This is a genomic window from Hyphomicrobiales bacterium, from assembly GCA_030688605.1.
Taxonomy (GTDB): Bacteria; Pseudomonadota; Alphaproteobacteria; order Rhizobiales; family NORP267; genus JAUYJB01.
The window spans coordinates 1-40,722 of the sequence record JAUYJB010000154.1 but is presented as its reverse complement, the minus strand read 5'-3'; the positions used below and the strand labels follow the sequence as shown (position 1 = coordinate 40,722).

Here is a 40,722-nt window from a genome sequence, read left to right as displayed (position 1 = left end):
ATGCGGCTCCATTTTCGCCCATTGGGCGTCCGTCAGCACGAATCGTTCCATCCCAAGCTTGAATCACAAACAAGATCGAGATGGAATCCCGAATCTCAACAGGCCTTAGAGCGGTTCATGGTTATAGGGGATCGATTCGATGGGCCAAATCGGTTCATCCGGGCAGGCGTGGGCCGCGACGCGCGATACGGGATATCGGGCGAGCGCCGCAACACCGCCACGGCGCAAAATCATCCCGGTCAAATGGTTTCCTACAACCATGAACCGCTCTTGTGGCTGATCCCCGGCTTGGCGTCGCCGGCGTTCTTCGCCTCTCTGCTGACGCTGGTGCAGGCGGGCTACGCGGGCCGGCATGGCCATCATCCTGTTCGCGCCGCGCGCGGCGTGACGGGGCCGAGACCCCATCTCGGAAAATTCAACTAAGCTCTTGATATTGAATGGTGGATGATGCTGGACTTGAACCAGTGACCCTTGCGATGAGCAGCCAAATGCTCCTGCTTGCTTATCCCGCAGCCGCAAGACGAATGCCGCAGCGCCCGCCATTCGCTCGCGGGCAATAATACATAATCTTTTTACTATAAATCTGAGTATTTTATCGACACCCCCGCAAAGTACCGCGCGGCGCCGATTAATGTCCATCCGCCGGACATCAATGCCTCCAATTTTAAGAATTCTAAATATTCTTCAATTATATTAACTGCTTAGACCGACCAGATTTGGTCGGTGCAATGGCATACGCTCGGGAGTCAGGTCATTCGGCTCAAAAGCGTGTCTTGTATGGATAAGGTTATTATGGCGTCGAACACAGCCTCGAAAAGAATTTCCGGGCAGGAAAGCGATCCTCCAAACGGGGTGAGCGCCGCAGAGGACCGCAAGCCGAAATCGACGAATCCGACCCCGGACAGAACTCTGTCCGGCGACGCGGCGACCGAGCGTAACACGATCACCGGCGACACTGTCGCGTTGCCGCCTGCAGATAACCCCGTGGCGGCTCTGCGTGCCTTCATTGAGAAGAAATTCCGGCCCGGCGAGGATGATGAAAGCCCCTGCGAACCGGAAATGCAGCAGCGCGAAGTGCCCGCCCCGGAAAAAGGAAAAGCGTCTTGGACGGGCAAGGTGGTCAAGAGCCTGATCGGCCTGGCGCTCGTCATTGCGGTGGGCTGGCTTCCCGCACTCCGCTACTTTCAGGTCTCCAGCGTCGAGGCCGTGGTCAACGCGCGCCTGATTACGCTGCGGGCGCCGATCGAAGGTGTCGTTGAGGCCACGACCGAAACGATGCGGGTGGGAGCCCGGGCGGGCGAGGGTGACGGCCTGTTCAGGATCGTCAATCCGAGGGCGGACCGCAGCCGGTTGGATGATCTCAAGCGCGAACTTGCAAGACAGCAGGATGAGCAGGAACCGCTGTTGAATCAACTCGCCGAATTGGAAGCACTCCGTGGTGATCTGGAAAATCAGGTCGCTCAATTCCGGCAAGGCCGGATCCGACGCCTCCAGGCTCTATTCAGTGCCCAAACCTCGGAACTGTCGGCGGCATCGGCTCAACGCGACGAGGCAGCAGCGGACCTGCGCCGCTTGGCGGCTCTGCAAGCCAAAGGAGCCGCTTCCCAATCGGATCGCGATGAGGCAGCCAAGGACGCTCATGTCGCGAGCGAAACCGCCAAAGCAATTACCGCCCGCCGCGATGCGCTCTCGGTCGAGCTGGACGCGCTGCGCGGCGGAACGTTCATCGGCGACAGCTACAACGATCAGCCGCGCTCGTTGCAGCGGCTGGATGAACTGGATGAAAGAATCATCGCAGTCAAGGCGGAGCTCGGTCGACTGGATCAACGTCAAATCCGCCTGGGCAATGCGCTGCGCGAGGAAGAGACGCGGTATGCGGCGTTGAGCAGTGTCAATATCGGCGCGCCGGTCGATGGCCGGGTTTGGGAAATCCTGACCTCGCCCGGCGAGCAGGTCACGCGCGGTCAGGATCTCTTGCGGCTCCTGGATTGCTCCGACCTCGTCGTCACGGCCGCGGTCAGCGAATCCGTTTACAACCAGCTCAGCCTCGGTACGACCGCCGAATTTCGCTTTCGCGAGGGTGGTCCGCCGTGGACGGGCGAGGTCGTGCAGCTTACCGGTGTCGCTTCTGCGCCGGCTAATCTTGCCATCCTGCCTTCGGCGCTCATCAAGGCGTCTTATCGGGTCATGGTCTCGGTTTCGGATATGGCCTCAGCCGGACGTTGCCCGGTCGGGCGCACCGGCCGGGTCATTTTCACGGCTCCCGACGGCGCCGGATAAAACGTTACGCTGGACCCATGCACCCGACGTCTAGGACGGGCTGATTGCGGTGAACCCGTTACTCTCAACACTCCTGGAGGGCGCTTGGCCCGGTTTCGTCGCCGCCGGGATGCTGATGGCCATTTTGCCGTGGCTGAAGCGCGACAGTCGGTGGCGAATTGTTCCCCTGGCAGCCAGCCTGGCGCTCACCGTTCGCTACCTGGTCTGGCGCTTGCTGGTCACGATTCCGTCGGCGGATCAAACAACGGACTTTGTCGCAGGCTGCCTCTTCTTTGCCATCGAGTTTGCCGCCGTTTTCGGATCGATCCTGAGCCTGGTCACGCTCATGCGGACGAAGAGCCGATCCGCGGAGGTGGAATCCAATACCGACTGGCTCTTGGAGCGTCCCGAGCTGCCGAAGGTCGACGTGTTCATCTGCACCTATAACGAAGAGGCGGAGATCCTTGAACGCACCATCGTCGGAGCAATGGCGATGGATTACACGAACTACCGGGTCTGGGTCCTCGACGACGGCAGGCGCGCTTGGCTAAGGGATCTCGCCCGCGACCATGGCTGTGAATATCTCACCCGCCCGGACAATGCCCACGCCAAGGCCGGCAATATCAATCATGCGTTGAGCCACGTGGCTGGTTTGCCCGAGCGGCCGGATTTCGTGGCGATCCTGGATGCCGACTTCGTGCCGAGCAAGGCCTTCTTGTGGCGGGCAATGACCCTGTTCAAGGAGGAGGATGTCGGCGTCGTTCAGACCCCACAACACTTTTACAATCCCGACCCGATTCAGGCCAATCTTCTGGCGGCCGATACCTGGCCGGACGAACAGCGCTATTTCTTCGACATCGTGATGCCGGCAAAGGATGCCTGGGGCACGGCGTTCTGCTGCGGAACCTCGTCGGTGATCCGTATGGCCGCGCTTGATAAATGCGGCGGCATTCCGACGGATTCGGTCACCGAGGACTATCTTCTCACCCTGCGTTTGCTGCAGGTCGGATATCGGACGGTCTATCTGAACGAGCGATTGTCGCTCGGCCTGGCGCCGGAAGGCCTGAAGGAATACGTCACCCAGCGCAGCCGCTGGTGCCTCGGCTTCATGCAGATCTTTCGCAGCAAGGACGGTCCCCTTGCACCGGGGAACGGCCTGAGGATCGTCGACCGCATAGGCCTGTTTGAAAGCTTCCTTTTTTGGAGTGCCACCTATCTGTTCCGTGTCACCGCGTTCATCGTTCCGGTCATATATCTGTTGCTCGACATCCACGCGCTCGACGTGGACTTGGTCGACGGCATTTCGCATTTTCTGCCCTATTACTTTGTCCATATCGGAACCATTGTCTGGCTGTCCGAGCGGCGAATACTCCCGGTGATGACCGATCTTTCGCAACTGCTTGGCGCCCGGGAAATCTTGCGAGCGATCGCCATTGGCCTGCTGAAGCCGTATGGCCATAAGTTCAAAGTCACCGCGAAGGGCGGTGACCGGAACAAGCTGATCGTTCAGTGGCGGATGATGGTTCCGTTTATCGTGCTACTCGTCCTGACAATCCTCGGCGTGATAACCGCATTCTCCTTGGATACGGACCGGGCGCTTCAGGATTCGAGCGTAATCGCGCTCTATTGGAGCTGGTACAATATCATGATCTTGCTCTTGGCGATTGCGGTGTGCGTTGAACGGCCGCGCGTGCGCAAGGACGAGCGGCTGAAAACCGAGGAGACGGTCGCCCTCCATTTAAATGGCGAGGTCAAGACCTATACGATGGTCGATATCTCGGTCAGCGGCGGTCGCCTTCTGGGCGAGGCGCCTGGCCCGCCGGGAACCAGAGTCTCCATACTGCTGGGATCGCAGGTTCTGGACGGCAAGATTGCGCGAAAGCTGGATGATGGGTTCGCAATCGAGATTGAACAGACCATCGCCTCGCGCGCGGCAATGATCCGGCACGTCTATTCCGGCTCCCATCGCTCCGGGGTCGATCACATCAGGGCGATCTCGGTGGCAAAAAGAGTCTTCGCTCGTCTGTCTCGCTGAGAGAGGCAGGCAACACCCTAGCCGCGACACCAGGGCGACTGCCAGAGATACCGATCGATTTTGGGGACGAAGATCCGGCCGTCTAACTAATGACACTTCAAAGGCTTAGCATGGTGGGCGGTACTGGACTTGAACCAGTGACCCCTGCGATGTGAACACAGTGCTCTACCAGCTGAGCTAACCGCCCGCGCGCTTCCGGCCGATATAAGGTCGCCCCTGAACTCAAGTCAAGCACGCGGCGGATAGGCTGCGCAGCGCCATCGTGTCGCCCTTGCGCCGCGCGAACCGGTCGGGCATAGACCGCCCATGGCCGAAACCACCTCCTGGCGCCACGTCGTCATTCTGTTCATGGCAGGCGTCGCCGTCGCTCTTTTGATCGGCAAGGTTCCTGGCGCGATCCCTTTGATCAAGGAAGAGCTTTCGCTCAGCCTCGTCGGCGCCGGTTGGGTGGTCTCGATCTTCAGCCTGATCGCGGCCACGGGCGGTGCGGTGTTGGGCGCCCTTGCCGCGCGCATCGGCCCGGCGCGGCTTTCGCTTTTCGGCATGGCGCTGGCGGTGGTCGCCTCGGCCGCCGGCGCCTTTGCCGACGGAGCGGCGCAGCTTCTTGCGACCCGGATCTTCGAGGGGCTGGCCTTCGTGGTCACCGTGATCTCGATCCCGCTGTTGCTGACGGCGGTCACCACCCGGCGCGACCGCAACCTGGCGATGGGCCTGTGGGGGGCATACATGCCGCTCGGCGCCGGCGGCATGCTGCTGTTGAGCGCGCCGCTCCTAGGCGCCATCGGCTGGCGTGGCCTTTGGCTCGTCACCGCCGCGGTCATCGCGGTCCTGGCGGTGTTCATCCACCTCGCGGCGAAGCGGGCAGCGGCGCGCATGGTTGCCGCCGAGCGGCCGCATATCCGCGACATCGTCAGGGTCACCATGCGCCCCCGGCCGATGCTTTTGGGGGTCATTTTCGGCCTTTTTGCCGGCCAGCATCTGCTTCTGATCGGCTTCTTGCCGCTGATCCTCGTCGAGCAGCACGGGCTTTCCGAGCCGGCGGCTGCCGCCTGGGTGGCGGCCACCATTCTCTCGAACGTGCTCGGTAACGCCGCCGCCGGCTTCTCGCTGCGCCAGGGCGTTCCGGCGCGCGTCCTGATGGTGCTCGCCTGCGCCGTCACCGGCCTTTCGGCCTGCGTCGTCTATCTTGATGTGGCGACCGCCTGGAGCCTCGCCGCGGCCTTCGCCTTCTCGATGTTCGGCGGTCTCATCCCCGGTTCCCTGTTCGCGCTGGCGCCAGAGCAGGTCGACCGCGTCGAGCATTTGCCGAGCGTCAATGGGCTGATGCTGCAAGGCTCGTCCATCGGCCAGCTGTTGATGCCGCCGGCCGTCGCCGCCCTCGTCGCCCATGCCGGCACCTGGGCGGTGGCCGGTCCGGCGGGATTGGTGGTCATGAGCGTCGCCACGGTGCTTGCGGTCATGCTGACCCGTCCGCCTCCGGCGGGCCATCCAGCCGGCCGAGAAACGGTCGCAACGCCGGGATCAGCGCATCGAAATGGTCGATCAGCGCGTCGGGCTTGAAGGTCTCGATGGGCGTCGGCGTATAGCCGAAGGTGACGCCGATAAAGGGGATGCCCGCCGCCCGCGCCGCGCGTATGTCGGTCTCGCTGTCGCCGACCATGACCGCGCACGCCGGGTCGCCGCCGGCCCGCTCCACCGCCAAGAGCAGGTGCCCCGGGTCGGGCTTGCACACGGGAAAGGTATCGCCGCCCGCGATCACGTCGAAATGGGCGTCAAGATCGAGCGCCCGCAACAGTTTGACCGCCAGCGCTTCCATCTTGTTGGTGCAGACGGCAAGCCTGCTGCCGCCGCGCTTGAGGGCGCCAAGCGCGGTCTCGACGCCGGGGAAGGGGCGGCTGCCGACCGCGATATTGTCGCTGTAATGGGCGATGAAACGGGCGGTGAGCCGGTCGAGCTCGGCGGCGTCGAGACGCTGCCCGTCGGCCTCGAAGCGGCGCTCGATGAGCCGGCGCGCGCCATGACCGACCATGTGCCGGACATCGTCGACGGCGATCGGCTCGACGCCAAGCTCGGCGAGCACGACGTTCAGCGTTGCGGCGAGATCGGGCGCCGTGTCGGCCAGCGTGCCGTCGAGATCGAAGAGAATGACCGGTGAAACCTGCGGCATGGTCACGGTGGCGCGGCCCTTCTGTGCGCCGGGATGGGCAGGACGGATGTCAGGACGATGTCAGGACATAGAGGAGGAGGACGCGGGTTGCAACCCGAAGGCCACGGCGGCTCGCCGCTCAGATGGCAAGCTCCGAGCGCTGCTTGAAAGAGCAGCGCACGGCGCCCCAGTGCCGCCCATTGACGTGGATCGGGGCATCGATCTCCTTGCGGATCACAATCCTGCCGCCGCCCAGATCGCGCGGATAGGACTGGATCAGATAGGGCCGCGTGTTGCGCGCCGCGGCAAGCCCGTTCCGGTCGTCGAGGATGCGCCGGTTGCGGCTATTCACGACGTTCCACTGAAACTCTCCCTTGCGTTGCGGCTTGGACAGGCTTGGCTCGTGCACCGGCAGATAACCGTTGAAATCGACCGCCCCGACGTAAGCGATCCTCGGGTCGTCCCGCGGCAGCGGGTAAAGGATCGCCGGCAGCACGCTTTCCAGGAACCCCAGGCTTCGGGTGCGATACTGGACCGGATCGGTCTCGGGGATCGGCCGGTAGTCGGTATCGAACAGATCCCCGATCGAAACACGGCCCTCGGCGACGCCCGCCTCGAAGCATTCGCCGATGCGGCGGGCGACAATCTGGGCAAGCTCGATGAGCGGCCTGTTTTCCGTGTTCAGCCTTTCGATGAAGGCGAGGAGGCGGCTCTCCGCTTCGCCGCCGCCGGGCATGAAGGCGGCATGCAGGCCGAGATCGCTGGTGGTGACGATGCGCGCTTCGAGCGCGCCGATCTCGTCGAGCGTGATGGTGACCCGTGCGCCGTTGGCGAGCGCGATCTCGCCATCCGGTTTGACCAGCACGCCGCCGGGGGAGATGTCGACAGCGGTTACCGCGATCTGTTTGCCCGCGCCGGCGAGCTTGCCGCGGATTTCCACCGGCAGCCGGTTGTGCATCTGCCTGTCGGCAGCCTTGGTCTGGCGGATCAACATGGTGAAGCGCTGCCGCATCGTCTCGAACTCGCGGCTCATGACCTGCGCCGCGGCGCTGACATCCTCACCGACCGCATGGGCGTTTTCGGTGCGGCCCAGTATGTCGCCGGCGAGTTCGGAAACGGAACCGATGAAGCTCGCCATTTCGGCGGCATTCTCGCGGATCGTGTTGGATGACAGGATCTCGGTCCTGACGGCGTCGGCGACGGTGCCGAAAATCGGCTCCAGATCGGCGATGGTCTCGGTGATCTCGTCGACCGCGCTGATGCTGCCCTGGGCCGAGCGCTGCAGAAACGCGATCTTGGCGGCAATTTCGTCCGTGGCCTTCTGCGTCTGCACCGACAGCGCCTTGACCTCGTTGGCGACAACGACGAAGCCGCGGCCGGCCGCCCCCGCGCGCGCGGCCTCGATGGTGGCATTGAGGGCGAGCAGATTCGTCTGCCGCGCGACCGCGGCAATGAGCTGCACGACATCGCCGATCTCGTCGGCCGCGCGGCGCAGTTCCGCCACTCTGCTGCCGGCGTTGGTGGCAGCCTCGTTGGCCCGCCTGTTGATCTTTTCCGTCTCGTCGACCTGACGGCCGACATGCTCGCTCGATGTGGCAAGCTCGTCGGCGATGGAAGCGAGCATGGCCGCGTTCTGGCTCACCTGGTCGGTCATCGAGGCAAGCGTAAGGGTATCCGAGCGGACCGCCTCGGTGATGGTCAGCTGGCCGCCGATCTGTTGCCGCACGGCCTCGTAGGCCGCAACGACCTTCGTGATGACCCGATTGATATCGCCTTCGATCAGTTTGAAGGTCTCGCCGATATCGACCGGCGCATCGGCGGGGGGGTCGGCGGCGAATATGCCGGCGGCCCGCGGCTCGTCGCCGCCGAACGCGGCCTCGCCCTCGGTCCTTTCCACCGCATTTTCGGGCGGGCCGGCCTTGCTGAGTGGACCGCTCGTCATGTTCTCGCTCTCATCTATGGCAGCGGCAGTCGGGAGCGCTTGCCGCCGTCCCCCGGGGTCGCGAAATGATGTGGCCTCACAAGCGTTTAACTTACGATTTATCGCGATGCACGGTTAATGCCGGCTTAATGGCTGGGCGCGCAGGGCATTTCGCGAGACGCCCCATGGCCGCGCCAGGGGGCCTGTGATAACAACGGAGCCCGGTATTCGCGCGCTCGCGCGCCGGGGTCGACCGGCGCCGGCATGAGGAGAGCAGGATGAAGCTTAAAGACCCTAGTCTGTTGAAACAGCAATGCTATATTGCCGGCGCCTGGGTCGGTGCCGCCAAGACCGACGTGATCGATCCGGCGACTGGCGCGGCCATCGCCCGCGTGCCCGACCTCGGCGGCGAGAAGACCCGCCAGGCGATCGCGGCGGCGGCGGAGGCCTTCAAACATTGGTCGCGGCGGCTGGCCAAGGAGCGCGCAAACCTGTTGCGCCGCTGGTTCGAGCTCATCATGGCCAATCGGGAAGACCTGGCGCTGCTGATGACCAGCGAGCAGGGCAAGCCGCTGGCCGAAGCCCTCGGCGAGGTCGACTATGGGGCCGCCTTTGTCGAGTTCTACGCCGAGGAGGCCAAGCGAATCTACGGCGAGACCATCCCGACCCACCGCGCCGACGGACGCATCGTCGTCATCAAGCAGCCGGTCGGCGTGGTCGCGGCGATCACGCCGTGGAACTTTCCGCTCGCCATGATTACCCGCAAGATCGCGCCGGCGCTTGCCGCCGGCTGCACCGTGGTCTGCAAGCCGGCGCCGGAGACTCCGCTGACGGCGCTTGCGCTCGCCGAGCTTGCCGACCGGGCCGGGCTGCCGGCGGGCATCATCAACATCGTCACCGGCGATGCGCTGAAGATCGGCCCAGAGCTCACCGGCAACGAAGCCGTCAGGCTCCTCGCCTTCACCGGCTCGACCGAGGTCGGACGGCTGCTCATGCGCCAGAGCGCCGATACGGTGAAGAAGGTGGCGCTGGAGCTTGGCGGCAATGCCCCCTTCATCGTCTTCGACGACGCCGATCTGGACGCGGCGGTTGCCGGCGCCATGGCCTCCAAATACCGCAACTCCGGCCAGACCTGCGTCTGCGCCAACCGCATCTACGCGCAGGACGGCATCTATGACGCCTTCGCCGAGAGGCTCGCCGGCGAGGTGGTGAAGCTCAAGGTCGGCGCCGGCGCCGAGGTCGGTGTCACCACCGGCCCGCTGATCAATGACGACGCGCTCGCCAAGGTCGAGGCGCATATCGAGGATGCCGTCGGGCAGGGGGCCCAGATCGTGGTCGGCGGCCACCGCCACGCGCTCGGCGGCCGGTTCTTCGAGCCGACGGTGATCAAGAACGTCACCACCAAGATGCTCATCAGCCGCGAGGAGACCTTCGGGCCGGTGGCGCCGCTCTACCGCTTTTCTTCCGAGCAAGAGGTGGTCGACATGGCCAACGACACGCCCTATGGCCTTGCCGCCTATTTCTACAGCCGCGACGTCGGCCGCTGCTGGCGGGTCGCTGAGGCGCTCGAATGCGGCATCGTCGGCATCAATGAGGGCATCATTTCCACCGAGCTTGCCCCCTTCGGCGGCGTTAAGCAGTCCGGCCTCGGCCGCGAGGGCTCGCATCACGGCATCGAGGAGTTCGTCGAGATGAAATATGTGCTTTTCGGCGGGCTCGGCGGCTAGGGAGGTCCTCTATGGCTTCGTCGGCAGAGGACTTCAAGCGCGCCGCCGCCGCCCGCGCCCTGGATTTCGTGGAGCCCGGCCAGCGGCTTGGCCTCGGCACCGGCTCGACGGCAGCCCAATTTGTCGATCTTCTGGGGGACCGGGTCCGCCACGGGCTCGACATTGTCTGCGTGCCGACCTCCGAGGCGACGCGCGCGCAGGCCGAACGGCTCGGCATCCCCCTGACCACGCTCGACGAGGAGCCTCGCCTCGACCTTACCGTCGACGGCGCCGATGAGATCGGCCCAGGCCTGGCGCTGATCAAGGGGGGCGGCGGGGCGCTGTTGCGCGAAAAGATCGTCGCTACGGCGTCGGCCCGCTTGCTGATCATCGCCGATGCCTCCAAGCGGGTCGAGGTGCTGGGCGGATTTCCGCTGCCGGTGGAGGTTGCGCATTTCGGCACCCGCGCGACCACGGTGTCGATCGAAGAATGTGCCCGCGCGCTCGGTCTCGGCGGACCCGTCATCCAGCGCATGGCGAAGAGTGGAGAGCCCTTCCCCACCGACAATGGCAATCTCATTTTCGACTGCCATTTTCACCGCATCGAAGACCCGGCGCGGCTCGCCGGCGCGCTTGCGGCGATCCCCGGCGTCGTCGAGCACGGCCTGTTCATCGACATGGCGGACATCGCCGTTATCGCCGATGCGGACGGCGTTACGGTGATTGAAGCCTGACCGGTCGCGGCCGGACGACCGAGGGGGCAAGCATGGCCGAAAAATTCGACTACGATCTGTTCGTGATCGGCGGCGGATCGGGCGGCGTGCGGGCCGCGCGCATGGCCGCCGAATATGGCGCCCGGGTCGCGCTCGCCGAGGAATACCGGGTCGGCGGCACCTGCGTCATCCGCGGCTGCGTGCCGAAGAAGCTCTTCGTCTATGCCAGCCACTTCGCCGAGGATTTCGAGGACGCGGCGGGTTTCGGCTGGACGCCGGGCAAGGCGACGTTCGACTGGAAGCGCCTGATCGCCAACAAGGACAAGGAGATCGATCGGCTCAACAGGGCCTATATCGCCAACCTCGAGGCGGCCGGCGTCGAAGTCATCCAGTCCCGCGCCGAGCTCACCGACGCGCACGCGATCTTTCTGGTCGCCGGAGAGCGCGCCGTCACCGCCGAAACCGTCCTGATCGCGACCGGGGCCGCCCCCGTCGTTCCGCAGAATGTGCCGGGCTGCCATTTCGCCATCACCTCCAACGACGCCTTTTACCTCGACGCGCTGCCCGACAGCATCGCCATCATCGGCGGCAGCTATATCGCGGTGGAGTTCGCCGGCATCTTCAACGGCCTCGGGGTGGAGACGCTCTTGCTCTACCGTGGCGAGCAGATCCTCCGCGGCTTTGACGACGATCTGCGCGACGGTTTGGCCGACGAGATGCGCAAGAAGGGGATCGACGTGCGCACCCACGCCAATGTCAGCGAGATCCGCAAGTCGGGCGACGGGTTCGAGGTCGCGCTGCCGGCAGGCGAAACGGCGCGCGCCTCGCTCGTCATGTACGCCACCGGCCGCGTCCCCAACACGCTCGGCCTCGGGCTCGAAACGGCTGGCGTCCGCATTGACGGCAAGGGCGCGGTCGTGGTCGACCGCTACTCGCGCACCAATGTCGACAACATCTACGCCGTCGGCGACGTCACCGACCGGCTCAACCTGACGCCGGTGGCGATCCGCGACGGGGCCGCCTTCGCCGAGACCGTGTTCAACGACAACCCGACGGCCGTCGACCATTCCGACGTGCCGACCGCGGTTTTCTCGCAGCCGGAGATCGGCGCGGTCGGTCTGACCGAGGCCGAGGCGCGCGCGGCCTATCCAGGGGTGAAGGTCTACAAATCGAGATTCCGGCCGATGAAGCACACGCTGACCGGCCGCGACGAGATGATGCTGATGAAGCTCATCGTCGAAGAGAAGAGCGACCGGGTGCTCGGCTGCCACATTCTGGGCTCCGGCGCTTCCGAGATGATCCAGCTTGTCGGCATCGCCCTCAAGATGGGCGTGACCAAGCGCGACTTCGACGCCACCATGGCCGTGCACCCGACGGCGGCCGAAGAACTGGTGACCCTGGGTTAGGCCCGCCCGCTCATGTTCTGGAAGGTGCGGCCATGAGCGAGAACCGCGGTCCCGCAGGGGCGAGCCCCCGGCTCGACATTGCGACCATGCGGGCGATCCCGACCGGTGTCTGGGCGGTCGGTTTTGTCTCCCTGTTCATGGACATGTCGTCGGAGATGATCCATGCGCTGCTGCCGGTCTATCTGGTCACTGCGCTCGGCGCCTCGGCGCTCACGGTCGGAATCATCGAGGGGATTGCGGAGGCGACCGCCTCCATGGTCAAGGTGTTCTCCGGCGCGCTCAGCGACTGGCTCGGCAAGCGCAAGATGCTGGCCGTCATCGGTTACGGGCTCGCCGCCGTCACCAAGCCGGTATTCCCCCTGGCCACCGGCATCGGCCTGATTGCGGCGGCGCGGTTTACCGACCGCATCGGCAAGGGCATCCGGGGCGCGCCGCGCGATGCGTTGCTCGCCGACATCGCCCCGCGCCACCTGATCGGCGCGAGTTATGGGCTCAGGCAGTCGCTCGATACGCTCGGCGCCGTCCTCGGTCCGTTGCTGGCAATTGCCTTCATGGCGCTGACCGCCGGCGATTTCATTGCCGTGTTCTGGATCGCCGTTATCCCTGCCTTCATCGCCGTCGGCTGCATGATATTTGCGGTGCGCGAGCCGGCGCGGCCCGCGGGCCTGCGCAAGGTCCGCTTTCCCCTGAGCCTTGCCGAGCTCAAGCGCCTTCCCGCGCCCTATTGGTGGGTCGTCGCTGTCGCCACCGCGTTTACGCTGGCCCGCTTCTCGGAAGCCTTCCTGATCCTGCGTGCCCAGCAGATCGGCCTCGCCGTCTCGTTCGTTCCAGCGGTCCTGTTGGTCATGAGCCTGGCCTACGCGCTCGCCGCCTATCCGGCCGGCGTCCTCTCCGATATCGGCGGGCGCAGGGGCGTGCTGTTTGCCGGCATCGTCATGCTGATCGCCGCCGACATGGCGCTCGCCCTGGCGCCGGACATCGCCTGGGTCATGGCCGGCACCGTCCTGTGGGGCCTGCACATGGGCTTCACCCAGGGGCTTCTCTCGGCGCTCGTCGCCGATACGGCCCCGGCGGAGCTGCGCGGCACTGCCTTCGGCGCCTTCAATATGCTGATCGGGGTTGCGCTGCTCGCCGCCAGTCTGATCGCCGGCGCGCTGTGGGACAGAATTGGGCCGCAGGCGACCTTTTTCGCCGGCGCGCTGTTTGCCGCCCTGGCGCTCCTGGGCTTTCTCGTGATCCGCGCCCGACTCAGCGACTCCGGCCGACACTCTTGAGCTGCAACGCGTACCAGGCGGCGATGATCCCGCCGAGGCCGAGGGCGGCGAAACCCACGCCCCAGGCAAGCGGGCTTGCCGCTGTGCCGTTGCCGGCAAGGTCGAGGATGGCGCCGAAGGCGAGCGGCGCCAGGGCGCCGGCGCCGAAGCCGAAAAGCGAGCGAATGGCGAGCGCCGAGCCGAGATAGGCGGGCGAGACGGCCTCGGTCAGCGCCGTCGACAGAACCGCCGAATCGCCGATGGCAAGATAGGCATAGACGAGCACCAGTGGCGCCACGATCAGGGTCGGAACGGCGACCATCCAGCCGATGGAAAACGACAGGACGGCGCCCGCCGCGGCGACCGCGAACAGCACCGCCTTGCGGCCGTGCCGGTCCGAGGCCGCCCCCATGTTGAGAGAGGCCGCGGCGCCCGAGATGTGGCCGGCCGCCGCCACATAGGCGCTCAAGCCGGCGCCGGCCAGCACGCTCCAGCCGTTGAACGACAGGTTGGCGGCGACGAAGGCCGGGATCCAGGCCCACATGCCGAGCAGCTCCCAGCTATGCGCCGTATAGCCCGCAACGAGCCGGCGCGCGTCGCGGTTGGCGAACAGCGCCGCCTTGAGGCTCGGCGCGCCGCCGCGCTCGTGGATGGTGTTGGGCATGCGCCATAGCACAGCGGTCAGCAGCGCCGCGCCTAGCGTCGGCAACAGGCCGGTCAGCACGAAGGCCGCCTGCCAGCCGCCGAGCGCCAGGCCGATTCCGGCGGTGGACAGCGACCCGGCATAGCCGATCGAGGTCGAACCAATCAGCCAGCCGACCGCATTGCCGCGCCGGCGCGGCGAATAGCGCTCGGCGAACAACATCACGATCGGTGTATAGATGCCGCCCTGCATCAGCCCGGCAAGTCCGTAGAGAACGAGAGCGCTTGCATAGTCGCGGGCGAACAGGCCGAAGCTGGCGGCCGCCGCCGCCGCCAGCCAGCAGGAGCCGAGCGCCACCCGCTTGGCGCCGAAATGATCGGCGATCCACGAGGTGACGAACAGCGACAGCGCATAGAAAACCGTGAAGCTGGTGACGATCGAGCCGGCCTGTGCGGCGCCGATCTCCCAGGCCGGCATGATGACCGGCACGGTCGCCGCCACGGCCATGAAAATGGCGAACAGAAACACGCGCGCCAGGCACACCGCCAGCACCCACGGATCGCGCCCGGCCGGTCCGTCCCACTGAGCATGGATTGCCGCGGTCAAGGAAAGTTTCGCTCTATGCTGATTTCGTCAGGGACGTCGTCAAGATTGGCACCCGCTCAGATACTCCTGCGCCAGCTGATCGACAACCTGCCTTAATGCCTCTGCCTCCTCGGCGCCCGCGGCAACCGCCTCCTCGAAGGTGGCGAGCTGCCGGTCGGCGCTGGTGCCGCGGCGGACGATCTCGCGCGCATGCTCGATCTCCGCCACGCATTCAAAATGCTCCGCGTCCTCGCGCGTCAGATCGATGAGCTCCTCGACCAGGTCCTTGAAGGGGACCAGGATGCCCTTGCCGAAATCGACCAGGCTTTCGCTGATGCCGTAGCGCTGCGCGCGCCAGCGGTTCTCCATGATCAGGAAGCGCGAATAGTCGCGCCAGCGCTGATTGTCGCGCCTGAGGCGATAAAGCATGCGCGCGAGGCAAAGATAGAGCGCCGCCACGCTCATCGTGTCCTCGATCAGCGGGCAGACGTCGGTGACGCGCATCTCCAGCGTCGGAAACCGCGCCGAGGGCCGCAGGTCCCACCAGATCTTGGTTGCGTCCTCGATCAGCCCGGCATTGATCAGCGCCTCGACCGTGCGCTGATATTCCGGGAAGCTCGAAAAGCTCTCCGGCAGGCCGGTGCGCGGCAGCTCTTGGAACACGGACAGCCGGTAGCTTTTCAGCCCGGTCGGCTGCCCCTGCCAGAAGGGCGAGGAGGTCGACAGCGCCAAGAGGTGCGGCAGGAAATAGGTGAGCTGGTTCATCAGGTCGATGCGCATCGCATCGTCGGCTATGCCGACGTGGACATGCATGCCGCAGATGAGCAGCCGCCGCGCCACCACCTGCATGTCCTCGGCCAGCACATTGTAGCGCTCCTTGTCGGTGCGCTGCTGCTGCGTCCACATGGCGAAGGGGTGGGTGGACACGGCGAGCGGCACCAGGGCGTGGCCCTTGGCGATGTCGGCGATAGTGCAGCGCAGATGGGAGAGTTCGGCTCGCGCCTCGGCGAGGCTGGCGCATATCGGCGTTCCGACCTCGAGCTGGCAGCGCAGGAACTCGGAGCTGACGCGCCGCGTCAGCGCCTTTTCGCACGCCCGCATCAGCGCCTTCGGCGGGTCGCTCTCCAGGTCCCGGGATTTCGGGTCGATGAGGAGATATTCCTCCTCGATGCCGATGGTGAAGGTCGGCTCCTGCCTCTGCATGCGGCGATTGAAGCGATACGGCGCGGCCTTGCCAAGCGATCTTTTCGGCGAATGCCTTTGGGACCCGGACAGGCCCGACCGCATCATGACCTCGATCATTGAAAGGTGCCGCTGAAAAGCCGACATAAACTGCGGCATTCATCGCTTGTTCAAGGCAAGGTTGGCGCGTCGCGATGGCAGAAAAACCCGACATAGACGAGGTCCTCGCCATCGGCAAGTCGCCGCGCAACATTTGGCTGCGTTGGCGGGCGGCGGTGTGGCTGGGGGTGGCGATCCTACTCTTCGCCGCGGCCGTCGCCTATTGGGTCGGGCAGGCCGCCGCCCCGGCGCTGCGCTATGTGACCGAGCCGGCGACGCGCGGCGACCTAACCGTCACGGTCACCGCGACCGGGACCGTGGAACCGACCAACGTGGTCGAGATTTCCAGCGAGCTTTCAGGGACCGTCAGGTCGGTCGAGGTCGACTTCAACGACCGGGTGACCACGGGGCAGATCCTTGCCCGGCTCGACACCGACAAGCTCGAGGCCCAGGTGGCGCGTTCGCGTGCGAGCGTTGCGGCGAGCATGGCCCGGGTCAGCGAAGCGGAGGCGACGATCGGCGAGACGAAGGCTAGGTTCGAGCGCCTGGCACAGCTTGCGGAAAAGGAATTCGTTTCGCGGCAGGACCTTGAGACGGCGAAGGCCACCTATGAGCGGGCCGTGGCGTCCCTGGCGAGCGCCGAGGCCGACGCAAACGTGGCCGAGGCCGACCTGACGGTCAACGAGACCGATCTTGAGAAGGCCTGCATCTGCTCCTCCATCGACGGCATCGTATTGAGCCGGAACGTCGAGCCGGGGCAGACGGTGGCCGCCACGCTTCAGGCGCCGGTGCTGTTCACGCTTGCCGAGGATCTGCGGCAGATGGAGCTGCAGGTCGACATCGACGAAGCCGATATCGGCAAGGTGAAGAACGGCCAGGCCGCCGTCTTTTCCGTCGAGGCCTACCTGGCGCGCACCTTTCCGGCTGCGATCTCGCAACTGCGTTTCGCATCGCAGACGGTGGAAGGCGTCGTCACCTACAAGGCCATCCTGAGCATCGACAATTCCGAGCTTCTGCTCCGGCCCGGCATGACGGCGACCGCCGACATCGTCGTGCAGCAGGTGAAGGACGCCGTGCTCGTGCCCAACGCGGCGCTGCGCTTTGCACCGCCGGAGGAGGCCGAGGACACGTCGGATGGGGGTCTCCTGACCATGATCCTGCCGCGTCCCCCGCGGCGCGCCGAGGTGCCGGCGGCGCCGGCGACCGAGGGAGAGCGGCGGATCTGGGTGCTCAAGGAGGGCGAGGCCCTGCCGGTCATGGTCGCAACCGGCGTGACGGACGGAACCATGACCGAGATTCTATCCGGCGACATCGCGCCCGACGATCCGGTGATCGTCGACGCGCGCTCGCAGTAGGGGGCGAGGCGTGGCCCCCGCACGCAAGACGGCGGCGCCCGGCGCGGCGCTGATGGAGCTCAAGGGCGTCACCAAGGTCTACGGGTCGGGCCGGGCGGCGGTGCGCGCCCTTGCCGGCGTCGATCTTGCTGTCGAAGCCGGCGAATTCGTCGCCATCATGGGGCCGAGCGGGTCAGGCAAGTCCACTGTCATGAACATTCTCGGCTGCCTCGATACGCCGAGCGAGGGGCAATATCTTTTCAGCGGCGTGGACGTCGGCAAGCTGAACCGCGATCAGCGCGCCCTCCTGCGGCGGCATTATCTCGGCTTCATCTTCCAGGGCTTCAACCTGCTCGCCCGCGCCTCGGCTCTGGAAAATGTCGAGCTGCCGCTGATTTATCGCGGTGTTGCGCCGGCGGCGCGAAGGGCGCTGGCGCGCGAGGCCCTGGAGAGGGTCGGGCTTGCGGGCCGCGAGAGCCATGACCCGAGCGAGCTTTCCGGCGGCGAGCAGCAGCGCGCGGCGATCGCGCGCGCCATCGTCACCCGGCCCAGCGTGGTGCTCGCCGACGAGCCGACCGGCAATCTCGACACCGCCCGCAGCCGCGAAATCATGGAGCTTCTGACCGCCCTCAACAAGGACGAGGGGATCACCGTCATCATGGTGACCCACGAACTCTTTGTCGCCGAATATGCCGAGCGGGTCGTGAGCTTCCTCGACGGCCTGATCGTCTCCGACGGTACGAGCACGAGGGCCGCGTGATGCTCTGGGAAACCTTCAAGCTCGCCTTTCAGGCGCTTCTCCGCAACGCGCTGAGATCGTCGCTGACCGTGCTTGGAATCGTCATCGGCGTCGGCGCGGTGATCGCCATGGTGACCATCGGCAACGGCACGACGGCGCAGGTCGCAGCCGACATTTCCAAGCTCGGCACCAACCTTCTGACGCTGAGTCCAGGCCAGGGCCCCGGCCCGCCGGGAGGCGCGCGCGCCGCCGCCAAGCCATTCGACATGGACGATGCCAGGGCTATCGAACGGCAGATCGGCGGCATCCGCGCGGTGGCTCCCACCGCCGCCACCGCCGCCACGGCGATCTTCGCCAACAGGAACTGGAACACGTCGGTCACCGGCAGCACCAACGACTATTTCGTGGCGCGGGAATGGAGCTTCGCGGCAGGCCGCCGGTTTCTCGAAAACGAGCTGCGCTCGGGCAAGACCGTGTGCATCATCGGCGAGACGGTCCGCAAGGAGCTGTTCGGCGGCAGCGGTCCGGTCGCCCAGCGCATCCGGCTGAAGAACGTCTCCTGCGAAGTGATCGGGCTGTTGGCGGCGAAGGGCCAGTCGAGCTTCGGCGCCGACCAGGATGACGCGATCGTCATGCCGATCCGCGCCGTGCAGCGGCGGTTTCTCGGCAATCAGGACGTGCGATCGATCTTCGTCTCCGCGGCCGAAGGCGTCTCCACCGACCGGGTGCGGCGCGACCTCACCGCGTTGATGCGCGAGCGGCGGCGCATCACGCCCGGCGAGGAGGATGATTTCAACGTCTTCGACATGACGGAGATCGCCGCCATGCTGACCACCACGACGACGGTTCTCACCGGCCTTCTCGGCGCGGTCGCCGCCGTCAGCCTGCTCGTCGGCGGCATCGGCATCATGAACATCATGCTGGTGTCGGTGACGGAGCGCACCCGCGAAATCGGCATTCGGCTCGCCGTCGGCGCCCAGGAGCACCAGGTGCTGATGCAGTTCCTGGTGGAAGCGGCCGTCTTGTCGCTGTTCGGCGGTCTCATCGGCATCCTCGCCGGCCTCGGCTTGGCCGCGGTCGCGGTTTCTTTCCTCAAGGTGCCGTTCATGTTCGACCCGACGATCGTCGTCGTCGCCTTTGCGTTTTCGGCGGCCGTCGGGCTGGTCTTCGGCTTTATGCCGGCGCGCCGCGCCGCCCGCCTCGATCCGATCGAGGCGCTGCGCCACGAATAGCCCGCGCGCAGCGAACGAAGGCTAGTCCCTCTTCGGGGGCTCTTCCTCGGTGAGCCAGCCCTTGCGCCAGAAATACCAGACAAGGGCGGCGGCGACGACGAGCATCAGCGACAGCGCTGCCGGATAGCCGAAGCGCCAGCCGAGCTCCGGCATTAAAGCGAAGTTCATGCCCCACACGCCGGCCAGGAAGGTGAGGGGAATGAAGATGGTGGCGATGACCGTCAAGAGCTTCATCACTTCGTTGAGCTTGGCGCTCATGCTCGACAGATAGACGTCGGTGAGGCCGGTAGAAATCTCGCGATAGGTCTCGACAATGTCCATGAGCTGGATTGTGTGGTCGTAGGCGTCGCGCAAGTAAAGCCGCGTCTGGCTCGACACGAAGGGTGATTCGTCGCGGATCAGCATGTTGATCATCTCGCGCATCGGCCAAACCGACCGGCGCAGCAGCAACATGTCGCGCTTGATGAGATGCAGCCGCTGCACATGGCGGCGGTCCGGCGTGGCGATAACCGCATCCTCCAACCCATCGATTTCCTCGCCATAGCGCTCCAGCACCGGAAAATAGCCGTCGATCACCGCGTCGATCAGCGTATAGGCCAGAAAGTCAGTGCCCTGTTGCCTCAGCCGCCCCCTGTCGCGGCGCAGCCGCTCGCGCACCGGATCGAAGCAGTCGCCGGGCCGCTCCTGAAAGCTGAGCACGAAATTGGCGCCGAAGAACAAGGAAAGCTGCTCGCTATCCGTGCCGACACCCGGCCGCACCATGCGCACCACCGCAAAGATGTAGTCCGGGAACTCCTCCGCCTTCGGCCGCTGATGCACATTGACCACGTCCTCGAGCGACAATGAACTGAGCCCGAACGCCTCGCCGAGCTTCTGGATCAGGTCGATGTCGGCAAGCCCCGTCACGTCGACCCAGAGGACCGGCTGGACGCTGCGCAGGGCCTTGATCCGGTCGAGGTCCGCGCCCTCGAACTCCTCGATCGCGTCCCCGCCATAGGCGATCACGCGGAGCCTCGGGGCGACCGCGTCGGGACTGACGGTGAGCGTTCCCGGCGGTGCGCCGGCCGGGCTGCCGCGTCGCCTTCTGATGAGCTTGGCCAATGGCGCAGTTCCCTTTTCCGTTTCGTGACGATCCGCCGCTCAGACCACCTTCTGCAGGAAGAGCCCGGCGGCAAAAGCCATGGCCGCCGCCCCAAGCCCGATGAGTAGCGTCTCGACTCCCGACCAGTACCAGCGCTGGGTCGACCATATGCTCTTGATCGAGCCGATGGCGAAGAACACGACCGCCGTCATCAGGGTTGCCGTAATGGCGGCCGCCGGCAGCGCGAACACGAACGGCAGAAGCGGCACCAGGCCGCACACGCCGAACGCCAGGAAGGTCATCAGCGCCGATCTGAACGGCGAGCGCTGCGCCAGGGCCAGCCCGTACTCCTCCGCCAGCATGAAATCGACCCAATGCTGCTTGTCGGAGGTAACGATGTCGATCATGTGCTCCAGGTTCTGCCCGGAAAATCCCTTGGCCTGATAGATCTGGCGCACCTCCTCGCGCTCGCCGTCCGGGTGCAGCTCGATATGCCGCTCCTCGATGTGCCGGATACGCCGGTTATCGTCGATCTCCGCCTTGGTCGAGGAAAAGTTGGCCGCCGCCATGGAAAAGCCGTCGGCGAGCAGGTTGGCGGCGCCAAGGATCAGGATCACCGTGCTGTCGAGGCTGGCGCCGACGACGCCGGCGACGACGGCAAACGTGGTCACCGCCCCGTCGATGCCGCCATAGACCCAGTCGCGCAGATAGTTGATGCGCGGGCCGCCGGCGAGCCGCTCGGCGATGGCGTCGGGGTGATGGTCGTGTTCAAGGTTCAGCGGGGTATCGGACATGGCGGCAAGACTAGAGCGAGATGATATGGAATTGAACCATTCTGACGGAGCGCCTTTGCGACAAGGTCAAGGGATTTGGCGCCGGCCATACCGGGGCGTACGGCCGAGCCAATGCGCGCCGGATTTGGCGCAAGTGCGCCCGTCCCACCGGTCGCGCCGCATTTTCTCTGGAAATGCGAAAAGCGCGACCGGCACCGTAAGGCTTGTTGGTTTGCCGACGGCAAACCAACGGCGGGTTTCCGAGCGGCGGGCGCCCGCGGCCCCCGGGTCTTGCCGCAGGCAAGCCCGAGGACAGGCTCTGTCGCGCTTGCCCGATGGCACCGCATCGCGCCGCGCGCACCTTCTGGCGGATCGCCACGCCGCTCGCGAAACAGAATTGATCCAATTCCATGTCATCTCGCTCTGGCAGGGGGCAGGTGCGGGGACTCGCATCGGTGCGGAGATATGTGTATAACGCCGGCACTTATCCACAGGGGGTGCGGCCGAAAGACTCGGACCCGCGGTCGTCCGCGGCGGTCCGGCAAGGCCGCATCGTCCGAACTATATACAGGCGTAGCCGGGAGTGGGCCATGGCCGAAAGATGGTCGCCGTCGAGCTGGCGAGGAAAGCCGATCGTCCAGGTGCCGGATTATCCGGACCAGAAACTGCTAGCCGAGGTCGAGGGCCAGATCGGCACCTTTCCGCCGCTGGTGTTCGCCGGCGAGGCGCGCAAGCTGAAGCAGCAGCTCGCCCAGGTGGTGGCCGGCGAGGCTTTTCTGCTGCAAGGCGGCGACTGCGCGGAGAGCTTCGCCGAGCACCATGCGGACAATATCCGCGACTTCTTCCGGGTCTTCCTGCAGATGGCGGTGATCCTGACCTTCGCCGCCGCCTCGCCGGTGGTCAAGGTCGGCCGCATCGCCGGGCAGTTTGCCAAGCCGCGCTCCTCCGACTTCGAGAAGCAGGGTGACAAAGTCCTGCCAAGCTACCGTGGCGACAGCATAAATTCCATCGAGTTCAAGACGGCGGAGCGGACCCCGGACCCGCAACGCCTGCTCATGGCCTATCGCCAGTCGGCGGCGACCTTGAACCTGCTCAGGGCCTTCGCCCAGGGCGGCTATGCCAATCTGGAGCATGTCCATCAGTGGACGCTCGGCTTCCTCAAGGGCTCGACGGTCAGCCACCGCTACCAGGCGCTGGCCGACCGGATCACGGAGACGCTCGCCTTCATGCGCGCCTGCGGCATCAACTCCGACTCCACCCCGCAGCTCAGAAGTACCGATTTCTTCACCAGCCACGAGGCGCTGCTGCTCGGCTACGAACAGGCGATGACGCGCGTCGATTCGACCTCTGGCGATTGGTACGACACCGCCGCCCACATGGTCTGGATCGGCGACCGCACCCGCCAGACAGACCATGCCCATGTCGAGTTCTGCCGCGGCATCAAAAACCCGCTCGGCCTGAAATGCGGCCCGAGCCTTAAGGCCGACGACCTGTTGCGGCTGATCGACATCCTCAGCCCGGCAAACGAGCCCGGCCGCCTGACCCTGATTTGCCGTTTCGGCGCCGACAAGGTCGCCGACCGCCTGCCGCCGCTGATCCGGGCGCTGACGCGCGAGGGCAAAGAGGTGGTCTGGTCCTGCGATCCGATGCACGGCAACACCATCAAGGCGTCGACCGGCTACAAGACCCGGCGGTTCGACGCGATCCTGCGCGAGGTGGAGCAGTTTTTCGCCGTTCACCGTGCCGAGGGCACCCATGCCGGCGGCGTCCACGTCGAGATGACCGGGCACAATGTCACCGAATGCACCGGCGGCGCGACGGCGATCTCCGACACCGACCTGTCGGACCGCTATCACACCCACTGCGACCCGCGGCTCAATGCCGACCAGGCGCTGGAACTGGCTTTCCTGATCGCCGAAAGGCTGAAAAAGGAGCGCGAGGACCGCGGCGCGGATCAGGCCGCCGCAGCCGGGGAGTAACGCCCTGGATTTTGGCCGGGCGTTCGCGGGGCGTGACGAACTGTCGCCCCGTGGGCGGCATTGCCATGTGCGTGTCCGCCCATAAATTACCGTGAAATTGGCACGAGGCTGGAACTGTTCTAGAGCATGTTCCGCAAAAGTGGGAACCGGTGTTGCGAAAAGTACATGCTCAATCAAAGAGATGCGGCCGAAATCCGATTCAGATCGGGTGGATTTCGGTCCAGGAGGCGCGCGAATGACCGAATTTCCGACCCTGTTCGTCTCCCACGGGGCGCCGAACATGATTTTGCACAATGTGCCGGCGCGGGATTTTCTCAGCCGCTACGGGGACGAGCTCGGCCGGCCCGAGGCGGTGCTTGTCGTCTCCGCCCATTTCGAGACCTCGGCGCCCGCGCTGACGACCGACCCGAATCCGAAAATGATTTACGATTTCACGGGGTTCGAGCCGGAACTTTACGAGATGACCTATCCCGCGCCGGGCGCGCCGGACCTTGCGGGACGGGCCGCGGACCTGCTCGCCGCCGCCGGCTTTCCGGCCGTCCCGGCGCGCAATCGCGGCTTCGATCACGGCGCCTGGGTGCCGCTGAAGCTGCTCTATCCCAAGGCCGATGTCCCGGTGGTCGAGCTTTCCGTCCAGCCGCGGCGCGACGCCGAGCACCATGTGCGCGTCGGCCGCGCCATCGCGCCGCTGCGCCGCGACGGCGTCCTCATCGTCGGCTCCGGCGTCCTGACCCACAATCTCGGCGAAATGCGCCGCGGCGAATATGCCGAGGATGCACCGGCGCCCGACTGGGTCGTGGCGTTCGGCGACTGGATGCACGAGAAGATCGAGGCTGGCGCCATCGACGAGCTTGCCGCTTACCGGGACAAAGCCCCGCACGCGGAAAAGAACCACCCGACCGAGGAGCACATCCTGCCTCTGTTCACGGCTCTGGGCGCGGCCGGCGTGGCGGCCAGGGGAAAGCGCGTGCACTCGAGCCACTCGCTCGGCGTCCTGCAAATGGACGCCTACGCCTTCGCGTAGAAGCTTTCCGACCCAGGTTGACGCGCAACACCCTTCTTTTCCTTGCGGGGGAGAGCGCAAAATCAAGACGTTAGAGCGGTTCATGGTTCCCCTATAGCCATGAACCGCTCTAGCCGGGCCCAAGCGAGGCTAACCCTTGAATTTTGCAAGACGGGGATGGGTAGCACCCCCCCTGAAAGATCCAACGCTTGGCACCACCTACGCGCCACCAGAGCGAAGGATTTTTCTTCCTCCGCCGCAACGCCCGCGGCCACAAAATATCTTGCCCGTTATACAACTATTAATATATTAAACGTGATACATACCCGTATTGCGGGATATCATGCCGGCCGACACGGCTTCACTCGGCGGATATCGCGTCGTTCGTCCCGCTTGGGCGAGCATCGTTCCTCTCCCATTCGCCTGACCTTTCCGGGCGGACAAGCGGGGGGGCGTGGCATTTCCCAATCTATTCCCCCGGCCAACGCTCCCCCGCCCATTTCCTTGGCAACGCTCGGGCGCCCGGCCGGCCGGGCAGGTGGCTCGGGCCGCCGCGACAGGCGCATTGCTCTTCCTCGCATGGCGGGATAAACCGGCGCCATGTCACGGCGCAACACAGACAGTCTGAAGATCGCCAGCGCCCAGCTCAATCCGACGGTCGGCGATCTCGACGGCAATCTCGAAAAGGCCCGTAAGGCGCGCGCCAAGGCCGCCCGCGACGGCGCCGATCTCGTCGCCTTTCCGGAACTGTTCGTTTCCGGCTATCCGCCCGACGATCTGGTCATGAAGCCGGTGTTCGAGGAGGCCTGCCGGGCCCGCGTCGAGGCCTTGGCCGGCGATACGGCCGATGGCGGGCCTGCGGTGCTGATGGGCGCGCCCTGGCGCGAGGACGGGGCACTCTACAACGCCTATGTGCTGCTCGAGGGCGGCAAGGTCGATTCGGTGCGCTTCAAGGTCGAGCTGCCGAATTACGGGCCGTTCGACGAAAAGCGCGTGTTCAAGCCCGGGCCGATGCCGGGGCCGATCAATTTTCGCGGTGTGCGCATCGGCGTGCCGATCTGCGAGGACATCTGGATCGAGGACGTTCCCGAGTGCCTGATGGAGACCGGCGCCGAGCTCTTGATCGTGCCCAACGGCTCGCCGTTCTGGAAGGGCAAGTTCGACCAGCGCCTTGAGGTGGCCGTCGCCCGGGTGGTGGAGACCGGCCTGCCGCTGGTCTATGTCAACCAGGTGGGCGGCCAGGACGAGCTGATCTTCGACGGCGCCTCCTTCGGCCTCAACGGCGACCGCTCCTACGCCTTCCAGCAGCCGGCCTTCAAGGAGGAGGTGGGGCTGAGCGCCTGGCGGCGCGGGGCGGAGAGCTGGCGCTGCGCCAAGGGCGAGATCGCCGCGCTGCCGGACGATGAGACCGCGCTTTATACCGCCTGCGTGTTGGGCTTGCGCGATTACGTGAACAAGAACGGCTTTCCCGGCGTCCTGCTTGGGCTTTCCGGCGGCATCGATTCGGCCTTGTGCGCGGTGATGTCGGTCGATGCGCTGGGCGCCGACCGGGTCCACTGCCTGATGCTGCCCTACAAATACACTTCCAACCGCTCGATCGACGACGCCACCGCTTGCGCCGAAACCCTCGGCGTGCGCTTCGACACGGTGCCGATCGCGGCCCCCGTGGAGGGCTTCGAGCGGGCGCTGGCCGAGCTCTTCAAGGGGCTCAAGCCCGATGTCGCCGAAGAGAATATCCAGGCCCGCGCCCGCGGCACCGTGCTGATGGCCGTCTCCAACAAGTTCGGCGCCATGGTGGTCACCACCGGCAACAAATCTGAGGTCTCGGTCGGCTACACCACCCTTTACGGCGACATGGCCGGCGGCTTCAACCCGATCAAGGACCTTTACAAGACCCAGGTCTACGCACTTTCCGCCTGGCGCAACGCCAACCGGCCGGAGGGCGGCTTGGCGCCGGAGGGGGTCGTGATTCCGCCCGACATCCTCGTCAAGCCGCCGTCGGCGGAGCTGCGCGCCGACCAGACGGATCAGGACACCTTGCCGCCTTACGACATCCTCGACGACATCCTCGAATGCCTGGTCGAAAAGGAGATGTCGGTGACCGAGATCACCGCCCGCGGCCACGATGCGGCGACCGTGCGCCGCGTCGAGCACATGCTCTATGTCGCCGAATACAAGCGCCGCCAGGCCGCTCCCGGCGTCAAGGTCACGCAGAAGAATTTCGGCCGCGACCGCCGCTACCCGATCACCAACCGCTTCCGCGACCGCACGACATAGGGGTTGCGGCAAGTCGCGTCGCCGCCGGGCGCCAAAGGCGCCTAGCGCATCGCGGCGGGGTCCTGAAACGGCTCTTCCGTGTTTTTCGGCGCCGGCGAGGTCTCCTGCCCGGCTCCGCCCGCCGGCGGAACCTCGATGATCTTGGGCCCGGCGCCGTCGGGAAGCGCGGGGACGGCGGACGGGTAGGGCGCAACGAAGCGCGGCTCGGACTCGCCCGGGCGGAAGATGCTGACGCCGTCTCCTTCCTCCGAGGCCGGGATGCCCGTGGCTTCTCCCTCCGACGCCAGCGCCGGCGCGCCGCTTTCGTCCTGCGGCACGATGTCGGGCACCTTCACGGTCGGGTCGCCCTTGGACGCTAGCTCCTGCTCGGCCTGTTCCAGCGCCAGCGTATAGGGATTGCACGAGCAGCCCTTGACATATTCCTTGCGGTACAGGAACGCGGTCGGGATCGACGTATAGGGACGGCCGCCGAGGGAGACCATCTGCTCCACGCTGCTGCCGGGGTTCTCGTGCACATAGAGCTCGACCACGGCGCTCGGGCACATCGACCGGCATTGCTGGGCGTCCTGCTCGAAGCGATCGGGCAGGGCCGCGAAACTGATCGGGAAGTAATATCCGTCGCACGTGCGCACGCACAAGGTGCGGTAGGTGGGCATGTCTCCGAGCATGCGGTTGCCGTAGATGCCGCCGCTATAGCCCCCCTGCGGCCCGGAATCCTCCTCGAACAGCGGGTCGAACAGACCGCGTAACGGGCGGACGCTCGCATATTGCGTATATTGCGGGCCGCAGCGGTTCTCGCCGAGCAGGCGCAGAATGCGCTGCCGGCCCGGATCGTTGGGGTTCACCGGTCCGACGAGGCGGTCGCGCCGCGCCGCCAGATCGGCGAGATTGCGCTTCATCCTGTCGATGGTGTCGAGAAGCCGCGGGCATTCGGGCGGCCGTTCCGGCTGGAAGAACAGAAAGCCGCGCTTGTAGCAGCCGATCCTGCGGGCGTGACTGTCGGTCGTGGTCAGCGCGCCTTGCTGCTGTTCGATGGTCCGGTTGAGGCCGGCCACCGCCGGCCCGCCATAGGCCGAAGTGCCGTAGGCCGCAAGCTCGCGCTCCAGAAGCAGGCAGGCCGTGCTCTGCTGCGCCGAACCGGCAAGCGGCGCAAACAGCGCCATCGCGCCAATAGCGGCGGCAGCCGCGCGCCCGAAGGCCCGGCGTACGACGTAGGGTTGCGGCACCTGGATCATTCCTTTCCTGGCCACGCTCACACGCGCCCGTGGCGAAATTTGGACCTCGCTGCGGCGCCGATTATGCGGCGCTTCGGGGCAAACGGCAATCGAGCCCAGGGCCTCACTCCGCGTCCGGCTGCTTGTCCGGGTGGGCCTCGGCGAATGCGGCGATCTTGGCGCAGTGCGCCTCCACTTTGCAAATCTTCGGGTAGGGCGCGAGGTCGACCTTGAAGCGCCGCGCGTTAAAGATCTGCGGCACCAGGCAGATGTCGGCGAGCGTCGGGTGGTCGCCGAAGCAGAATTCGCCGCCCTTGATCAGCGCCTCGATGGCCTCGAATCCGGTGGCGATCCAGTGCGCGATCCATGCGTTGACCGCCGCTTCCTCCTGGCCCAGGGGCCCGCGCAGATATTTCAGCACCCTGAGATTGTTCACCGGATGGATGTCGCAGGCGACGATGTCGGCGATGCCCCGCACCTGCGCGCGCGCCAGCGCCCCCTTGGGCAGGAACGGCGGTTCGGGGTGGGTCTCGTCGAGATATTCCAGGATCGCCATCGACTGGATCAGCGCGTGGCGCGTTCCGGCCTGCTCGACCTCCAGAACCGGCAGCAGCTGCTGCGGGTTGAGCGCCTTGAAGGTGTCGCTGAGGTGCTCGCCCTTGGCGAGATGGACATAGTCGTGCGCGTGCGCAATCCCCTTCAGATTGAGCCCGATTCGCACCCGATAGGCGGCCGTCGAACGGAAATAGCCCCAAAGCTTGATCATTTCATCTCCCTCGCCATCGCCCTTGCAGGCTATTGCAAAACGGCCGCTTGACGCCTCCGCAATGACCTCTCCCCGATGGGGAGAGGGAACCCAGGCAACACCTTCCTTCGCACCTTTTCGGCAGCGCGCCCGGCGTAGGTAGACGCCGCGCCTCCTCCCGGTCAAGGATTGATGCGGGTGTGCGACGGATCCGTTCGGCGGCGGGCTGTGCACGGCGCCAAGCGGGCGCTATGATTGTAGCAATGGGAAGGAGCAGAAAATCTCTTCAAGAACGCATCGGGTTCCGTGCTGTCGATTGCATCACGCCTGTTTTCCGGAAAAGGAGGGACGGATATGAACTCGGATAAAGCCGCATTGTATATTCCCGCCCTGGGCGGGTTCTATTCATCGCTCGACGGGCTCGCCGAGCCGCTGCTGCGCGTCTTTGTGGGGCTCTCGCTCATGCCGCACGGGGCGCAAAAGCTGTTCGGCATGTTCGGCGGCGGGGGCATTTCCGGAACCGCGCAATTCTTCGAGAACTCGGGATATGCGCCGGCCGTTTTCTGGGTCGTCGTCGTCGGGCTCACCGAGCTGGTCGGCGGGCTGGCCATAACGGTGGGCCTGTTCACGCGGCTGGCGGCCCTGTTCGCGTTCATCGAGATGGCCGTTCTGGTGCTGATTCATCACATGCCCAATGGATTTTTCGTCACGCAGGGCGGTTATGAATTCGCGCTCCTGTGGGGGATCGCGCTATTCTACTTCCTGATCCGCGGCGGCGGGCGCTACTCGATCGACGCCGCGATCGGCAAGGAGTTCTGAGCGCGCTCCGCGATCGTGCGGATTCGGTCGCGTTTTTCCGCGCTTTTCGTTACGCTTCGGGTGCGCCGGGCCCGCCGCCCGGCGTATCCTTGTTGATGGTCCGGCGAGTGGACGGCGGAATGGGCGCGCACCGGTTGGACATCGAGACGGTAGGGCGGGGGCGCCCGCTGGTGCTGCTGCATTCGCTGCTGTCCGACCGCACATCGTTCAAGCCGCTCGCTGACAGGATTTCCGGGCGGCGGCTGATTCTGGTCAACATGCCGGGATTCGGCCTTTCTGAGCCGGCCGAGCCGGTCGCGGGCTATGCCGAGCGCATCGCCGAACTGTTCGACGCGCTGTCGCTCGCCCCCGACACCGATATTCTCGGCAACGGTCTCGGCGGCTTCGTGGCGCTGACACTGGCGATGCACCATGGCGAGAGGTTCCGCCGCTTGGTCCTGGTCGGCAGCGCCGTCGGCTTTCCCGAGGCGGGACGCGCGACCTTCAGGGCGCTTGCCGGCAAGGTCGAGGAGGCGGGCATGGGGGCGGTCGCTCAGGCCGCGATGCAGCGCCTGTTTCCCGACGATTTCATTGCCGCAAACCCCAAATTGATCGCCGGCCGCAAGGCCGTCTTCGAAGGCATCGACGCGAGCGTCTTTGCGTCCGCCTGCCGGGCGCTCGCCATTCTCGACCTTGGCGCCGATCTGGATAAGGTCCGCAACCCGATCCTGATCGTGGTCGGCGAGAAGGATGCCGCGACGCCGGCGCCGCTTGCCCGCGAACTGGCGGGGCGTCTAGCCGATGCCAGTGTCGTCGAACTGCTCGGCCTCGGCCACTGCCCGCATATGCAGGACCCCGACGCCTTGCTCGCCGCCGTTTCCGATTTCCTCGGCCTCTGATGGGCCGCCGGTCCGCCGACCGACCCCGAACAGAAGCATGTTCCCTGCGACAGGAGCGAACCGAGGGATTGACACACACCCTTCCATCACAGAAGCCCGGCCCTGACGCGCCGCGCACAAAGGCCGGACACATGACCGCACCCGACCAGGTCGCCGAGCCACGTCAACAAAGCTCTTGCAACGCAGGGGCCGTCCACACATGACGAAGGAGGGAGGGCAGGGCTTCGATCAACCCTCATTCGTCGTCACCCGGCTTGACCGGGTGACCCAGTATCCGCCGAGCCCCATCATTGACGCTGGAGGTTACAGGATCCCGGCTCTCCGCTCCGCTTCGGCCGGGATGACCAGAGGAGGGAAGCCCAACCTAATCTCCCGCTGACGGGGGAGGGATGCTCGGCGCGGCCACCCGGGGAGGCCGTCCAGGCCGCGCCCGTCCCGCACGATGGCGGGGCTGCCCGTGAAGGCTTGAGGCTGGGCTTAAGGCTCCACAGCTAGAGCGGTTCATGGTTATAGGGGATCAATTCGATGGGCCAAATCGGTTCATCCGGGTTCGTTGCCGCGCTCGCCCGATATCCCGTATCGCGCGTCGCGGCCCACGCCTGCCCGGATGAACCGATTTGGCCCATCGAATTGATCCCCTATAACCATGAACCGCTCTAGCCCCTATCTCGAAAGAGCCCTGCGGCGAATCGCGGCAACGGCGAAGCCCGCCCCTCGGCTCAGGGGCATTTTCCGGTTGCTCATTGACAGTGTGACGAGGCAGTCAGGCGGGCCGTCGCTCGATGAAGGTGACGCCGTGGAAGGCGTAGACGAGCTCGCCCTTCTGGTTGAAGCCCTCATTGTGGAAATGCACGGCGCCCCAGCCGGGCCGAGTGGCGAGCGGGCGCTTTTTCTCCACCGTGGTGCGGAAGCTGACCGTGTCGCCGGCAAAGACCGGCCGCGGCCATTTCAAGTCCGTGAAACCCGGCGACGGCCCGAGGCGGGCGACCGGCCTTCCGGCCCGGCGCAGATCGTCGGCGATCTTGAGGAGATGGCGGGCGAAGAAGCCCTGGAACACCGCGCCGGTGTACCAGCCGCTGGCGATCAGCCCGCCGAAGGGTCCCGTCTTGGCGGCTTCCGGGTCGAGGTGATAGTCCTGGCGGTCGTATTTTTCCGCAAAGCGGAGCATCTCGTCCTCGGTGAAGGTGTGGGTGCCGATCTCGGCCGGCTCGCCCACCGTGATATCCTCGAAATAGTGCATCAGGCGCGCTCTCCCGCCTGCGCCTGTTCCCGGGTGAAGAACATCTGCGCGCCGACCATGTCGACGACGGGCTCGTCGGCCTGGTTGTAGACCACCCAGCGGAACTTGCAGACGCCGACACCGGGCTTGCTCCTCAGAAGCCGCGCCTCAAGGCAGGTGCGCTCCATGTAGAGCGTGTCGCCGGGACGCACGGGCTTCAGCCATTTCAACTCGTCGAGGCCGGGCGAGCCCATGGCCACGGCGCGGTCTATGTAGCCGTCCGACATCAGCCGCATGGCCATCGCGCAGGCATGCCAGCCGGACGCCGCCAGACCGCCGAGGATCGAGGCCTTGCCCGCCTCCTCGCTCAGATGCATCGGCTGCGGGTCGTAGGCGCTGGCGAATTCGACGATCTCCTCGGCGCTGACTGGATAGCTCGCCGGAAACCGGACCGTCTCGCCGGCCGGAAGATCGTCGAAATAGATTCGCTGTTCCATGTCCATTCCTCAAACCGCGAACTTGAACAACAGCACGTCGCCGTCCTTGACCACATAGTCCTTGCCCTCGTCGCGGGCCTTGCCGGCGTCGCGCGCGCCCTGTTCGCCGCCGTGGGCGACATAGTCGTCGTAAGCGATGGTCAAGGCGCGGATGAAACCGCGGGCGAAATCGGTGTGGATGACCGCCGCGGCCTCGACGGCGGTGGCGCCGCGGACAAGCGTCCAGGCGTGGGCCTCCTTCGGCCCGGCGGTGAAGAAGGTGATGAGGTCGAGCAGCTCGTAGCCGGCGCGGATCAGCCGGTCGAGCCCCGGCTCGGCAAGGCCGAGGGTGGAGAGATAGTCGCGCCGCTCTTGCCGGTCGAGCTGCGCCAGCTCGGCCTCGATCTTGGCCGAGATGACGACCACCGCGGGCGGCCTGGGCTGGGCGCCGGAGGCGGCGGCCGCTTCGCGCGCCTGCCGGGCGACCATGTCCTCGACGCTGCGGGAATAGGCGTTGCCGGTGGCGGCCGAGGCCTCGTCGACGTTGCAGACATAGAGCGCGCGCTTGGAGGTGAGCAGGTTCAGCGCCCGGAAGGCGGCCTTGTCCTCCTTGGCGATGAAGGCGAGCCGCGCAGGCTTGCCGTCGCGAAGCAGCTCAAGCGCGCGGTCGACAAGGTGGAGTTGCGACTTGGCCTCCCGGTCGCCTCCGCGGGCCCTTTTCTCCAGCGCCTCGCGGCGGCGCTCGAGGCTGTCCAGGTCGGCCAGCATCAGCTCGGTTTCCAGGGTCTCGGCATCGGCGATCGGGTCGATGCGCCCCTCGACATGGGTGACGTCGGGATCCTCGAAGCAGCGCAGCACATAGGCGATGGCGTCGACCTCGCGGATATAGGCGAGAAAGCGGTTGCCCAGCCCTTCGCCCTTGGAGGCGCCGCGCACCAGGCCGGCGATGTCGACGAAGGTCAGCCTGGTCGGCACGATGCGCGGCGACTTGGCGATTTTGCCGATCGTGTCGAGGCGCGGGTCGGGCACCGCCACCTCGCCGACAGTGGGATCGATGGTGCAGAAGGGATAGTTCTCCGCCTGCGCCGCCGCGGTCTGCGTCAAGGCGTTGAACAGGGTGGACTTGCCGACATTGGGCAGCCCGACGATGCCGCACTTGAAGCCCATGGCTAGCCGGCTTGCTCCGTGTCCGCGTCGTCGCCCGTTTCTTCGGGCTCTTCTTCGGGCGGGTTGAGGCTCAGATGGACCTTGTTCATGAAGCTCGAATTCTTGCCGGCGGCGATCAGCGGCGCGTGCTCGGCGATCGCCGCGAGCAGCGGCTCGAGCCAATCGAGGTCGGATTTGGCGAAATCGTGCAGCACATAGTCGTAGACCAGATGCTTGTCGCCGGGATGGCCGATGCCGAGCCGCACCCGGCGGAACTCCGGGCCGATATGGGCGGCGAGCGAGCGCAAGCCGTTATGGCCGGCGACCCCGCCGCCGGTCTTGGTGCGCAGCTTGCCGGGGGCCAGGTCGAGCTCGTCGTGGAACACGATCACGGCGTCGGTGCCGAGTTTATAGAAGCGCATGGCGGCGGCCACCGCGCGGCCGGATTCGTTCATATAGGTCTGGGGCTTGAGAAGCAGGCTCTGGACCTCGCCGAGCCGGCCTTCCGCGGCCGCGCCCTGGAAGCGGCTGCGCCACGGGGCGAAGCCGTGCCGATGCCAGATCGCGTCGACCGCCATGAAGCCGATATTGTGCCGATTGAAAAGGTAACGGCTGCCCGGATTGCCGAGCCCCACGAGCAGGATCATGAGCGTGTCCTAGGCGAGCCGCCGTGCCCGGAAAGTTGCGGCCAGGCTCAGTCCTCCTCTTTGGCCTCGCCCTTGCCTTCGGCCTCGCCCTCGGCCTCGCCTTCGCCTTCTTCCTCTTCGCCTTCGCCCTCGACGCCTTCCTCTTCTTCCACGGCCTCCTCTTCTTCGATCTTCAGGACGGCCGGCGCGGCGACGGTGGCGACTGTGAAGTCGCGGTCGGTGATCGTCGGCTTGACGCCTTCAGGCAAGGGGATCGCCGAGATATGAATCGAGTCGCCGATGTCGGTACCGGTCAGGTCGGCGACCAGATGGTCGGGGATCAGATCGGCCAGGCAGTTCACCTCGATCTCGTGGCGGACGATGTTGAGCACGCCGCCGCGCTTGATCCCTGGCGACAGTTCATCATTGATGAACTGCACGGGCACCGACACGTCGAGGCGCGCGCCCTCGCCAAGGCGCAGGAAATCGACGTGGAGCGGGAAATCGCGCACCGGGTCGAACTGCACGTCACGCGGAATGACGCGCGATCTTTCCCCGTTCAGTTCGACGGAGAAAAGGGTGGTCAGGAATCCTCCCGCCTTGATCAGCGTCGCCAACTCCTTGCGCTCGATGGCGATCGGCTCGGGGGGCTGTTTGTCACCGTAGATCACGGCCGGCACGAAGCCGGCCCGCCGCGTTGCCCGGGCGGCCCCCTTGCCGACCCCGTCGCGCGCGGCTGCTTTCAGCTCAACGACTTTCGACATTGCATTCTCCTAGAAACTGCCGTCGCGCTTTGCCTCCAGGGGTGCCGGGCGCGCGGAACGGTCGCGCGGCTTATAACGTCAATGTGATGGCCTGACAATGCCGCTGGCCTGCATTGCAGCTTGCGGCTGGTCAAACCGCCATCGTATAAAAGGAGGATGCTGACCATGCGGCGCATTTGCAGCTTGCTGGCCATCCTCGCCTTTGTACTGGGAACGGCGGCGAACACCGCCGCTTATTCAGGCGGCATGGCCGACAGCATGATCACCGGCACAGCCGATTCCATGGACCAGAATGGTTGTGACGAATGTGCCACCGACAACGATGTCACGGTCTGCGTCAACACCGCCTGCGTCCTTTTCGCCGCTTTGTTGCCCACCGCGGCGACCATGCCCGCCGCTGGGCTGTCGCGGCGTTCCCCGCCGGCCTGTGAAGGCGGCTCCGGGCTGATTCTCGTTCCCGTTACCGGTCCTCCACGAACCCTCCTCGGCTGACCTGCCGGCGCGCGCGGAGGCCTGCGGGCGCGAGTGCAGGCCTGCAACTTTTCGGCTTTTCACGGGTTCCGTCCGCGGCCCATCGGTCAGGCGGAAACCCCGGATTGTGGAGAACCTACCATGTACACGAACGGAAAACTCAAACTGACAACGATTGCGCTTGCCGCCGGCCTTGGCGCGACAAGCGCGCTGGCTCACGAGCAGCAGTCCCCATCGGGCATGATGCAGGGTGACATGATGGGCATGATGGGCGAGATGCAGAAGATGATGGAAAACTGCAACAGGATGATGCAGGCGGCTCTCGAGGACCGCGATTCCCATCCGGCGCCGGCGCAACCCGAAAAACAGCAGCAATAGACTTATGTCGCGGGCCGCACGGTCGCGTGCGGCCCGCACGACAGGAAAGCGGAACATGCAAAAGAAGTTCAGCCGGAGGTGGGTTCTGGCCGGCGCCGCGGTCGCGTTATTGGCGGTCGCGGCGGGTGTCACGCTCCGCTTGCAGGCGACGGAATCCATGCCGGTTTCGCAGCTTGCCCGCGACACCCATATTCACGGCCTTGCCGTTGACCGGAGCGACCCGGCCTTTCTGCTGATTGCGACGCATCATGGCCTTTTCCGCGCCGGGCCGGACGGCCGCGCCGAGCGGATATCGGTGGTGCAGGACTTCATGGGGTTCAACGCCCATCCGAGCGACCTGCATATGCTGTTCGCCAGCGGCCATCCGCCGGAGGGCGGCAATCTCGGCTTTGTCGCCTCGACCGACGGCGGCAATAGTTGGACGCGGATTTCGCCCGGCCTGAATGGTCCGGTCGACTTCCACCAGATGACCGTCAGCCCCGCCGATCCGCAGACCATCTATGGAGCTTATGGCGGCATCCAGGTGAGCCGCGACGGCGGCACGACATGGCAGCGATCCGGCTCGGCGCCGCCGCGGCTGATCGGCCTTGCCGCTTCCGCGAGAGACACCGAGACGCTCTATGCCGCGACCGAAGGCGGACTTCTGGTCAGCACCGACGCCGGCGCGTCATGGAAGCCGGTTCTCGAAGGTTCGCCGGCGAGCCTCGTCGAGGTGGCGCAGCAGGGGATCGTGTATGTGTTCGTCCTCGGCCGTGGGCTGTTGCGATCGGCCGAGCAGCAGATCGACTTTTCGACAGCGAGCAGCGACTGGGGCAACCGCTTTCTGCTGCATCTCGCGGTCGATCCAACCGATCCGGAGCGGCTCTTCGCGGCGACGCAACATGGTCAGATTCTTGTCAGCACCGACCATGGCCGAAGCTGGGCGCCGTTCGGCAAGTGATCGCGGAGAAGCGGAAATGGAGCTACATGCGCCGCGCATCGCTTTCGTTGTACTGCTGGGAGTGGTCGTCGCAGCCGGAGTTGCATTCGGCGGACTTTCGCTTGCCAGCCGGTCGCACTCGTCGAAGTTCACCCAAGGGCAGGCGCTTTATGCCGAACATTGCGCTGCCTGCCATGGCGCGAAGCTCGAAGGCCAGCCGAATTGGCAAGACGCTCTGCCGAACGGAAGATTGCCGGCCCCGCCGCATGACGCCAGCGGCCACACCTGGCACCACGCCGATTCGGTGATCTTCAAGATCACCAAGCATGGCGTAGGTGCGGTCCTTCCCGGATATGAGAGCGATATGCCGGCCTTTGCGGAGACCCTGAGCGACGATGAAATCAAGGCCGTCCTCACCTTCATTAAGAGCACCTGGCCGCGCCGGGAGCGCGAATATCAGGAGGCGCAGTCGAAAGCCCGGCCATGAGCCGGCAGCCTGCGCAAGCATAGGAGTAGATAATCATGCGCCAGTTTCTTGTGGCACTTGTTGTGGCCGTTGTGACGGCGGCCGCGCCCGCTTCGGCGCATTCTTTGCAAGAACTGCAGACGCAGCTCGGCGATCGCGAGCAGTATTTTCAGCCGCTTGACCGCCCGGCTCCGGAATTCGTGCTGAAAGATCCCGACGGGCGGACGGTGTCGCTGGAAAGCCTTCGCGGCGAGGTGGTCGTTCTGCATTTCATTTACACGCAGTGCCCCGACGTTTGCCCCCTTCATGCGGAGAAGATCGCCGAGTTGCAGCGCATGGTGAACGAGTCGGCGATGCGCGAGCGGGTGCGCTTCATCACCATCACCACCGATCCGGTGCATGATACGCCCGAGGTGATGCGCGACTACGGTCCGGCCCATGGCCTTGACCCGGTCAACTGGACCTTCCTGACCAGTGGCCCGGAAGAGCCCGAAAAGACTCGCGATCTCGCCAAACAATTCGGCCATGTCTTCACGCTGACGGATGACGGTTTTCAGATTCACGGGATCGTCACGCATGTGATCGACCGGGAAGGGCGGCTGCGCGCGAACTTTCACGGCCTCAAATTCGAGCCGACTAATCTCGTCGTTCACATCAACGCCCTGACCAACGATCTTCACGCCAAACCGCATCCGGACGAGCCGGAATCGCTCTGGGACCGCTTGAAGGCCCTGTTCTGAAAAGAGCTCTGACGGCGACCTGGCGCGACGGCTCAGTGAAACAGGCTGGAGACGGACTCCTCCAGCGCCGTGCGCCGGATCGCCTCGCCGATTAGCGGCGCGATGGTCAACAGGCGGATATTGCTGGCCTCGCGCACCGCGTCCGTCGCATGGATGGAATCGGTGATGATCAGTTCCTTGAGCCGCGAGGCGGCGATGCGGGCAACCGCGTTGCCGGACAGAACGCCGTGGGTGATGTAGGCGGAAACGTCAGTCGCGCCCTTGTCCAGCAGCGCCTCGGCGGCATTGCACAAGGTGCCGCCGGAATCGACGATGTCGTCGACCATGATGCAGGAGCGGCTCTTGACGTCGCCAATGATGTTCATGACCTCGCTCTCGCCGGGCTGCTCGCGGCGCTTGTCGACGATGGCGAGCTGGGCGTCGATGCGCTGGGCAAGCCCGCGCGCGCGCACCACGCCGCCGACGTCCGGCGAGACGACCATGACATGGTCGATCTTGTTGCGCTCGCGGATGTCGCGAACCATCACCGGCGCGGCGTAGAGATTGTCGGTCGGAATGTCGAAAAAGCCTTGGATCTGGCCGGCGTGCAGGTCGAGGGTCAGCACCCGGTTGGCGCCGGCCTCGGTGATCAGATTGGCGACTAGCTTGGCCGAGATCGGCGTGCGCGGTCCCACTTTTCGGTCCTGGCGGGCATAACCGAAATAGGGGATCACCGCGGTGATCCGCTCCGCCGAGGCGCGCCGCAGCGCGTCGATGATGATCAACAGCTCCATCAGATGGTCGTTGGCGGGATAGGATGTCGACTGAATGGCGAACACGTCCTCGCCGCGGACATTTTCCTCCACCTCGACGAAGACCTCCATGTCGGCGAAGCGGCGCACGATGCATTTGGTCAGTGACAAATCGAGATAGCCGGCGATCTCTTCCGCGAGAGGGCGGTTCGAGTTGCCCGCGACCAGCTTCATGGCCTCGCCCTTACCAGTTCAGGAAACATTGAGGACCCCCCCCCGATACGGCACGGGAACCGGGCGTGCATGGACCGGCCGTGAGGCGGTTCTAACAACGGTCCGGGAGCGTGTAAACACAATGTGCGACCTGTGGAAATCGCCTGTGGCCGCGGACCTCGGCCTGCCACGGCTCCCGACCGCCGCTCAACACAGGACAATGACCGAGAGCTGGCGGCCATAGTCGGGCTCGCCGCGGTGGGTCGCGCGCCGATAGCTGTAAAACCGCGCCTCATCGTTATAGGTGCAGACCGCGGGATCGTGCGCCGCGCCGATGCCGGCACCATCAAGTCCGGCGCGCACGAAGCCGGTAAGGTCGAAATGCGGCTGGCCGCCGGGGCCGGTGACGAAGAAGCGGGCGTTGGCCGCGTCGGCGGCAAGGAACCTGTCCCGGAACTCGGTCCCGACCTCATAGGCGCCCTGCGAGATGGTGGGCCCGATGGCGGCGGCGATGTTGCCGCGCTCGGCGCCGAGCCGCTCCATGGTCTTGACCGTCGCCTCGATGATGCCGGCAAGAGCGCCGCGCCAGCCGGCATGGGCGGCGGCGATGACGCGCGCTTGCGCATCGGCAAGGAGGATCGGCGCGCAGTCTGCCGTCGAAACGCCGACAGCGAGGCGCTCGCGCTTGGTGACGACCGCGTCGGCGCGCGGCGCCTCGGGGCCCGGCCGCCAGGGCTTTTCGGCGAAGACCACATTGGCGGAGTGGATCTGATAGGGCGTGACGAGGCGTTCCGGCGCAACGCCCATCTCGCCGGCGATCCGGGCGCGGTTTTCCGCAACCGCGGCGCGGTGGTCGGCCGAGCCGAGGCCGCAATTGAGCGACGCGTAAATTCCCTGCGAGACGCCGCTGTCGCGGCTGAAGAAGCCGTGAGCGATTCCGGCAAGGGCTTGCAGGTTCTCAGCTTTCAGGCATTCGACCATGTCGGGCTCGGGCGTGGGGATTCGTGGGGAGGATCAAGCCTCGGCGATGCCCTGTCAATCGCCGGCAAAGGGCGGCGGCGGCGGACCGGCCGGCCCGGTAAGGGCCGCGACCTTGAACAGGGTCCCCATCTCATCGGGGCCGATCAGACGGGCTAGGGCGGCGTCGATCTTGGCCGCCTGATCGGGCCGCGCGACCTTGAGCTTGTCGGCCCGGACGGCGATGCCGAGCGCGGTCAGAAATGCGGCCTGGGTGATGGGTCCGTAGGAACGGGCGCCGGCGGCGCGGGCAGCCCCGCACAGGGCGGCAAAGTCGACATGGGCGGTGAGGTCGGCCTCGCCCGGATTTTCCAGGGGATCGGCGTAGGCGTGGCCCTTGACCGCCTGAAATGTGTCGCCGGGGGCGGGGCCGGAATAGCCATAGTCGATGATCAGCGCCGCGCCGCCCGATTGCGCCAGCCGGGCGCCGATTTCCGCGGAAAATGCCGCCCGCTGCGGCGAAATCTCGACGACCGTGCCCGGTTCTGCCTGGCCGAATTCCGCCAGGATGCTGCGGGTTTCCGCTGTTTGCAAGCTAAGGTGGCCGGCAGGATCAAGGCCGACGACGCGCTCGCGCCAGCCGTCTTGCGCGCGCGCATATTGATGCACCGGCAGGGCGTCGAAGAACTCGTTGGCGACGAGGATCATCGGTCCGGGCGGGACCTCGGCGAAGCTTTGGTGCCACGACACGGGGACGTCGGCCTCGCGCAGGGCGGCGCGCTGGCGGCAGCGCAGGGCGGGACTGGTCTCGACGAGATGCACCCGGGCTGCCTCGGCAAAGCCCGGGGCGAGGGAGCCCGCCCGCAGCATGTCGGCCATCAGCGTGCCGCGGCCGGGCCCGAGCTCGATGAAGGCGAAGGGGGCGGGGCGGCCGAGCGCGCCCCACATGTGCGCCGTCCAGATGCCCACGATCTCGCCGAACATCTGGCTTATTTCCGGCGCGGTGATGAAATCGCCCTTGCCGCCGAACGGGTCGCGGGTCGGGTAATAGCCGTGGGCGGGGTCGCCAAGCGCCAGCTCCATATAGTCCGCCATGCTCATCGGGCCTGCCTGCTCGATCCGCCGGCGGATCTCTACGAGAAGCGGCGCGCTCATTTCGCCTCGGGCGCGGGCGCGCGCCGCGCGTAGACGACGAGCCCGACGCCGATCAGGACCATCGGCGCGGACAGCGCCATGCCCATGGTGAGCCCGCCCCACAGAAAGCCGATCTGGGCGTCGGGCATGCGGAAGAACTCGGCGAAGCCGCGGGCCAGCCCGTAGCCGACGAGCAGGGTGCCGAAGACAAGGCCGGGCCTTTGCAGCGCGCCGCGGCGGATCATGAAATTCAGGACGAGGAACAGCACCGCGCCTTCCAAGGCCGCCTCGTAGAGCTGGCTCGGGTGGCGCGGCTCGGGCCCGCCGGCGGGAAACGCCATCGCCCAGGGCACGTCGCTCGCCCGGCCGAACAGCTCGCCGTTGATGAAATTGGCGATGCGGCCGAAGAACAGGCCGATGGGGGCGGCGGCGGAGACGAGGTCGCCGAGCGACAGGACGG

39 protein-coding genes and 1 tRNA gene are annotated in these 40,722 nt (G+C 65.8%); 22 read left to right on the top strand and 18 right to left on the bottom strand.

Translation table 11 applies throughout. From position 1 onward, the window contains the following. Window positions 1–117 precede the first annotated feature (117 nt). The 3 genes from Q8P46_16090 (at window position 118) to Q8P46_16080 (ending at window position 4,294) form a co-directional block, all read left to right on the top strand. Window positions 118–423 carry a hypothetical protein gene (locus Q8P46_16090; protein ID MDP2621667.1) on the top strand — a complete coding sequence of 102 codons (306 nt, stop codon included), beginning with the start codon at window positions 118–120 and terminating at the stop codon, window positions 421–423. 354 nt (window positions 424–777) lie between these two features. Next, the gene (locus Q8P46_16085) at window positions 778–2,280 is read left to right on the top strand and encodes an HlyD family efflux transporter periplasmic adaptor subunit (protein MDP2621666.1); all 1,503 of its coding nucleotides are present in this window, start codon (window positions 778–780) and stop codon (window positions 2,278–2,280) included. Window positions 2,281–2,395: 115 nt separating this feature from the next. Then, complete coding sequence (locus Q8P46_16080) at window positions 2,396–4,294, top strand: glycosyltransferase (protein ID MDP2621665.1); 1,899 nt, start codon at window positions 2,396–2,398, stop codon at window positions 4,292–4,294. 111 nt (window positions 4,295–4,405) lie between these two features. Here the strand turns inward: Q8P46_16080 and Q8P46_16075 are convergent. Beyond that, window positions 4,406–4,481, bottom strand: a tRNA-Val gene (locus Q8P46_16075). Window positions 4,482–4,600: 119 nt separating this feature from the next. Between Q8P46_16075 and Q8P46_16070 the strand changes: the two genes are divergently transcribed. Beyond that, on the top strand, window positions 4,601–5,854 hold the full coding sequence (locus Q8P46_16070) for an MFS transporter (protein ID MDP2621664.1): 1,254 nt from the start codon (window positions 4,601–4,603) through the stop codon (window positions 5,852–5,854). Here Q8P46_16070 and gph read toward each other — a convergent pair. Further along, window positions 5,751–6,461, bottom strand: coding sequence for a phosphoglycolate phosphatase (gene gph, locus Q8P46_16065; protein MDP2621663.1), 711 nt, complete (start codon window positions 6,459–6,461; stop codon window positions 5,751–5,753). The two genes, Q8P46_16070 and gph, sit on opposite strands and share 104 nt — an antisense overlap. Before the next feature lie 118 nt (window positions 6,462–6,579). Beyond that, window positions 6,580–8,382, bottom strand: a complete 1,803-nt coding sequence (locus tag Q8P46_16060; GenBank protein MDP2621662.1) for a methyl-accepting chemotaxis protein — start codon at window positions 8,380–8,382, stop codon at window positions 6,580–6,582. A 257-nt stretch (window positions 8,383–8,639) separates the two neighbouring features. Between Q8P46_16060 and Q8P46_16055 the strand changes: the two genes are divergently transcribed. From Q8P46_16055 to Q8P46_16040, 4 genes are all read left to right on the top strand, one after another. Continuing rightward, the gene (locus tag Q8P46_16055) at window positions 8,640–10,088 is read left to right on the top strand and encodes an NAD-dependent succinate-semialdehyde dehydrogenase (protein ID MDP2621661.1); all 1,449 of its coding nucleotides are present in this window, start codon (window positions 8,640–8,642) and stop codon (window positions 10,086–10,088) included. An 11-nt stretch (window positions 10,089–10,099) separates the two neighbouring features. Then, on the top strand, window positions 10,100–10,801 hold the full coding sequence (rpiA, locus tag Q8P46_16050) for a ribose-5-phosphate isomerase RpiA (GenBank protein MDP2621660.1): 702 nt from the start codon (window positions 10,100–10,102) through the stop codon (window positions 10,799–10,801). A gap of 32 nt (window positions 10,802–10,833) precedes the next feature. After that, a complete protein-coding gene (gor, locus tag Q8P46_16045) occupies window positions 10,834–12,186 on the top strand; it encodes a glutathione-disulfide reductase (GenBank protein MDP2621659.1) in 1,353 nt (450 codons plus the stop codon). An 86-nt stretch (window positions 12,187–12,272) separates the two neighbouring features. Then, the gene (locus Q8P46_16040) at window positions 12,273–13,460 is read left to right on the top strand and encodes an MFS transporter (GenBank protein MDP2621658.1); all 1,188 of its coding nucleotides are present in this window, start codon (window positions 12,273–12,275) and stop codon (window positions 13,458–13,460) included. On the opposite strand, the gene Q8P46_16035 is transcribed toward Q8P46_16040, so the two are convergent. Together Q8P46_16035 and Q8P46_16030 are read right to left on the bottom strand one after the other, a co-directional pair. Continuing rightward, complete coding sequence (locus Q8P46_16035) at window positions 13,435–14,688, bottom strand: MFS transporter (protein ID MDP2621657.1); 1,254 nt, start codon at window positions 14,686–14,688, stop codon at window positions 13,435–13,437. The genes Q8P46_16040 and Q8P46_16035 overlap by 26 nt on opposite strands. Before the next feature lie 39 nt (window positions 14,689–14,727). Then, on the bottom strand, window positions 14,728–15,870 hold the full coding sequence (locus Q8P46_16030; protein MDP2621656.1) for a carboxylate-amine ligase: 1,143 nt from the start codon (window positions 15,868–15,870) through the stop codon (window positions 14,728–14,730). 173 nt (window positions 15,871–16,043) lie between these two features. Here Q8P46_16030 and Q8P46_16025 point away from each other — a divergent pair, with 173 nt between their 5' ends. Genes Q8P46_16025 through Q8P46_16015 form a run of 3 tightly spaced genes read left to right on the top strand, consistent with a single transcriptional unit; the run spans window position 16,044 to window position 19,253 of the window. Then, window positions 16,044–17,303, top strand: a complete 1,260-nt coding sequence (locus tag Q8P46_16025; protein ID MDP2621655.1) for an efflux RND transporter periplasmic adaptor subunit — start codon at window positions 16,044–16,046, stop codon at window positions 17,301–17,303. 52 nt (window positions 17,304–17,355) lie between these two features. Next, a complete protein-coding gene (locus Q8P46_16020; GenBank protein ID MDP2621654.1) occupies window positions 17,356–18,042 on the top strand; it encodes an ABC transporter ATP-binding protein in 687 nt (228 codons plus the stop codon). Further along, window positions 18,042–19,253: an ABC transporter permease gene (locus Q8P46_16015; GenBank protein MDP2621653.1), complete on the top strand. Its 1,212-nt coding sequence runs from the start codon at window positions 18,042–18,044 to the stop codon at window positions 19,251–19,253. Before Q8P46_16020 ends, Q8P46_16015 begins: the two co-directional genes overlap by 1 nt. 21 nt (window positions 19,254–19,274) lie before the next feature. On the opposite strand, the gene corA is transcribed toward Q8P46_16015, so the two are convergent. Together corA and Q8P46_16005 are read right to left on the bottom strand one after the other, a co-directional pair. Next, a complete protein-coding gene (corA, locus tag Q8P46_16010) occupies window positions 19,275–20,354 on the bottom strand; it encodes a magnesium/cobalt transporter CorA (GenBank protein MDP2621652.1) in 1,080 nt (359 codons plus the stop codon). A gap of 39 nt (window positions 20,355–20,393) precedes the next feature. Further along, entirely contained in the window at window positions 20,394–21,128 is a 735-nt protein-coding gene (locus Q8P46_16005; GenBank protein MDP2621651.1) for a VIT1/CCC1 transporter family protein, read from the bottom strand. A 569-nt stretch (window positions 21,129–21,697) separates the two neighbouring features. Between Q8P46_16005 and Q8P46_16000 the strand changes: the two genes are divergently transcribed. The 3 genes from Q8P46_16000 (at window position 21,698) to Q8P46_15990 (ending at window position 26,366) form a co-directional block, all read left to right on the top strand. Then, window positions 21,698–23,086, top strand: coding sequence for a 3-deoxy-7-phosphoheptulonate synthase class II (locus Q8P46_16000; GenBank protein ID MDP2621650.1), 1,389 nt, complete (start codon window positions 21,698–21,700; stop codon window positions 23,084–23,086). A gap of 235 nt (window positions 23,087–23,321) precedes the next feature. Then, complete coding sequence (locus Q8P46_15995; protein MDP2621649.1) at window positions 23,322–24,110, top strand: class III extradiol ring-cleavage dioxygenase; 789 nt, start codon at window positions 23,322–23,324, stop codon at window positions 24,108–24,110. A 579-nt stretch (window positions 24,111–24,689) separates the two neighbouring features. Further along, window positions 24,690–26,366: an NAD+ synthase gene (locus Q8P46_15990; GenBank protein ID MDP2621648.1), complete on the top strand. Its 1,677-nt coding sequence runs from the start codon at window positions 24,690–24,692 to the stop codon at window positions 26,364–26,366. A gap of 41 nt (window positions 26,367–26,407) precedes the next feature. Here Q8P46_15990 and Q8P46_15985 read toward each other — a convergent pair whose 3' ends face one another. Both Q8P46_15985 and maiA read right to left on the bottom strand, forming a co-directional pair. Beyond that, entirely contained in the window at window positions 26,408–27,592 is a 1,185-nt protein-coding gene (locus Q8P46_15985) for a DUF2865 domain-containing protein (protein MDP2621647.1), read from the bottom strand. Between the two features lie 112 nt (window positions 27,593–27,704). After that, entirely contained in the window at window positions 27,705–28,346 is a 642-nt protein-coding gene (gene maiA / locus Q8P46_15980) for a maleylacetoacetate isomerase (protein MDP2621646.1), read from the bottom strand. A 333-nt stretch (window positions 28,347–28,679) separates the two neighbouring features. On the opposite strand from maiA, the gene Q8P46_15975 reads away from it, so the two are divergent. The 3 genes from Q8P46_15975 to Q8P46_15965 all read left to right on the top strand — a co-directional run bounded on the left by Q8P46_15975 (window position 28,680) and on the right by Q8P46_15965 (window position 30,682). Continuing rightward, a complete protein-coding gene (locus Q8P46_15975; protein ID MDP2621645.1) occupies window positions 28,680–29,144 on the top strand; it encodes a DoxX family protein in 465 nt (154 codons plus the stop codon). A gap of 119 nt (window positions 29,145–29,263) precedes the next feature. Continuing rightward, on the top strand, window positions 29,264–30,022 hold the full coding sequence (locus tag Q8P46_15970) for an alpha/beta hydrolase (GenBank protein MDP2621644.1): 759 nt from the start codon (window positions 29,264–29,266) through the stop codon (window positions 30,020–30,022). Between the two features lie 525 nt (window positions 30,023–30,547). Further along, window positions 30,548–30,682 carry a hypothetical protein gene (locus Q8P46_15965; protein MDP2621643.1) on the top strand — a complete coding sequence of 45 codons (135 nt, stop codon included), beginning with the start codon at window positions 30,548–30,550 and terminating at the stop codon, window positions 30,680–30,682. 103 nt (window positions 30,683–30,785) lie between these two features. On the opposite strand, the gene Q8P46_15960 is transcribed toward Q8P46_15965, so the two are convergent. From Q8P46_15960 to Q8P46_15940, 5 genes are read right to left on the bottom strand one after another with little or no spacing between them, the layout of a single operon-like run. Then, complete coding sequence (locus Q8P46_15960; GenBank protein ID MDP2621642.1) at window positions 30,786–31,262, bottom strand: MaoC family dehydratase; 477 nt, start codon at window positions 31,260–31,262, stop codon at window positions 30,786–30,788. Continuing rightward, window positions 31,262–31,738, bottom strand: a complete 477-nt coding sequence (locus tag Q8P46_15955) for a MaoC family dehydratase (GenBank protein ID MDP2621641.1) — start codon at window positions 31,736–31,738, stop codon at window positions 31,262–31,264. Before Q8P46_15955 ends, Q8P46_15960 begins: the two co-directional genes overlap by 1 nt. A gap of 9 nt (window positions 31,739–31,747) precedes the next feature. Further along, the gene (gene ychF / locus Q8P46_15950) at window positions 31,748–32,884 is read right to left on the bottom strand and encodes a redox-regulated ATPase YchF (GenBank protein ID MDP2621640.1); all 1,137 of its coding nucleotides are present in this window, start codon (window positions 32,882–32,884) and stop codon (window positions 31,748–31,750) included. 2 nt (window positions 32,885–32,886) lie between these two features. Then, window positions 32,887–33,510 carry an aminoacyl-tRNA hydrolase gene (gene pth, locus Q8P46_15945; protein MDP2621639.1) on the bottom strand — a complete coding sequence of 208 codons (624 nt, stop codon included), beginning with the start codon at window positions 33,508–33,510 and terminating at the stop codon, window positions 32,887–32,889. A 47-nt stretch (window positions 33,511–33,557) separates the two neighbouring features. Continuing rightward, window positions 33,558–34,253: a 50S ribosomal protein L25/general stress protein Ctc gene (locus Q8P46_15940; protein MDP2621638.1), complete on the bottom strand. Its 696-nt coding sequence runs from the start codon at window positions 34,251–34,253 to the stop codon at window positions 33,558–33,560. 156 nt (window positions 34,254–34,409) lie between these two features. Here Q8P46_15940 and Q8P46_15935 point away from each other — a divergent pair, with 156 nt between their 5' ends. From Q8P46_15935 to Q8P46_15915, 5 genes are all read left to right on the top strand, one after another. Then, window positions 34,410–34,745 (top strand): hypothetical protein, encoded by a 336-nt coding sequence (locus tag Q8P46_15935; protein ID MDP2621637.1) that lies wholly within the window; start codon window positions 34,410–34,412, stop codon window positions 34,743–34,745. A gap of 120 nt (window positions 34,746–34,865) precedes the next feature. Further along, window positions 34,866–35,102 (top strand): hypothetical protein, encoded by a 237-nt coding sequence (locus Q8P46_15930; GenBank protein ID MDP2621636.1) that lies wholly within the window; start codon window positions 34,866–34,868, stop codon window positions 35,100–35,102. Between the two features lie 55 nt (window positions 35,103–35,157). Next, window positions 35,158–36,042 carry an exo-alpha-sialidase gene (locus Q8P46_15925; protein ID MDP2621635.1) on the top strand — a complete coding sequence of 295 codons (885 nt, stop codon included), beginning with the start codon at window positions 35,158–35,160 and terminating at the stop codon, window positions 36,040–36,042. 16 nt (window positions 36,043–36,058) lie between these two features. Then, window positions 36,059–36,508 carry a cytochrome c gene (locus Q8P46_15920; GenBank protein MDP2621634.1) on the top strand — a complete coding sequence of 150 codons (450 nt, stop codon included), beginning with the start codon at window positions 36,059–36,061 and terminating at the stop codon, window positions 36,506–36,508. A 35-nt stretch (window positions 36,509–36,543) separates the two neighbouring features. Next, window positions 36,544–37,227 carry an SCO family protein gene (locus Q8P46_15915; protein MDP2621633.1) on the top strand — a complete coding sequence of 228 codons (684 nt, stop codon included), beginning with the start codon at window positions 36,544–36,546 and terminating at the stop codon, window positions 37,225–37,227. 32 nt (window positions 37,228–37,259) lie between these two features. Here Q8P46_15915 and Q8P46_15910 read toward each other — a convergent pair whose 3' ends face one another. The 4 genes from Q8P46_15910 to Q8P46_15895 form a co-directional block, all read right to left on the bottom strand. Beyond that, window positions 37,260–38,192 carry a ribose-phosphate pyrophosphokinase gene (locus Q8P46_15910; GenBank protein MDP2621632.1) on the bottom strand — a complete coding sequence of 311 codons (933 nt, stop codon included), beginning with the start codon at window positions 38,190–38,192 and terminating at the stop codon, window positions 37,260–37,262. Between the two features lie 186 nt (window positions 38,193–38,378). Beyond that, complete coding sequence (pgeF, locus tag Q8P46_15905) at window positions 38,379–39,152, bottom strand: peptidoglycan editing factor PgeF (protein MDP2621631.1); 774 nt, start codon at window positions 39,150–39,152, stop codon at window positions 38,379–38,381. Between the two features lie 54 nt (window positions 39,153–39,206). Next, window positions 39,207–40,283 carry an SAM-dependent methyltransferase gene (locus Q8P46_15900; protein MDP2621630.1) on the bottom strand — a complete coding sequence of 359 codons (1,077 nt, stop codon included), beginning with the start codon at window positions 40,281–40,283 and terminating at the stop codon, window positions 39,207–39,209. After that, on the bottom strand, window positions 40,280–40,722 hold a 443-nt coding region (locus Q8P46_15895), incomplete at its 5' end, for a prolipoprotein diacylglyceryl transferase (protein MDP2621629.1). The genes Q8P46_15900 and Q8P46_15895, both read right to left, overlap by 4 nt.

Excerpts from the sequence above, each read along its gene's own strand:
- Q8P46_16090 (MDP2621667.1), top strand. The coding sequence starts at position 118 with ATGGTTATAGGGGATCGATTCGATGGGCCAAATCGGTTCATCCGGGCA.
- Q8P46_16085 (MDP2621666.1), top strand. The coding sequence starts at position 778 with ATGGATAAGGTTATTATGGCGTCGAACACAGCCTCGAAAAGAATTTCC.
- Q8P46_16080 (MDP2621665.1), top strand. The coding sequence starts at position 2,396 with ATGGCCATTTTGCCGTGGCTGAAGCGCGACAGTCGGTGGCGAATTGTT.
- Q8P46_16070 (MDP2621664.1), top strand. The coding sequence starts at position 4,601 with ATGGCCGAAACCACCTCCTGGCGCCACGTCGTCATTCTGTTCATGGCA.
- gph (MDP2621663.1), bottom strand. The coding sequence starts at position 6,461 with ATGCCGCAGGTTTCACCGGTCATTCTCTTCGATCTCGACGGCACGCTG.
- Q8P46_16060 (MDP2621662.1), bottom strand. The coding sequence starts at position 8,382 with ATGACGAGCGGTCCACTCAGCAAGGCCGGCCCGCCCGAAAATGCGGTG.
- Q8P46_16055 (MDP2621661.1), top strand. The coding sequence starts at position 8,640 with ATGAAGCTTAAAGACCCTAGTCTGTTGAAACAGCAATGCTATATTGCC.
- rpiA (MDP2621660.1), top strand. The coding sequence starts at position 10,100 with ATGGCTTCGTCGGCAGAGGACTTCAAGCGCGCCGCCGCCGCCCGCGCC.
- gor (MDP2621659.1), top strand. The coding sequence starts at position 10,834 with ATGGCCGAAAAATTCGACTACGATCTGTTCGTGATCGGCGGCGGATCG.
- Q8P46_16040 (MDP2621658.1), top strand. The coding sequence starts at position 12,273 with ATGCGGGCGATCCCGACCGGTGTCTGGGCGGTCGGTTTTGTCTCCCTG.
- Q8P46_16030 (MDP2621656.1), bottom strand. The coding sequence starts at position 15,870 with ATGCAGAGGCAGGAGCCGACCTTCACCATCGGCATCGAGGAGGAATAT.
- Q8P46_16025 (MDP2621655.1), top strand. The coding sequence starts at position 16,044 with ATGGCAGAAAAACCCGACATAGACGAGGTCCTCGCCATCGGCAAGTCG.
- Q8P46_16020 (MDP2621654.1), top strand. The coding sequence starts at position 17,356 with ATGGAGCTCAAGGGCGTCACCAAGGTCTACGGGTCGGGCCGGGCGGCG.
- Q8P46_16015 (MDP2621653.1), top strand. The coding sequence starts at position 18,042 with ATGCTCTGGGAAACCTTCAAGCTCGCCTTTCAGGCGCTTCTCCGCAAC.
- Q8P46_16005 (MDP2621651.1), bottom strand. The coding sequence starts at position 21,128 with ATGTCCGATACCCCGCTGAACCTTGAACACGACCATCACCCCGACGCC.
- Q8P46_16000 (MDP2621650.1), top strand. The coding sequence starts at position 21,698 with ATGGCCGAAAGATGGTCGCCGTCGAGCTGGCGAGGAAAGCCGATCGTC.
- Q8P46_15995 (MDP2621649.1), top strand. The coding sequence starts at position 23,322 with ATGACCGAATTTCCGACCCTGTTCGTCTCCCACGGGGCGCCGAACATG.
- Q8P46_15990 (MDP2621648.1), top strand. The coding sequence starts at position 24,690 with ATGTCACGGCGCAACACAGACAGTCTGAAGATCGCCAGCGCCCAGCTC.
- maiA (MDP2621646.1), bottom strand. The coding sequence starts at position 28,346 with ATGATCAAGCTTTGGGGCTATTTCCGTTCGACGGCCGCCTATCGGGTG.
- Q8P46_15975 (MDP2621645.1), top strand. The coding sequence starts at position 28,680 with ATGAACTCGGATAAAGCCGCATTGTATATTCCCGCCCTGGGCGGGTTC.
- Q8P46_15970 (MDP2621644.1), top strand. The coding sequence starts at position 29,264 with ATGGGCGCGCACCGGTTGGACATCGAGACGGTAGGGCGGGGGCGCCCG.
- Q8P46_15965 (MDP2621643.1), top strand. The coding sequence starts at position 30,548 with ATGGGCCAAATCGGTTCATCCGGGTTCGTTGCCGCGCTCGCCCGATAT.
- Q8P46_15960 (MDP2621642.1), bottom strand. The coding sequence starts at position 31,262 with ATGCACTATTTCGAGGATATCACGGTGGGCGAGCCGGCCGAGATCGGC.
- Q8P46_15955 (MDP2621641.1), bottom strand. The coding sequence starts at position 31,738 with ATGGAACAGCGAATCTATTTCGACGATCTTCCGGCCGGCGAGACGGTC.
- ychF (MDP2621640.1), bottom strand. The coding sequence starts at position 32,884 with ATGGGCTTCAAGTGCGGCATCGTCGGGCTGCCCAATGTCGGCAAGTCC.
- pth (MDP2621639.1), bottom strand. The coding sequence starts at position 33,510 with ATGATCCTGCTCGTGGGGCTCGGCAATCCGGGCAGCCGTTACCTTTTC.
- Q8P46_15940 (MDP2621638.1), bottom strand. The coding sequence starts at position 34,253 with ATGTCGAAAGTCGTTGAGCTGAAAGCAGCCGCGCGCGACGGGGTCGGC.
- Q8P46_15935 (MDP2621637.1), top strand. The coding sequence starts at position 34,410 with ATGCTGACCATGCGGCGCATTTGCAGCTTGCTGGCCATCCTCGCCTTT.
- Q8P46_15930 (MDP2621636.1), top strand. The coding sequence starts at position 34,866 with ATGTACACGAACGGAAAACTCAAACTGACAACGATTGCGCTTGCCGCC.
- Q8P46_15925 (MDP2621635.1), top strand. The coding sequence starts at position 35,158 with ATGCAAAAGAAGTTCAGCCGGAGGTGGGTTCTGGCCGGCGCCGCGGTC.
- Q8P46_15920 (MDP2621634.1), top strand. The coding sequence starts at position 36,059 with ATGGAGCTACATGCGCCGCGCATCGCTTTCGTTGTACTGCTGGGAGTG.
- Q8P46_15915 (MDP2621633.1), top strand. The coding sequence starts at position 36,544 with ATGCGCCAGTTTCTTGTGGCACTTGTTGTGGCCGTTGTGACGGCGGCC.
- Q8P46_15910 (MDP2621632.1), bottom strand. The coding sequence starts at position 38,192 with ATGAAGCTGGTCGCGGGCAACTCGAACCGCCCTCTCGCGGAAGAGATC.
- pgeF (MDP2621631.1), bottom strand. The coding sequence starts at position 39,152 with ATGGTCGAATGCCTGAAAGCTGAGAACCTGCAAGCCCTTGCCGGAATC.
- Q8P46_15900 (MDP2621630.1), bottom strand. The coding sequence starts at position 40,283 with ATGAGCGCGCCGCTTCTCGTAGAGATCCGCCGGCGGATCGAGCAGGCA.